This is a genomic window from Bacteroides sp. NSJ-48, assembly GCF_014287405.1.
Lineage (GTDB): Bacteria > Bacteroidota > Bacteroidia > Bacteroidales > Bacteroidaceae > Bacteroides > Bacteroides stercoris.
This window is the reverse complement of the sequence record NZ_JACOOD010000004.1, coordinates 112,846-161,733: the sequence shown is the minus strand read 5'-3', so window position 1 is coordinate 161,733 and position 48,888 is coordinate 112,846. Positions and strand designations below refer to the sequence as shown.

General features: G+C 49.3%; 48 protein-coding genes and 1 pseudogene (1 of these 49 only partly in view). 28 read left to right on the top strand and 21 right to left on the bottom strand.

Annotation, left to right across the window (positions count from 1 at the left end; all coding sequences use genetic code 11):
- Positions 1 to 91: pseudogene (locus tag H8S52_RS03585) on the bottom strand (23S rRNA (adenine(2058)-N(6))-methyltransferase Erm(F)); the annotation flags it as partial.
- 286 nt (positions 92 to 377) lie between these two features.
- Between H8S52_RS03585 and H8S52_RS03580 the strand changes: the two are divergent.
- The 25 genes from H8S52_RS03580 (at position 378) to H8S52_RS03460 (ending at position 26,363) form a co-directional block, all read left to right on the top strand.
- Positions 378 to 1,130, top strand: coding sequence for a PoNi-like cognate immunity protein (locus H8S52_RS03580; protein WP_118033011.1), 753 nt, complete (start codon positions 378 to 380; stop codon positions 1,128 to 1,130).
- A gap of 9 nt (positions 1,131 to 1,139) precedes the next feature.
- Entirely contained in the window at positions 1,140 to 1,661 is a 522-nt protein-coding gene (locus tag H8S52_RS03575) for a hypothetical protein (protein ID WP_118033012.1), read from the top strand.
- Positions 1,662 to 1,746: 85 nt separating this feature from the next.
- Complete coding sequence (locus H8S52_RS03570) at positions 1,747 to 2,373, top strand: SMI1/KNR4 family protein (RefSeq protein WP_117515215.1); 627 nt, start codon at positions 1,747 to 1,749, stop codon at positions 2,371 to 2,373.
- A gap of 38 nt (positions 2,374 to 2,411) precedes the next feature.
- The gene (locus tag H8S52_RS03565; RefSeq protein ID WP_115649216.1) at positions 2,412 to 3,494 is read left to right on the top strand and encodes a hypothetical protein; all 1,083 of its coding nucleotides are present in this window, start codon (positions 2,412 to 2,414) and stop codon (positions 3,492 to 3,494) included.
- 74 nt (positions 3,495 to 3,568) lie between these two features.
- Complete coding sequence (locus tag H8S52_RS03560; RefSeq protein WP_009316589.1) at positions 3,569 to 4,033, top strand: Imm21 family immunity protein; 465 nt, start codon at positions 3,569 to 3,571, stop codon at positions 4,031 to 4,033.
- 79 nt (positions 4,034 to 4,112) lie between these two features.
- Complete coding sequence (locus tag H8S52_RS03555; protein WP_028728885.1) at positions 4,113 to 4,607, top strand: SMI1/KNR4 family protein; 495 nt, start codon at positions 4,113 to 4,115, stop codon at positions 4,605 to 4,607.
- 76 nt (positions 4,608 to 4,683) lie between these two features.
- Positions 4,684 to 5,142 carry a hypothetical protein gene (locus tag H8S52_RS03550; protein ID WP_004328532.1) on the top strand — a complete coding sequence of 153 codons (459 nt, stop codon included), beginning with the start codon at positions 4,684 to 4,686 and terminating at the stop codon, positions 5,140 to 5,142.
- Positions 5,143 to 5,244: 102 nt separating this feature from the next.
- A complete protein-coding gene (locus H8S52_RS03545; protein WP_222620284.1) occupies positions 5,245 to 5,451 on the top strand; it encodes a hypothetical protein in 207 nt (68 codons plus the stop codon).
- 160 nt (positions 5,452 to 5,611) lie between these two features.
- A complete protein-coding gene (locus H8S52_RS03540) occupies positions 5,612 to 6,151 on the top strand; it encodes a hypothetical protein (protein WP_225982424.1) in 540 nt (179 codons plus the stop codon).
- Between the two features lie 37 nt (positions 6,152 to 6,188).
- Positions 6,189 to 6,779 carry a DUF4948 family protein gene (locus H8S52_RS03535; protein WP_117515209.1) on the top strand — a complete coding sequence of 197 codons (591 nt, stop codon included), beginning with the start codon at positions 6,189 to 6,191 and terminating at the stop codon, positions 6,777 to 6,779.
- A gap of 23 nt (positions 6,780 to 6,802) precedes the next feature.
- Complete coding sequence (locus H8S52_RS03530) at positions 6,803 to 7,114, top strand: hypothetical protein (protein WP_081032677.1); 312 nt, start codon at positions 6,803 to 6,805, stop codon at positions 7,112 to 7,114.
- 239 nt (positions 7,115 to 7,353) lie between these two features.
- Complete coding sequence (locus H8S52_RS03525; protein WP_233525114.1) at positions 7,354 to 7,797, top strand: hypothetical protein; 444 nt, start codon at positions 7,354 to 7,356, stop codon at positions 7,795 to 7,797.
- Complete coding sequence (locus H8S52_RS03520) at positions 7,794 to 8,621, top strand: hypothetical protein (protein WP_009316582.1); 828 nt, start codon at positions 7,794 to 7,796, stop codon at positions 8,619 to 8,621. The genes H8S52_RS03525 and H8S52_RS03520 overlap by 4 nt, the downstream gene beginning before the upstream one ends.
- A 134-nt stretch (positions 8,622 to 8,755) precedes the next feature.
- Positions 8,756 to 9,349 carry a DUF2625 family protein gene (locus H8S52_RS03515; protein ID WP_009316581.1) on the top strand — a complete coding sequence of 198 codons (594 nt, stop codon included), beginning with the start codon at positions 8,756 to 8,758 and terminating at the stop codon, positions 9,347 to 9,349.
- Positions 9,350 to 9,619: 270 nt separating this feature from the next.
- On the top strand, positions 9,620 to 15,235 hold the full coding sequence (locus H8S52_RS03510) for a DUF4253 domain-containing protein (protein ID WP_117515205.1): 5,616 nt from the start codon (positions 9,620 to 9,622) through the stop codon (positions 15,233 to 15,235).
- A 31-nt stretch (positions 15,236 to 15,266) separates the two neighbouring features.
- Complete coding sequence (locus tag H8S52_RS03505; protein WP_009316579.1) at positions 15,267 to 16,142, top strand: DUF4261 domain-containing protein; 876 nt, start codon at positions 15,267 to 15,269, stop codon at positions 16,140 to 16,142.
- Between the two features lie 29 nt (positions 16,143 to 16,171).
- Complete coding sequence (locus tag H8S52_RS03500) at positions 16,172 to 17,503, top strand: SWIM zinc finger domain-containing protein (protein ID WP_004328519.1); 1,332 nt, start codon at positions 16,172 to 16,174, stop codon at positions 17,501 to 17,503.
- Entirely contained in the window at positions 17,490 to 18,965 is a 1,476-nt protein-coding gene (locus tag H8S52_RS03495) for a DUF5691 domain-containing protein (protein ID WP_117515203.1), read from the top strand. The genes H8S52_RS03500 and H8S52_RS03495 overlap by 14 nt, the downstream gene beginning before the upstream one ends.
- A gap of 14 nt (positions 18,966 to 18,979) precedes the next feature.
- Positions 18,980 to 20,059, top strand: a complete 1,080-nt coding sequence (locus H8S52_RS03490) for an AAA family ATPase (protein ID WP_004328517.1) — start codon at positions 18,980 to 18,982, stop codon at positions 20,057 to 20,059.
- Positions 20,060 to 20,087: 28 nt separating this feature from the next.
- On the top strand, positions 20,088 to 22,310 hold the full coding sequence (locus H8S52_RS03485) for a DUF5682 family protein (RefSeq protein ID WP_004328516.1): 2,223 nt from the start codon (positions 20,088 to 20,090) through the stop codon (positions 22,308 to 22,310).
- Between the two features lie 14 nt (positions 22,311 to 22,324).
- Positions 22,325 to 23,455 (top strand): VWA domain-containing protein, encoded by a 1,131-nt coding sequence (locus tag H8S52_RS03480; protein ID WP_004328515.1) that lies wholly within the window; start codon positions 22,325 to 22,327, stop codon positions 23,453 to 23,455.
- A 6-nt stretch (positions 23,456 to 23,461) separates the two neighbouring features.
- Positions 23,462 to 23,887 carry a tol-pal system YbgF family protein gene (locus H8S52_RS03475; protein WP_117515201.1) on the top strand — a complete coding sequence of 142 codons (426 nt, stop codon included), beginning with the start codon at positions 23,462 to 23,464 and terminating at the stop codon, positions 23,885 to 23,887.
- A gap of 21 nt (positions 23,888 to 23,908) precedes the next feature.
- The gene (locus tag H8S52_RS03470; RefSeq protein ID WP_117515199.1) at positions 23,909 to 24,532 is read left to right on the top strand and encodes a hypothetical protein; all 624 of its coding nucleotides are present in this window, start codon (positions 23,909 to 23,911) and stop codon (positions 24,530 to 24,532) included.
- Positions 24,533 to 24,683: 151 nt separating this feature from the next.
- Positions 24,684 to 25,424 (top strand): toxin-antitoxin system YwqK family antitoxin, encoded by a 741-nt coding sequence (locus H8S52_RS03465; protein WP_004328512.1) that lies wholly within the window; start codon positions 24,684 to 24,686, stop codon positions 25,422 to 25,424.
- A gap of 6 nt (positions 25,425 to 25,430) precedes the next feature.
- Positions 25,431 to 26,363 (top strand): hypothetical protein, encoded by a 933-nt coding sequence (locus tag H8S52_RS03460; protein ID WP_117515197.1) that lies wholly within the window; start codon positions 25,431 to 25,433, stop codon positions 26,361 to 26,363.
- Between the two features lie 560 nt (positions 26,364 to 26,923).
- Here the strand turns inward: H8S52_RS03460 and H8S52_RS03455 are convergent.
- Complete coding sequence (locus H8S52_RS03455) at positions 26,924 to 27,982, bottom strand: LuxR C-terminal-related transcriptional regulator (protein ID WP_008777463.1); 1,059 nt, start codon at positions 27,980 to 27,982, stop codon at positions 26,924 to 26,926.
- Between the two features lie 296 nt (positions 27,983 to 28,278).
- Here H8S52_RS03455 and H8S52_RS03450 point away from each other — a divergent pair, with 296 nt between their 5' ends.
- From H8S52_RS03450 to H8S52_RS03440, 3 genes are read left to right on the top strand one after another with little or no spacing between them, the layout of a single operon-like run.
- Positions 28,279 to 29,511, top strand: coding sequence for a DUF3575 domain-containing protein (locus H8S52_RS03450; protein ID WP_186909300.1), 1,233 nt, complete (start codon positions 28,279 to 28,281; stop codon positions 29,509 to 29,511).
- Complete coding sequence (locus H8S52_RS03445; protein ID WP_149949959.1) at positions 29,508 to 30,428, top strand: DUF5119 domain-containing protein; 921 nt, start codon at positions 29,508 to 29,510, stop codon at positions 30,426 to 30,428. The genes H8S52_RS03450 and H8S52_RS03445 overlap by 4 nt, the downstream gene beginning before the upstream one ends.
- A 45-nt stretch (positions 30,429 to 30,473) precedes the next feature.
- Positions 30,474 to 31,586, top strand: coding sequence for a fimbrillin family protein (locus tag H8S52_RS03440; RefSeq protein WP_186909299.1), 1,113 nt, complete (start codon positions 30,474 to 30,476; stop codon positions 31,584 to 31,586).
- A 202-nt stretch (positions 31,587 to 31,788) separates the two neighbouring features.
- On the opposite strand, the gene H8S52_RS03435 is transcribed toward H8S52_RS03440, so the two are convergent.
- From H8S52_RS03435 to H8S52_RS03345, 19 genes are all read right to left on the bottom strand, one after another.
- Positions 31,789 to 32,382, bottom strand: coding sequence for a DUF6549 family protein (locus H8S52_RS03435; protein WP_008860767.1), 594 nt, complete (start codon positions 32,380 to 32,382; stop codon positions 31,789 to 31,791).
- On the bottom strand, positions 32,375 to 32,581 hold the full coding sequence (locus H8S52_RS03430; protein ID WP_008860768.1) for a hypothetical protein: 207 nt from the start codon (positions 32,579 to 32,581) through the stop codon (positions 32,375 to 32,377). Before H8S52_RS03430 ends, H8S52_RS03435 begins: the two co-directional genes overlap by 8 nt.
- Before the next feature lie 22 nt (positions 32,582 to 32,603).
- Complete coding sequence (locus tag H8S52_RS03425; protein WP_004322861.1) at positions 32,604 to 32,903, bottom strand: hypothetical protein; 300 nt, start codon at positions 32,901 to 32,903, stop codon at positions 32,604 to 32,606.
- 3 nt (positions 32,904 to 32,906) lie between these two features.
- Complete coding sequence (locus tag H8S52_RS03420) at positions 32,907 to 33,065, bottom strand: hypothetical protein (RefSeq protein ID WP_008860769.1); 159 nt, start codon at positions 33,063 to 33,065, stop codon at positions 32,907 to 32,909.
- Positions 33,046 to 33,567: a hypothetical protein gene (locus tag H8S52_RS03415; RefSeq protein ID WP_009316566.1), complete on the bottom strand. Its 522-nt coding sequence runs from the start codon at positions 33,565 to 33,567 to the stop codon at positions 33,046 to 33,048. Before H8S52_RS03415 ends, H8S52_RS03420 begins: the two co-directional genes overlap by 20 nt.
- A complete protein-coding gene (locus tag H8S52_RS03410; protein ID WP_009316565.1) occupies positions 33,536 to 33,895 on the bottom strand; it encodes a hypothetical protein in 360 nt (119 codons plus the stop codon). The genes H8S52_RS03415 and H8S52_RS03410 overlap by 32 nt, the downstream gene beginning before the upstream one ends.
- Complete coding sequence (locus H8S52_RS03405; RefSeq protein WP_008860772.1) at positions 33,892 to 34,659, bottom strand: PolC-type DNA polymerase III; 768 nt, start codon at positions 34,657 to 34,659, stop codon at positions 33,892 to 33,894. The genes H8S52_RS03410 and H8S52_RS03405 overlap by 4 nt, the downstream gene beginning before the upstream one ends.
- A 6-nt stretch (positions 34,660 to 34,665) precedes the next feature.
- Positions 34,666 to 36,843: a DNA polymerase III subunit alpha gene (locus tag H8S52_RS03400; protein WP_117513710.1), complete on the bottom strand. Its 2,178-nt coding sequence runs from the start codon at positions 36,841 to 36,843 to the stop codon at positions 34,666 to 34,668.
- On the bottom strand, positions 36,840 to 37,382 hold the full coding sequence (locus H8S52_RS03395) for an HNH endonuclease (protein WP_004293556.1): 543 nt from the start codon (positions 37,380 to 37,382) through the stop codon (positions 36,840 to 36,842). The genes H8S52_RS03400 and H8S52_RS03395 overlap by 4 nt, the downstream gene beginning before the upstream one ends.
- The gene (locus H8S52_RS03390) at positions 37,375 to 38,142 is read right to left on the bottom strand and encodes a site-specific DNA-methyltransferase (RefSeq protein WP_004293557.1); all 768 of its coding nucleotides are present in this window, start codon (positions 38,140 to 38,142) and stop codon (positions 37,375 to 37,377) included. The genes H8S52_RS03395 and H8S52_RS03390 overlap by 8 nt, the downstream gene beginning before the upstream one ends.
- Positions 38,108 to 39,865, bottom strand: coding sequence for a PHP domain-containing protein (locus H8S52_RS03385; protein ID WP_004293558.1), 1,758 nt, complete (start codon positions 39,863 to 39,865; stop codon positions 38,108 to 38,110). The genes H8S52_RS03390 and H8S52_RS03385 overlap by 35 nt, the downstream gene beginning before the upstream one ends.
- On the bottom strand, positions 39,862 to 40,902 hold the full coding sequence (locus H8S52_RS03380; protein WP_004293559.1) for a toprim domain-containing protein: 1,041 nt from the start codon (positions 40,900 to 40,902) through the stop codon (positions 39,862 to 39,864). Before H8S52_RS03380 ends, H8S52_RS03385 begins: the two co-directional genes overlap by 4 nt.
- Positions 40,903 to 41,536: 634 nt before the next feature.
- The gene (locus tag H8S52_RS03375; RefSeq protein ID WP_004293560.1) at positions 41,537 to 42,892 is read right to left on the bottom strand and encodes a DnaB-like helicase C-terminal domain-containing protein; all 1,356 of its coding nucleotides are present in this window, start codon (positions 42,890 to 42,892) and stop codon (positions 41,537 to 41,539) included.
- Positions 42,889 to 43,506: a hypothetical protein gene (locus H8S52_RS03370; RefSeq protein WP_008672745.1), complete on the bottom strand. Its 618-nt coding sequence runs from the start codon at positions 43,504 to 43,506 to the stop codon at positions 42,889 to 42,891. The genes H8S52_RS03375 and H8S52_RS03370 overlap by 4 nt, the downstream gene beginning before the upstream one ends.
- Positions 43,484 to 44,101, bottom strand: a complete 618-nt coding sequence (locus H8S52_RS03365; protein WP_008672743.1) for an RNA polymerase sigma factor — start codon at positions 44,099 to 44,101, stop codon at positions 43,484 to 43,486. Before H8S52_RS03365 ends, H8S52_RS03370 begins: the two co-directional genes overlap by 23 nt.
- A gap of 129 nt (positions 44,102 to 44,230) precedes the next feature.
- Positions 44,231 to 44,716 carry a crossover junction endodeoxyribonuclease RuvC gene (locus H8S52_RS03360; protein WP_004293563.1) on the bottom strand — a complete coding sequence of 162 codons (486 nt, stop codon included), beginning with the start codon at positions 44,714 to 44,716 and terminating at the stop codon, positions 44,231 to 44,233.
- Positions 44,691 to 47,015: a hypothetical protein gene (locus tag H8S52_RS03355; RefSeq protein ID WP_004293564.1), complete on the bottom strand. Its 2,325-nt coding sequence runs from the start codon at positions 47,013 to 47,015 to the stop codon at positions 44,691 to 44,693. Before H8S52_RS03355 ends, H8S52_RS03360 begins: the two co-directional genes overlap by 26 nt.
- Positions 47,003 to 48,070: a phosphoesterase gene (locus H8S52_RS03350; protein WP_004293565.1), complete on the bottom strand. Its 1,068-nt coding sequence runs from the start codon at positions 48,068 to 48,070 to the stop codon at positions 47,003 to 47,005. Before H8S52_RS03350 ends, H8S52_RS03355 begins: the two co-directional genes overlap by 13 nt.
- 74 nt (positions 48,071 to 48,144) lie before the next feature.
- On the bottom strand, positions 48,145 to 48,888 hold the 3' portion of the coding sequence (locus H8S52_RS03345) for a hypothetical protein (RefSeq protein WP_004293566.1). 516 nt of this gene lie beyond the right edge of the window; 744 of the gene's 1,260 nt are visible here — the last part of the coding sequence; its start codon lies beyond the right edge, outside the window — the gene reads right to left on this strand; its stop codon occupies positions 48,145 to 48,147.

Genomic DNA, 48,888 nt, shown 5'->3' with positions numbered 1-48,888 from the left:
TATTTGCTTGTCTTATTGCATCTTTTATTAGCACTTTATCAATAGTAAAGTGCTGACCCGTAAAACGAACGGGCAATTTCTTTTTTGTCATTAGTAACTTCTTACAGGTGAATACTTGAATTCAAATCACAATTCATAATTCAAAAATTGAAATTGCTTGACTGCAAATTTAGTAACTTTGCTTGATAAATTAACGAGAAAGAAGAGAAAATGAAAGCCGACCGCATAACATCACCTATACGCAAGCAGGGGGTTCGTGCTTCGTAAGACAGGAAAGTGGTAAATTTGAAGTTCAGTTCTTCGTAGGAAGTTCAGTGGTTAAAATCCCTGCCTGCGTATAGCTGAGAAACGTTAACATCAAAAACAGTGTACCATATATGGAAACAAGAGATAAACTTTTTACTGAAGAACAGTATAGGAAACAACTTGCTGGATATTCCAAAAGGTGTAAACAGTTAGAAAGCAGTATTATGGAAATTATCAATGCAGAGAAAGAGCATATTCAATTATACTCTGCTCCAAATTCTAATGTTGCTTACAATAAAACAGTTACACTTTTTGGATGTAAATTGAATTCATTTCTAACCATGTATTCAGTTGGGGAAGATATGGCAAAATTGAAATATGATTACAATGATTTAGTGAAAACGCTAACAAATCATTGGACGATTACCGGTATGTATGTACAGATGTTATGGATGTTGTCTATTGGAATTATGTTAGATACAGATGAACAAAATATAAGGATATTATCAAGCATGATTGACAATGAAAATGTTAATGATGCCTTATATGATTTTTTAATAAAATACAGATTAACCGATTGGGAAAGATGTTCTGACACAGTATTGTTTCCAGTTCCTTATCAAAGTACATTGTCTATAATTTCCAGCAACAATCAAAGTAAAGAATTGTCCATTCAGAAATTAGAGAAGTATCTTAAAAAGGAATGGTATCGAGGTCATTCTGATTGTGCTTGGCATGACGACCATAAATATGGTATTAGACATGACGGCTATTGGAGCTTTGAAAGTGGTGCGTTGGTCAAGGTCTTGGGGTTGGATGATAGCAGCCTTAAAGGGTTGCCCTATTATCCATACGATATGGTACATTGGAACGACATTAAATAAAGACAAGATATGAGTTACTCGGTTTATGCTTATTTGACTGATGCCGATAAGGTAAAATCCGTTTATGGTGCTTGTGATAATTTGCTGATAAACCAACTAAAAATTGCGTTGAAGCAGGAACTTGACAGTTTGAACGATTATTTCAGCGATAGCCTAAACACGGATAAAGATGCTTATGCAGCATTGGCAGATATAGTGAACGGAGAAATCCGTTATCCCGAAATTGCTTTCATGTACGGGTATGTGTATGAAAAGATTTGCAACCATTACGGAACGCAAATCTACTGTGCGGAAAACCTTTGGCAACTGGACAGTCAAAGTACATTCATCCCTATTCCTTTGAGTGATAATTTTCCCTATATCATCAGCATACCCGTTTCAGATTTGGAGAGCAAGCGGACGGAATACACCTCACTGCAAGAGGGTAACGGTATCGGAGATTATGATTACGAGCAGGAAATGGACGACTTGAATTTCATTTTCGATGAAGCCGTTGAAGCGCAAAAAGACCTTGTTATTATGGTGTATTGATATGGTACACTGGAATGAGAATAAAATATGATGTTAACGAAGCAGGATAACGGACAAGCCGTTCCCTGCTAAACCATTAGTGATTATGAATCAAAAAAAGGAAATATTAGAAAAATTGGCTTTCATAAGACGCCATAAAGAATTTGCATCTTTTGGAGTAAAGGAACAAGAGGTGTCTTATAATCCTTGTCTATCTGAAGAAGATATTAAGGAGTTTGAGCATAAACATTGTATAACTCTTCCTGATGATTACAGAACTTTTATTTCTGAAATAGGAAATGGAGGTTTCGGACCGGGATATGGATTATTGCCTCTTGATAAAGCTATTGTTGATTTCAAATTAAAAGATAAACCTAATATTTCCTTGAATGAAAAATTCCCATATCAAGATAGTTGGAATGAAGAATGGATAACTTCCTTTAATTGGGACGAGGGATACCCGGAAACGGAAATTGTTGATGCGTATATTAGTACCTCCCATATTGCAGGCAGTCTGCAAATAAGTCATTTCGGACATGGATGTACATTTCTATTGGTGGTGAATGGAAATGAAAAAGGACATATTTGGTTTGATGGACGAGCTGATTATAGTGGACTTGTACCGAAATTGAAAGATGGGCAAAGAATATCATTTATAGAATGGTATATAACCTTTCTTGATATGGAAATTGAGAACATAAATGAATCACTAACAAACAGCACTACCGCTTAAAGCGGAACGCTGCCAAACATTACCCACGTAGTAAAGATATGTTTAGAACACAAATTGAAATATTTACTCCTCGCAGTTTTGGAAGAATTCCAAGACATCCCGAAGATGGTTACATGGCTGAAGATGTAACTGAATCCATAATTCATCAAATAAGCGAGGAAAAACTTATCAAGAGAGTTCAAATAAGCGATTATATTCCTAATACTGTTCTCGAAAAATTGAATCGCTTATTTATATTACGTCCTGATATTTCTTTTCGTGTATATGGAGGGGCTGACAAAAAATTTGGATATGGAGATGATTTCAATGGTTGGAATCTGGATTTCCTGCGATTTGTTCCTGATGTACAAAATATCGTAATAGGCGATTTTGAATATAAGAATACTGGCTTATCTATTCTTTCAAGTTTGTCAAATCTAAAATCATTGACATTAGATATTTATGATTTAAGGGGTTTTTCTTTTGTCAATACTTTGCCAAGCCAGTTGGAACATTTACATATAGATGCGGATTTGAAGAGTGGAAAGCCTGTGTTTGATTGCCAATGGCTTTTGCGCTTGAAAAATCTCCAATCCTTATTCCTTGGGAAATTAGATAAGAATCTTGAAGCTATCGTAGGTTTAAGTCAGTTGAGAAAGTTAGAATTAAGAGCTGTCAAAAATAAGGATTTGTCTTTCTTAAAACAAATGCTTATCAAGGACTTGTCTATTCTGTGGTGTGACAGTTCAAAAATAGACTTGACTGTTTTGAGTGATTTTAGAACTTTGCGCCAACTGAAACTTTTTAGAATATCCAAATTGGATGATATTTCATTCGTCAGTACACTCACAGGACTTGAAAAACTCGAATTGATTTGGTTAGCTAATATTACTAAGATACCCAACTTAGCCAATCTAAACAACTTAGCTGAAGTCTGTATTGATACGTTAAATAAGTTGGTTGATATTACAAGCCTTGTAAATGCTCCAAAATTGAGAAAAGTAAAGATGTTAAGCGTTAAAAGTATGACAAAAGAATCTGTATATGCAGTGTTGGATAATCTGAATGTGGAAGAATTACTCTGTTTTGGAGGAAAAGCAGAAATAAGCGATATACATATAAATCGAAAAAATAAAGAATAAATACGTGGGTAACAAGCGGATAAATCTCTCCGGAAAATTGATTATCCACCGGACATTAATCGCTGAGAAAAAATATGAATAATTGGATTGCAACAGAAGGAAGCCCATTTGTCATTGTTGAGCAACAATATGCCCATCAATGGAACGGTCAAGAAGACTACAATGCTATATGTAGCGTAACAGATTACTTGGGGAAAATCTATATAGACAATCATGTCCTATTGGTAATGGGAGATGAACCGATGGCTACACGCATAGTAAATAAAGATGGAGCAATCTTAATAATTCGTTGGAAGTATGCTCCCGATTATCTAACGGTGGAAAAACTTCTGGAGAATGATATAGTAACTGGAGCAGAACCGATAGAAGAAGTTGAAGTAAAATGGGATTCTACTGAATTAGTCCTATTTGATTCTTTGTCTCCCTATTGTGAAGCATCGGTTAAAGTGTTTTTATCACTACAAAAAACATCTTGTATAATAAAAACTTATCATTACCAAAAAGACGAAGTATCTTTAATAATACATTCAATCCAATAAAGACGATTAACATGCGGCTAAACCTCCCCAGAAAAAGGTCGGTTAGCCACCAACCATTATAAACTCGTAAAATAAAAATATGATTGAAGCACTGAAAAATATAGGATTCGTCGTTACAGAACGATTGGAAAGAAAAGAATTAAGCTCTGATTTACAAAATCGGTATTCCGAACTTCCTGCGGACTATCAGGAGTTTTTACAACGGTTTCAGACAATCACGAATGAAAGTGATAATGTATGGTTTAATTCCATAGAGGACTTTAACGGAGAAAGCGATAGCGGATTCCGTTGGAATGAATTTGAGCTGATGGGACTTGAGGCGTTGGCAGATGATAAGGAATCCTGCGATATGATTCGCCTGTTTTGGGATAGCCATATTCCTATTCTTATGTCAGTAAAAGACGGATACCAATATTTGTGCATAGATTTATCTCCGGAAAATTACGGTAAAATCTATTATGGAGTTGAACCTGAATTTGAAGATTCGGCAGAATTTGTTTGCGATAGCTTCAATCATTTATTGGAAATGTTGTCTTCCAATAAAAAGAATGATATACTGACAAATTTCAAATAGGTTTATAACAAGCAGATAAATCTCTCTAAAAGATTGATTGTCCGCCAAACATTATCCGCATATACGATAAACCATAATGAAGATAGCTAAAATAAAAGTTGGACAACTGATTGCATGGGTAATATACTTACTTATGTTTGCTCTTGTCTTGATGGAGCCCAACCAATTAATGAGCATAACTGAAGTTAATGATGGTCCGGGAGCCGCGGTGGACGGATTGATGGCGTTGATTGGTTTTGTAGTAATCTGCGTATTATTCATATTTCTTGACCTTTTCTTCCACTTGTTTCTGCGTCATAATAAATTCAGATTGTCTGCCATTATACTATTGCTATTCAATGGTGTATATAAAACATACGAGTATTATTTCATCTATTTAGGATATGAAGGCAAGTATTTAACCGAAAATACGTATGAAAGTGTTCCTACGGCAGGTGACTTAGTGCTTTTTGTTGAGATAAATGGTATAATAGTATTGTATCTGGTTATGATGATACTGTTCAGTAGGTTTTTGGGATATTGGAGTCGAAAATAAGATATGAACATTAAACAAGAAATATAAAAATGACGGCAAAATTGAGGGGATATAAAGGCTTAATAATAGTTTTATTATCCGCAATAAACAAAGGAAATAGATATGGAAAGTAAAATCGAAAAAGCTAAACAAGTATTTAGGAAAATGCTTGTTGACGAGTACGGTATAAAATCAGCTGACCAGTTTTTCTCTACCGAAGGCGAGGCAATGGCTGAAATATACGAGAGTATGAAAATTGAACAAGAAAATTTCAATTTTACAGACGATGAATTGAATAGTCTTTTAGATTCAATTTTTGATGAAATGTAAATGCGGATAACGGTCAGCTATCCGTCGGATATTATACCGAATCAAGTAAAAAAAAATAAGAATGTGTTGGTCTGTCAAACAAACGAAAATAACGGTTCTGCTTCTGCTGTTTTGCAGTGTGCTTTGCACCCATGCGCAAGTGTGTAACCGGTGTGTGGAAATGCCTGATAGCGGCTTCATTTCTTACAGATTGGAAGGAGAACCGGCACACCGTCTGTTTCTGCAAGAAGACACGCTGCGCGTAAAGGTCAAGGGGATGGGGTTATTTCCGCCTTACACGCTGTTTTATGTGATTGCACAAGACGGTTGTTTGCGACGTATCGGCATGCCAAACGCCGAACAGACAGCTACCAAAGGCATAGACATAGATTTGCCAATATCCGCTTCGCTGGATGGGAAATACCTGAAGCGTATTTCAGACAGTGAGATACGTATATCCGGGGATAATCGCCCATATTTCAGCGCACAAACAGTGAAAGGCATATTAAACGGAATGGATTTGTTGTGGATCTATGACGGTACGATGGTAAGAGATTCCGCAGTGTTTGGGAAGTTGAATAAAATAATCAAGGACAATGTGGAAAATGTACAGATTAAGATACTGTACGGCAAACAGGCGTACTGCCAATATGGTATAGCCGGAATCAACGGGGCTATAATTATTGAAACTAAGGTCGCCAGTAGAGGGCAGAACCATTGAAGACTATTTATCCGTCAGACATAAGATAAATAAGAAAATGAGAATACCTATCATAATCCTGCTTTTAGCAAGCCTGTTTGCTGCAAGTTGCGGAGATCCACCCATGCCGCCATCGGACGAGGAAATGATACGCCACTTCGCCACGCACGAGGCGGCGTTCCGCAAGGTGTACGAAATCATGTCAGAGAGTTCAGAAGGTAGTTTTCACTACCCGCCGTTTTCTCCTGACGGGATCATTATACTTGATTCAATGGAGCAAAGTGATACATCCTATGAATCAAATGACGAACAAGACCTCCCGGTATATGGGCTGTTAAAGCCAGACCGAATCCTACTCGACTCCCTGTTATCAGAGATTGGATGCGGTTTTATCCTTGTTGATCGCAGGGAATGGGAAACGGCAGATTCGGTATATGTGAGCCTTTTTATGCCGTACTACTCCCACGGTATCGTAGATGCAGGAACGTCCAAGAGTTTCGTTTACGATCCCGGATTGAGAAGCCGTCGGAATATCCGTATCACCGAACATGGCGACCTAAACGAGATCTACCGCAGGACGTACAACGACACCACGCTTTACAAGCCCATCAAGGAAGGTTGGTACATCGAGCTAGACCATTCACGATAACCTGAAATGATGAACAAAACAATATGAAATCAAGATTGGTATTAAGGATATTGTGGGGACTATGCTGTCTGCTATTGCTGTGGATGGTTGTCAGTGATTCTATACAATTCTCAAAGCATCCGGAACTTTACCCGATAGGTTGTGAAGGATTAGGTTGGAGCTATGAATCTTCCGAAAACTATATCTTTACAAGCCGGGTGGCGATTGGTTGGAGTGCCATCGGCTTTGTCGCATCTGCCTGCTATCGTTTCAAGTATAGCGGAAAAATACTGTTGGTACATTTTGTACTGACACTACTTCGATGTTGTTGGAATTGTATAGTCATTTATGGATAGGGGTTTGCTTTATTGTCCCTAACTAACGATTAAACGCCGGGAAACTTTCGGGCGAGACAGCTCCACCGACCTTAGGGAGAACGTCCAAACAAGCATCCCCAAAAAATGCTTTTGAGCATACCATAGAAAAAAGGAAGACCGAATGTTCTGAAGTTTCTTCCTTATGATATATATTTGTAATTGAGCGAAATGAAAAGATTGCCATAAACAGCGATTGGCTGCCGAACATTATGTTTAGAATGAAGAAACAGGAATATAAAGAGCAAGAACGACATTATTATTTCTTCGACTATCTGTTTTGGTTGGGAGAAATAACATGGGAGCATTATCACAAGGTCAGTTTCAAACAATCCCGTGGGAGTGATATGCTGTGGGCCTGTATCACGTTTTTTATATTCATGCCGGTTCTGACCATAGGCGGTCATTTTCTGGATGACTTGGCATTCGAGGTGTTTGGAGCCGTTCTTCTAATCGTGTTCTCCGTTTCTGTCTTCATGACAGACCGTCTGTTCGGCAAAATATACCCGCCTTCCCGGCGGAAAGCGGTCATGCAGCATTATGCGGGACGCAAGTTCAGTCCCTTCCGGCGCAACCTGTTCTTTTTCCCTCTCTATTTGCTTCTTATTCCCGCAATGGTTTTATTAGGAACTGCTCTGAAATGGATAACTGAAATACTCAAATGACAAATAGAAGAAACATATTCAGCCGTTTTTTCCGCCTGTTGGTGATGCTGCATAAAATTTCCTACGCGCATTTCACGGAATGGAACAATAAAAGGAAGCGAAAGGCATTTGCTGCCGGAATATACTTCCTGAGCATCCTCCCGGAATTCGTCCTGTTGGCCGGCACATTTCTGGCGGCAAGGGGACAAGACGGGTATGTACATCTGGTAAACGTGCCACAAAAGGTTGTTTTCTACGGTCTGGCGAGTCTGGCGGTGCTGCTGTCAGCCATCCCTCTGGGATTTTTTGACGACAAGAAGATATGCAAGGAAGTCCGGCAGGAACTCCGTGAACGTCCCCGTTACTGGAAACGAGCAATAGCAGTCTATTGGGCAGTTATCGTGGCTATGGTGGTGGCGGCGAATATTGTGTTTCCCACTTTTTCGGACAAGACAATGCCGCCGGAGAATGAGCGGACTGAAGTACCGCAAAGGTGGAGGGATTACCTTTCACTACGTTTTGCCATAGTAGCCCGTCAGGAAACGCCCAATGAAGTCTTGCAGCGTCTGATCGACCAAGACGGGCGCACGACACGCTACGGGAAACCAGTCTATGCCATGCAAGTAAGAAAGGAGGACATGGCTGGAGAGTTCCGTGTAGGGTTGCTGAGCCATGCCACATTCGAGGAAATCAGAGACGGCAGACGAAAATTTGTAGAATGTACATGGGTTAAGGGATATACGCCTGACAGCATTAGGATATTGCTGACCGTTTGGTACGAAATGAAGAAAGTAGAGCTTTGTCCGGTGGACTCTTTGGAATGGACGGAGGATATGGAGTTTTAAGATTTACAGAAACATGAAAAAAGTAATAACGGCCTCCGGCAAATGCTATGGGTATAACGTTCAAGATAAATGTGCAATTTATTTTGAATGAGTATGATGAAAAGTAGAATTTTAAGCAGAAAAAAATAAAGACTATGAACGATGAAATGTTTCAGAGAATACTTGATGAAATAAAAAGTTCGTCAAAAACGATAAATGTGCTGCCTCTGGATGAAGCAGCAAGGCAGGCAATGAAAGAGAAGTACCGGATCAAGAGCGGTAGCCTGATGGCTGCAATCCTTGAAAACACAGGTGGTATAGTCATTGACAACTGGATAAGGCTGTACGGTTCGGGAGAACTAAACTTTGTCACTAGAAACAGTCTGTTCCCGTTCAACGAGATAGTGATCGGCGAAGACATACTGGGAGGATTGTTCATCTGTCTTGACGACGGCAATATCGGCTATTTTGCCCCCGACTGTCTGGAGATGGAAGATATGGAGATAAAATTTGGACAATTCGTCTATTGGTGTCTGCATGGCGATACGGATAAGTTCTATACCGATTACAGATGGGACGGCTGGCAGAACGATGCTTCGAAACTGAAGAGCAGTGAGGGCGTAGCTTTTTATCCTTTCCTTTGGGCTGAGGCGGAAAGTCTGGAGAGCAGAGTCCGAAAAGTCGTTCCGATGGATGAAATCCTGAGACTTCAGTTTGCCTTTCTGGGCCAGAATGACAAGAATGAGTGAATTCATTGCTATCCTCTGACACAAAGCTGCAAATGCGCTTAAATTCCTCATGATTTTCATGGGAGGGGGATTTTTTGTGTTACGGAAGAACTTGTACCCCAATGTAGTGAACTGACAAAATGTTGCTAAACTATGATTAAAAGCATGGATTTCCATGTGGAAGGCGTATTGTATTACAATAGTGCCAAATTTCTGTTATTATTAACAAATTAAATGTGACCAGTTGGAATAAAATCGGTATCTTGCATTTATAAACAAAATAATGAAATTATGGGACTTGGATTCACCATTCACACTAAAATCAAGGATATTGAAAAGTTTCAACAGACTGTAGAAAGTCAGGCTGTTGAGTCCGGTTATAATGCAGAGCACGATGAATCATCTTCGACGGTAAGTTTTTGCAGGCTGGGCGACTTGTTCCTAAATTATCAACATGAGGGAGAAGGAAATACAGACAACGTCATTTCCGTAAACGGAGACTGCCAGACCAACATGCTTGGTCCCGGCTTCCACAAGGCAGCAATAGAGTTCATCGACAGACTTCAACAGGCGACCCGTACCCGGTTTGAGGTTGAAGACGAGACGGACTATTACACGGAAAGGGACTTTGAGGCCATGAAGAAGAAACATTTTCACAAGTGGCTGGCCAAACTGTTTGAAATCATCCAGGAGCAGAAGGACAAAGGCAGCACGTCTTTGTTATTCTGTTGGGATATCAATAAATATTACCCTCAATCAGACAACGGCATTGTCATTTCACCTTTGGGTTCTTTCTGTCTTTCAGAGGTCGTTAGGCGTATCCGGGAAGAAGGAATCGAATCTTTTGCCGATGATTTCTTCATCTGGAACAATTCGGAACGTGATGCACGTTTTCATAGAGGCATGGCCCTGAATGCCATGTGGGAGGACTGCTATTTCATGCCGTCAGAAAGAAGTGAAGAAGATGCCCGTATCAACGGGTACATCATAAGCGAGCTGGAAACGACAGCATCACTTGACCCGTCTCTTCCTTTCCCCAAAAAGGAATACGAGGAACTTTGCAGACTCCATGGTTGTGTTCCTGTCCCGACTGACGGGATACCGCCCTACGAAACGGAATTTGCCATCGGCTACCGGCGCGGAATTGTCAACCATAAGGTCGGGAAGATCAGGTTCAGCCTACCGGGCAGCTATCTCGAAGATACGGATGAAGGCACCCTCGTCTATTATGATGCGGCTGCAGACAACTGGCACACGGTTAGATGCACCGGATACTCTACCGATGGTGAGCCGGATTTCCTTGATGTGGAAGAGGAAATGATTGAAGAAAGGGAATTTGACGGCGGAAAATACCGCCTCTATGACATGGGTATCGACCAAGATTCAGAGGATGAAGAACCTTATCCCGTTTACAGCTGTCATGCACTGTGTCCCAACCAGTACACCCTCTTCACGTTGTGTGCCTCCCGGTTAGAGGACCTGAAAAAACTTTCAAGTGAATTCCTCCCGACTTTGGTTGCAGACCAGCCTATAGAACCGGAAAAAAAGCAAATCATATATACCGGAGAGAACATGAATGACGAATTGATGGAGCAGATAGACGAATGGCACAAGGCCGAAAAGCATCAGGAAATCATCGATGCACTGGAACAGATTCCGGAAGCCGAACGGGATTTTGAAACGACCGGCTTTCTTGCAAGGGCGTACAACAATATTGAGGAATATGCCAAAGCCGCGGAACTGCTCGAATCCGTCAGGGAGGAAGGCGCTGAAGATGAACGGTGGAATTTCAGAATGGGATATGCCCAGTATTTTCTGAACAATTATCGGGAGGCCCTGGATTATTTCAGCAAGGCAAGGGAACTTAATCCGGAAGATGAATACACCCTGAGTATCATCCGTCAGTGCAATATGCACTTGCCGTTAACCAGACGAGTGAAAGAATTCTGGAACTGGTTTGTAGAAAACGAAGAAAAGCTGTCTGGCATGATGAATCCGAAATCCATGGAGGAAGCTGATGCCTTCATGGAGTTTATCAGTAAAGGAACCAATCTGATATCGGAAGACATGCACTTCAATATCGGAGGTGACCATGAGTTCACGTTCTCGGTCGAAGGATGGCCGGATCTCTTCATCATCTATCCTTACATCATATCCTGTATGCCGGAGTGTCTGAAAGGCAAATGGAAGTTCTTCCCCTTCAACCCGGGCAAGGTCGGGTCTTTCGCATACCGTGTACACGATACCGATGTCGATATGGGCAAGATCATGGTAAAAGCATCCTATGACGAAAAAAGAGAAAACTTCAACATCAGGTATTACGACAAAAATCTTTGTGCCTTACCGGAAGAAAATAGTGACGGAAACTTTCATGTCATTTTGGAACTTGTACTGGGAGAAGGTGTCTCATTCAAATATGTCAATGGTATAGAAAGAGCGTCAGGCATTGAGGAAGGCATGATTGCCTTGTCCGGGTTGAGACAGCACATAGAGGAAACCGTGAAATCCCACGGCCATGAATTCTTCGAGAATCCGAAGGACGTTTATACGGGATATCAACTGACCCCGAAGGAAAGTGATGAACTGCGCTTCGATGTGATAGTAGGATCTACCTGTCTGAGCTCCATCGTAGCTGACTATTATCATGGTTCAACCGAGATATTTGACCATGCCAACGGTTTCGGTGCACAAGCTCTTTACATAGTCTTCCAGAATGGTGCTGGCGAAGATAATATATTGAACTTCCGTCATGATCTTGAAGACAGGATAACAGAAGAGATTCTTGAACCGGGCAATCTCGGTGTGATAACAGGGGGTGCAACCGGAACGGAATACAGCTATATCGACCTGTTTGTCTATAACCAGCAAGTATTTATCTCAACTTTGCTTCCTTTGCTTGATGAGTATCCTGAGTATTCTTTCTACCTTTCCGAATTCTGTAGGCAGGGTCAGTTATGTAGACTTTCAGACAGCGAACCATGGAAAGGAGAAAGTCCTGATGGCATTTCGTACAGTCCGGGAGATGATACATTCTTCAGTCAGATAGAAGAGTGGAATGAGAAGGACGAATACACGAAGTCTATCAGGGCTTTGGAGGCAATACCTGAAGAGCAACAAGACTACAGGATAAAAATGTTGCTTGTAAGTGCATATGAGAATTATGCCATTATCGGTGACAATGATGAAGGAACAGAACGCTGGAAAGGAGACAGAGTTCTACTAAAGGCAATAAGACTTATGGAGACCGTGCGTGACGAAGGTGAGAAAAATGCGAACTGGAACATGCGTATGGCATACGCATACCAATATCTTATGAGACAAGAAGAAAAAGCGATAGAATATGCCAAACGCTGGGCGGAACTTGATCCGGAGGACAGCAGTGCCAAGGAAGTCATCGAAGAGTGTATGGAGGAGATTTCGAAGCGGGAGAACAGTTCAAACGTGAAGGAATCCGATACAGTGGAGCCATGCGCCACAAGCAACACGCATATTGAAACAAGAGAGACTGAAAATATCGAACTAAGGGATAAGAATATGGACAACAGACAGAAAGAAGCAGCTCTGGCTGCAATGATAGCCTGGCTCTCGCACTCGCAGGAGTTGGGACATAAGCCAGCGGAGATCGAGTGTACGGGAACATTCGTACTGCACGATATGACCTACTACATTTTCAAATACAAGGATACCAAGGACAGTGAATGGCTGCTGGGCGTGAATGGTGGATACGAAGGAGACAGCTTGTCAGACTGCGGCCATACCTTCAGTGAGATGGAACCCTATGACGAAAAGACGGCTGTCAAGGATGCTACGGCCCTTGTCGAGATGGTGCGTTCCTACTGGATGGAACAGGCAAAGCAGGCCGAGGAACGTGAGAAAAAGGCCGGCACATTCGTGGGATTCGCCTTGCTCTCCGACAACAGCTGGGACAAGGAAAAATACATCAGAGATCTGAAAGAACAGTGGGACATCACCGCTGAAGAGAAATCTGACGAGGAACGGAACCCCGAGTCACTGGTCTTCGACGTGGGTGACATGATGGCGGCGGTAAGCCTGATGCCTGCCCCCGTACCTAATGGCGAAGCCGAAGAATGCGCGAAGAACAATTACATGTGGTCGGAGGCCGAAAAAACAGCCAAAGAGCATAAGGCCCACATCATGGTTGCCGTTATCGGCAAAGAGGAGTCCCTGATCGAAAGAGGTAAACTGTACGTGAAGCTGTTGTCTGTCTGCTGCCACCAGAAGAATATAACCGGTATCTATACCAGCGGTGTCGTTTTCCAGCCCCGTTTCTATGAAGGCTTTTCCGGAATGATGAAGGAGGATTCGCTGCCTATATACAACTGGATATGGTTCGGGCTTTACCGTACCGAAAAGGGAATCAGCGGCTACACCTATGGAATGGAGTGTTTCGGCAAGGACGAAATGGAGGTCCTTGACGTGGATGCCGACCCGTCAAAGGTGAGAGACTTCCTGGCCAGCATGGCAGGATATGTTCTGGAATACGATGCAGTTCTCAACGACGGAGAAACCATAGGCTTCTCTGCTGTCGATAAACATAGGATAACACGTGGACAGGGTGTTGCCCTTCCGGACAAAGTGACTCTGAAAATCTCATACGGCAGCGAAGACGATGCCGATGGCGGTCCCGATTTCCCGGATGACACGGATGAAGTGATGGACGATGCGGAAGGCCATCTGGAGAAGTTCAAAGAGAAGGATCTGCCGTTAGATACAATTACGGCCTACAATCATCTGGCAATATATCTACGCTGGTGCATGGTAAATGACCTTATGAGGGATGATTTTCTTGAACAGTTCGGAGACCTTGTGTCCCGGATCAAAAGCGGCTCGGCCGATGATGACCTGAGGGTGTTCATAAAGGACAACCTGAACGGGCAGCTTACAAGATTCCTGTTCAATAAACAGGGCCGTGCATTTGCCGACTACTATTATGGCAGTTACTATGGCGCCAACGAAACTCCATTTTATCCCGGAGACATTGACAACCACGCCCTGGATTATTTCGGTCCGGAAAGGTATCATTCCGATGAGTTCAAAGAGGAAGCATACCTGTTTGTCCCGTATGACGAGGATTATTACCAGGCAATGTCACAACGCATAGACAGACGCTTCGCCAACTGGCAGGGGCTGCATATAGACAAAGATACCGTTGAGCCAGACGAACTGGCCCGTGCCTTCATGGATTATCTTGATTGTGAATGCACCTATTTCCCATCCATGAGTGACGATGACCCTATCATGTCAGCCTATACCTATGCCCAACGGCTCGGCGTGCGGGAAGGCTTCATCCCCGTTCTGGTCAATGTCGATGAAGGTTTGTGGGAAAACATAATCGGGAACTCGGATCCTGACAGCGAAAGCTCGGATGATTACACATTCAACCGGGAAAAAGTCAATGAATTCCGCAGAAGGCTGCTTGAGGCTCCTGTCATGGACGGGAAATCCATCCTTGACAAGCTGACCGGGCAGGACAACGATGATATTGATGAAGAGCCTGAAGGCGGATTCGACAACAACCGTTATTCGAGCTACTGGAATACCGATACGAACATGACGCATCCGCTGATCCTTGCCCGTATTCCGGTCACGGAGCCGTGGAAAATATTCGCGTACCTGCCATTCGGCAACTGGAACGACTGTCCTGCAAACCCCGAACTGATGGCCATCTCAAAGTATTGGTACGAGGAATACGGTGCTGTTCCGGGAACCTTTACCAGCGACCAGCTGGAGTATGAACTTCCAGCTCCCGTTCCGGAAGACAGAGCAATGGAAGCCGCAATACAGCAATATGCTTTCTGTCCGGATATGGACCAGAGCTGTGACGGCATAGGCAGTCTTGCCGACACGTTGCGTCAATCCAGAATATGGTATTTCTGGTGGGATTAACCGATTCTTTCACATTCAAAAGCATTTCAATATGAATCAAGTATTTCAACAAGACCTAAATACAAAGGAACTGCAGCCCGGAGGACCTTTACTTATAAACCTTCTGTTCAAGGAACCGGTTGAATTGCCGGATACGCAGAGGGTGGCTGATGTATGCCGGAAGCATTTCGGCAATGTAGAATGCCGCGAAGGTGATGACAAGTCTGTCTTCATCACAGCTTTGGACCACATGGTGGAGTTTGAGGACGGGAAAGCACCCGTGCAGTTCCTGATGACTTCGTGCATGGACTTTGACGGAAAGACCGTGGACGACTTCACCCGGAGCCAGATGTGGGACTGCCAGGAAAGCCGTGACCGTATCCTTGAGGAATGCCGGTACAGTATGCTCGCTACGGACTTCCTTGCCCGCGGCCTGTCTTCTCTGGAACGTGCCAATCTGGAAATGGACTACCTTGAAGCGCTCGCCGAACTGTTCCCGTCCTGCGAAGCGTTCTTCTTCAGCGGCAGCGGGAAACTGTTCGAGGCGGAGGAAATCCGCGGCAATCAGATAGAAGGTCCTGACCGGTTCATCCGCTATGCCGTAAACGTCCGTTTCTTCACGATTCAGGGTTCCGACGACATGCTGGTCGATACACTCGGGATGAACACGCTGTTCCTGCCTGACCTGCAGTACCACTTCCGCGGACTTGATCCGAACTGGATAGTGAACCATGCCTACAACGTGGCTTCCTATCTGCTTACAAGCGGCAACGAAATAGATTCGGGAGAAACCATCGATGGAATCAAAGACGGTGATATGGACCGCAGCATCCAGTGGAAATGCCAATACGAAGACGCGCTGATACAGCCCAAGCGTCCCGTACTTGACATCAACACGGGAGAATATGCAGCCGGGAACAGGGAATGATTTACCAATGACCAATTAACTTGTTGCGTATGCCATTGAACTTGACAGAAGAACAGATATTGCAGCTCGCTCCCGACGACTCATCTGTAAAGGCCGGCAAAGGACTTGCGACCTTGAGCAAATGGGTACTGAAGGAATGCAGCGGACGTGCCGTCTGGGGTCATTGCCAGGGAAGCGGAAAGAATCCCTACCAGACGGTGATAGACTTGAATGACATTGCGTTCAAGTGTTCCTGCCCGAGCCGCAAATTCCCGTGCAAGCATGGGCTTGGCCTGCTGTTGCTGTACGCCCGCCAGCCTGACCAGTTCACGCAGGCGGAAGAGCCGGAATGGGTGACGGCGTGGCTTGCCAAAAGAACGGAGAAGGCCGAAAAGAAGGAGCAGAAAGCCAAAAGCGAAACCCCTGTGGATGAAGCGGCTCAGGCCAAGAGGCAGGAGAAGCGGCACCAGAAGGTACTGGGAGGCATATCCGACCTTGAGGTATGGATGAAGGACCTGGTGCGCAACGGATTCCTGAATGTTCCGGAACGTGCCTATACCCTGTTTGACAACATGGCCCGGAGGATGGTGGATGCCCAGGCACCGGGACTTGCGGGGAGACTGAGAGCCATGGAGGCTATAGACTTCGACTCGGAAAGCTGGAAATCCGACCTGACGGAAAGCATGGGCAGGCTGTACCTGCTCATGCAGAGCTACAGAAACATGGACGGCCTTCCCGAAGAATGGAAGGACGAGATACGCACGCAGATCGGATATCCCCAGTCCAAGGACAACGTCCTTGCCGGAGAGCCGGTGGCGGACAGCTGGCTCGTGCTTCACAAGCAGTCCCGTAAAGTCAACGATATCAATACCGACATCTACTGGTTTTACGGAAAGGAAAGCAGACTTTTCGCCAGATACCTGAGTTTTGCCGTTGCCGGTACCTTTTCCACCGAGAACTGGATTCCGGGCAGTGCCTATAAAGGGGCGCTATGCTTTTACAACGGCACGGGTACATGCCGGCGTGCATTGTTCCGGGAGTCCGTACTCGCGGAAGAAAACTTTGTGCCGGCGTGCAGCCCTAACCTGAAGCAGGCTGCCGCGGTGTACCGCACGGCCATGCTGACGAATCCGTTTTTCGAGGACGTCCCCCTGCTTGTGGATGACGTGAGGGTTGCCCGTAACGGGAAAGACTACACGCTGCTGGACAACGCGGGCAATGCCGTCCGTGTGGCGATGCCCGAGGAAACCTTCATCGACATCCTCGCCATTACCGGCGGCAATCCGTTCGCCTCGCTGGTCATTGTAAACGGGGATATATGGGAACTGAAATCCATTTGGTACAACAAAGAATATCATACTTGGAGAGATGAACGTAACTGAACCTATCATACAGGCTGCACTGCTTGGAACAGCCAACCGTGAATTCGTTCCCGGAGCCTTTCCCGAGTCCCTTCAGACTCTGGTTGACGGGATCCACGGGAAAGCCAAAGACACGGAATCGTTCCTGTACATGACAGCCGCATCCGCCTTCGCCTACAGGCGTGCCGGATGGGAACCGGCCGGAGCGGAAGGCATTGTCCCCGTGAAAACAGCCCCGGAAGAGGAACTGCCGTATTTCGACAAGGACCGGAGTCAACTCTTTTCCAGACTCCACGGTACACGCTATATGCTAGCCTACGCCTACCGTCTGACGCAGGGGTCGGGAAAAATCATTTCGCCCGAATACCTCCAGCCGCTTATCCGGCGTGCCTATGACCGCAACAATCCGTTGCGGTTTGAAGAACGCAGGCTGCTGAAAAATCTCGTCGGGAACAGAGGCTTATGGCTGATCAGGCAGATGGGCCTTGTCGGAGAGGAATGCGGGATCACCGATTCTTGGGATACGGCCACCCACGGCGAGCGTAAGGAGATGCTTGCCAGATTCAGGCAGCAGGATTCTGCCGCAGCCCTTGAACTGCTGCGGAAAGACTGGAAGAGCGAACCGGCCAACCAGCGCAACGAGCTGCTTGAATGTCTCCGGATAAACATCAGCAAGGCCGACGAGCTCTTCATACAGGAAGTGCTGGAGTCGGACCGCAGCTCCATTGTCAAGGAAACGGCACGGAAACTTCTGTGCATGATTCCCGATTCAGCCATGGTGATGCGCTGCTGCGAACTCCTGCGTGGACATATCAGACACAACATGCTTACCGGATGGTCATACGACGAGATCGGATACACCCCGGAGATGAAGGCCATGGGGCTGTCCGAGGTAAGCTCCAACAAGAAAGAGGGCGATTCCGAATTCATCCTGAGGCAGCTCGCCGAACGGGTGCCTTTGAGTTTCTGGTGCGAGGTATATGGCTGCGGTAAGGAAGAGGCCGCGAGAAAATTCGCCAAGCATCCCCCTTTCAGGAAGTTCCTGGAGCTGGAGGACCCGATACTCAACTTCTCGGACGGGCTGTGGGCTTTCCACACCCTGAAGGAAGACCCTTCCTATCTGCGCAAGCCGGAACTCGTGGCGATGCTCACTCCCTCCCAGCGGGAGGAAATCAGCTGGCCGGAAACGGTCCGGGATTTCGGATTCATACCCGACTCATGGTACGGCAACGACTACGAGGCATGGGGCCCGAAATTCTCTTCCAGCGTCATGTCTTGGATTCTGAAAAAGGATTACCTGTACTATGCCGCAGACATGGCGGAACGGCTTGCCATGCATATCCCGTCACATCTAAGGAACCTGATCAAGGCCAAGGCCGCCTCTTCGGCGGAGGCTTCGCCGTCCATGAACGAGTTCTGCTCGAAGATGCTGGAATTCATGGATCTTAAATCTGAAATAGACACTTTGTTAAATGAAAAATAAATATTGATATTCATATGAGCACTTTACTGAGACAACATGCCGAGCAACAGTTTGCAGAGGAACTTCATGAACTGAAAAAGAACGAGACCAACCCGATTCCCGAAAACTGGGAGATGTCACCCCAATCCGTGGTCACCTACCTCATGGGAGGGATACTGAAGAACGGTTTTGAGGTTTCACCGAAATACATAGGCAACCGCCGCCTGATGGAGATTGCCGTGGCCACCCTTGTCACCGACCGGGCGCTGCTTCTGTACGGTCTTCCCGGTACGGCCAAGAGCTGGGTCAGCGAGCACATGGCGGCAGCCATATCAGGCGATTCGACGCTGATAGTACAGGGTACCGCCGGAACGGGAGAAGAGGCCATCCGCTATGGCTGGAACTATGCCCGTCTTCTCGCCGAGGGGCCGAGTGAGGGTGCCCTGGTACAGACCCCGGTGATGAAGGCGATGCAGGAAGGCAAGATCGGCCGCATTGAGGAGCTTACCCGTATCGGTTCTGACGTGCAGGATACGCTCATCACCATCCTTTCGGAGAAGACCCTGCCCATCCCCGAGCTGAACAAGGAGGTGCAGGCCATCCGCGGATTCAACATCATAGCCACGGCCAACAATAGGGATAAAGGTGTGAATGACCTTTCAAGCGCACTGAAACGCCGTTTCAACACGGTCATCCTCCCGTTGCCCGACACGCTTGAGGAAGAAGTTGACATTGTCCGCCGCCGCGTGGAGAGCTTCGAGAAAGTGATGCAGCTGCCGGCAGAGAAACCTGCCCTTGATGAAATCCGTCGTGTCGTCACCATTTTCCGTGAGCTGCGTCAGGGAGCCACCGGCGACGGCAAGACGAAGCTCAAGAGCCCGAGCGGCACACTGAGTACGGCAGAAGCCATATCCGTGGTGAACAACGGCCTTGCCATGGCCGGCTATTTCGGTGACGGCCAGATCCATGCGGAGGACCTCGTTTCAGGCATCCTCGGTGCCGTGGTGAAAGACCCTGTACAGGACAAAGTGGTATGGCAGGAATACATGGAGACAGTGGTCAAGAACCGTGAGGGCTGGAAAGACATCTACAGGGCTTCAAGAGATATGATTTGATTGACGTATTTTGCATGAGACAAGTAATATGACAGACATTCATCTATTGGGAATACGTCATCACGGGCCGGGCTCCTGCCGGAACATCCTGCAGGAACTTGAGCGTATCCGTCCCGACCTCATACTGCTTGAGGGACCGGCGGAGGCCGAGGCTCTCATGCCGTTCGTCTCCTACGGGCAGATGAAGCCTCCGGTAGCCCTGCTCGGCTATCAACCCGATGTGCCGCAGAATGCCGTATTCTATCCGTTTGCCGACTTCTCGCCGGAATGGCAGGCTTTGCGCTATGCTCTCCGGGAGAATGTCACCTTACGCTTCTTCGATCTCCCGCTTGCCCATTCCCTTGCCTTCGAAGCGGAAAGGAAGGATGGCAACGAGCCTGTAGAAGCGGATGATGAAGCTATTAAACAGCCGGGTGATCCGTTTGACCTGCTGGCAGAAGCTGCCGGCTATACTGACGGTGAATCGTGGTGGAACATGAACATAGAACAGCGCAGAGACGGCAGCGGCATCTTCGAGGCCGTCAAGGAAGCTGTGACCGCGCTCAGGGAAGCCCTCCCGGAACATACCTCCCGCAGGAACCTTGTCCGTGAAGCGTGGATGCGTCGCATGATACGAGCGGCCCAGAAGGAACCTTTCGGGTGCATAGCCGTAATCTGCGGGGCATGGCATGTCCCGGCACTGGAGAATATGCCGAAGGTGAAGGATGACAACGAGCTGCTGAAAGGGCTCCCGAAGGTAAAGGCGGAATGCACGTGGATTCCGTGGACGTATGACAGGCTCACCTTCCGCAGCGGTTACGGGGCCGGCATAGACTCTCCGGGATGGTATCATTACCTGTGGCATCATCCGGAAGATGACGGCACCTGGTGGGTCAGCCGTATAGCGGCCCTTCTGAGGAAGAAGGACATGGACATCTCGGTGGCCCACGTAATCGAGACAGTCCGTCTGGCGCAGACGACAGCTGCGTTGCGTGGATTGCCCGCCCCGACGCTTGAGGAATACAACGAGGCGGTGACCACCGTAATGGGCTTCGGGGACGATATGCTGCTGCAGCTCGTCAGGGAATCGCTCATCGTGGGCAACTGTCTGGGCAAAGTGCCGGAAGCGGTACCCAAAGTCCCTCTCCTGATTGACGTGGAACGGCAGCAGAAACGCTTGCGTGTTCCTTTCACGGCGGAAATAAAGGAGATGACACTTGACCTGCGCAAGGAGACCGACCTGGAACGCAGCCTGTTCTTCCACCGCCTGGCCCTGCTTGACATAGACTGGGCCAAGCCGGAAACCGCAGGCGGCAAGGGTACTTTCAAGGAAAAATGGAGTCTTTACCATAGACCGGAACAGATTGTCTGCATCATAGAACGGGCAGTCTGGGGCAATACCGTGGAGGAAGCCGTGCAGAAGTACGTCTCCGACCGCATGACCGGAATCACCAGAATCCCCGAACTGACGGGACTTCTTGACCGGGTCATTCCGGCCAACCTTCCGGAGCTTGTGGAAGCGATGACCATCCGTCTTGACCGTCTGTCGGCGGCATCCACAGACATTGTGGAGATGATGGAAGCGGTTCCCGACCTGGTGAACATCGTCCGTTACGGCGATGTCCGCAATCTGGATTTCAGCAAGGTGGGCAACATGCTCCGGGCCATGGTGGCACGTATCCTTGCAGGAGGTCTGCTCGTCTGCATCAACATCGACGAGGAGGCAGCCGGAGAACTTCTTGAACACCTGTCGGCTACCAACTATGCCGTATCCACGCTTGATGACGAAGAGCTGAACGGCATGTGGTATGGGTTCGTGCAGCAGATCCGCAATTCATCAGGAGCGCATCCGCTGCTCTCCGGGTACGCGGCACGCATACTCTACGACAAGGGCAGGATATCGCGTGAAGAGATGCGTGACACCTTGAGCTTCTATTCATCGGTGGGCAACGCACCTTCCGACATCGCATACTGGTTTGAGGGATTCCTGCGTGCATCAGGTTCGGTACTGCTGCTGGACGACAACCTGTGGCAGCTCGTGAACGGCTGGCTCTGCGGTTTGAGCGACGCAAATTTCATAGAACTGCTGCCGGTGATCAGACGTACATTCAGCAATTTCACTACAGCCGAGCGCCGCAAACTCGGCGAGAAGGCCAAAGGATTCGAATTGAACGGAACCGATACCGGAATCGCCTCCGGGGAACATTCCTGCAATGACGGGGATGCATCCAAAGTAATACCCCTGCTCGGCAGACTTCTGGGAATCGGATAAAAAAGGAACAGAACATGGAAACAGAATATTTGAAAAGATGGCGTATGGCTCTCGGCGGGAATGCCGCTGACGGGACGGGTGTAACGCTGACGGTGGAAGAACAGCGCCTTGACAGTTCGCTGGAAGCCGTCTATGACAGTGACCGCCGCGGCGGACTCGGGTCGTCGGCCCCAAAGGTAAGCCGCTGGCTTGGCGATATCCGGGAGTTTTTCCCACAGACCGTCGTGCAGGTCATCCAGAGGGATGCCATCAAGCGTCTGCATATCGATTCGCTGCTTACCGAGAAGGAGATGCTGGCAACAGTTGTCCCTGACGTACATCTGGTAGCTACACTGATGTCACTCGGCAGGGCCATTCCCGAAAAGAACAAGGACATGGCCCGTCAGGTTGTACGCAAGGTCGTGGATGACCTGCTGCGGAAGCTCTCTTCCCCGACCCAGCAGGCCGTCACCGGTGCTTTGAACCGTTCGGCGAGAAGGCGCAATCCCCGTTACAACGAGATAGACTGGAAGACGACCATCATAAAGAACCTGAAGAACTACCAGCCCCAGTACAAGACCGTCATTCCGGAAGTCAGGATAGGCTACGGCAGAAAATGCAAGGCTCTGAAGGACATCATTCTCTGTCTCGACCAGAGCGGTTCGATGGGAACCTCTGTCGTATATTCCGGCATCTTCGGTTCGGTACTGGCCTCCCTGCCGTCCGTCAATACGCGTATGGTGGTGTTCGACACTTCGGTCGTTGACCTTACCGATGACCTGCAGGACCCGGTTGACCTGTTGTTCGGTGTCCAGCTCGGCGGAGGAACCGACATAGCCAGGGCCCTGACTTACTGTCAGGGTGTGATCACACGGCCGCAGGACACTGTGCTGGTACTGGTGACCGACCTCTATGAAGGCGGTGACGAGAAGGAGATGCGCAAGCGTTTCGCCTCCATTGTGGCCAGCGGTGTGCAGCTGATTGTGCTTCCGGCCCTGAACGATGACGGGGCGCCCTGCTACGACAAGCGTAATGCCGAGTATCTTGCCGGTCTGGGTGTTCCCACATTTGCCTGTACGCCTGACAAATTCCCCGACCTGATGGCTGCGGCATTGAGCAAGCAGGATATCGGGATGTGGGCATCAAAGAATATCAAAGAAAAATAGAGGAATATGGAACTTTCAGATGAACTGTACGACAGAATCGAAGAACTGTCAGAAACGGGAAATGAGGCGATGGAAAGCGAAGATTACGCGAAAGCCATCTCCTGTTTCCAAGAGGCACTGGACATCCTTCCTGAACCGAAGGAAGACTGGGAAGCATATCTCTGGCTCGCCGGCTCAATCGGTGACGCCCATTTCATGATGGGGAACTACGGCAAGTCGCTGGAGTTTTTCCGCAAATGCTACAATATCGGAGAGACAGACAATCCTTTCATCCTGCTGCGCCTTGGCGAGAACTATCTGGAAATGGAGGATGAAACCAATGCAACTGAATTTCTTCTCCGCGCCTATATGCTCGAAGGGGAAAAGATTTTCAAGGAAGACTGGAAATATTTCCAATGGCTGTCCGGGCATGTGAATCTCAAACAAAAATAATAACAAAATTATACGGCACTCATGAAAAAGGAAATAACAGACAGAATCAGGCTACTGGGCGGCAACGTAGCAAACCTGAAAGGGAATTCACTGAAAGAGGATCTCTGTGCCATTACATTCGATACGGCCTTGTTCCTTAAACCGGTGGACACGCCCTGGCTGGCTGCCGAAGATACAGAGCCGATTGAAGGTTTGGGCGATTGGGTGGATGAGCATATGGAGTTGTTCAATTCTGACAGGGAGGCGTTCTATAAGGAAATGACAGATACGTTCTTTACCTTGGATGAAGAACCTCGCCGCCAACTGTTTTGGGTTGCCAGACCATTTACGCCATTCCAAAAAGGGACATCGGATTTTGAAGAATGGAATGGTTGGTTTACGGATAATGCAGAGCTGGGTGAAATCATCAAGTATTCAAATTGTGCCACTCCGGATTTTGTAGAGCTGCTTTATACGGACGGTTATCCCAATTACTATCTCATCTGCCTGTCAGATAACGACCCTGAGAATCCTGTCATCTGGAGTACGGATCATGAGGAATTTTTCACGGAAGTAACCAATGAGGGACGACTGAATGATTTTCTCGACAGGTTCATGACTAAGGAGGAATTCCTGAAATTGGTGAAAAGTAAACTTGAAGAGTGAATATAATAGTTGGATTAATGCTTTATTTTATAGCAAAGCTATAAGAATGGAGAAATTTCTTCAAAATAAATATAATAAGCGGTTTGCCCCCCCCTGAAAATCAGTTTGCCACAGAACATTATCAACCTCGAAAAATAAAAATATACGACATATGAATAGAATGTTGATACTATACATTTTTTTGTTGCTTTGCGGCACGGTTTCCGCACAACAAACAGTAGAATGGAATGATTTGCAGCCCCTGACGGATGATGCACACCGCACAGTATATTATAAAAAAGACAGTAAACGGCCGTTGCAGGGAAAATATCGCATTATACGAGGGCTTGACGAAGAACACGTGAAACTTTCAGACGGCATGATAAACGGTGACTATCATCGCTACCGTGACGGGGTATTGCGTGAGTCGGGCATATATGTCAAGGGCAAGCGTAACGGTACATTCACGGAATACTACCAAGACGGCGTTACTCCTCGAAAGGAAACACCCATACTACAAGGCAAGATAGACGGAACTGTAAAGACCTATTTCCGTAACGGAAAAATAGAGATAGAAAAGGAGTACAAACAGAGTGTGGAGAACGGGCGGGAACGTCGCTTTGCCAACAAGACGGGTAAGCAGATTTTTGAATCTCATTATATCGACGGGAAAAAAGATGGCGAGGAATGGGAAATCTTCGAGGACGGCCGCGCAATACGCAGCAAGACTACATGCCACTACCGTAATGGAAAACTCGACGGTTCGTATCGTGTGGAATCAACATGGGAGGGTAAACCCTATATAACCATTGAGGGACAATACACCGACGGTGAGAAATCAGGGCAATGGATACAGCATAACTATCAAGATAATACCCAAACCTGCACATGGCATGGTGAAGGTGGGGCTTAAACTTAGATGAAAACCGTCATCATAACACTACTTTTGACGGCTGCATCGGTCATGAGTTGCAAGCCGCCTATGCCTCCGACAGACAATGAGTCCGCCTGCACATCTTCATGCAAACAAGACCAACGGACAGCGGATGTTATTGGCGAAGCGGATATAATAACGGGGATTGCTTCCGATGATTTTCCCTCCCTTTTCATACAAGGCAATCATTTCCAGTTCCAACGCAAGAATGGATTATATGCTCCTTTGGGTATTGGGTTCATGGAGGTCATAGCCGAGCAGAACCCCGTCATACCATTATACCGGACAGCAACGTGCAAGGAGCCGGAAGATAGCATTGCACTGCATCAGTATCCGTTTGACAAGGATATTGCCGAGCGGAAAAGGAAGGATGACAATCCGCAGGAATGGCAGGACGGACAGAATAACGCTTCATGCAAAGATGGCAGATATTACTATCGTTACTCTTCGGAATCAGATACGTTAATGCCCTTGGCATGGAGATCCGGAAGCAACATACATGAATACTTAGAAGAGACGGCAAGTCTGACCTACACTTTTCCCATGCTCCGTTTTAGAGTGTTGGGCTTAATGGCGGGAAGGGCTGAAATTGTACTGAACGAGGAAAGCGGAAAAACGGCATGGATCAACTGTTCATCTGGGCAGATTATGATGCATGGAAACAGGATGCAACGCAACCGCAGCCTCATGCGGATAAATGGTATTCCAGCGAAAAGAACGCATGACTTTGACACCTACTATATCTCTTGGGAAGACTATCTTCGCATGGTGACGGTAGTCTGCTTCAAGGACAATACAGAAGTCCGAAAACCGTTTGAGGTACAAGGCGATACAATAAAGAGTGAACAAGGCTGGAAATTATGGAAACAAGGAGAAGAGCTACTGATAAAAGATATTATAGAATACTACCTTGAATAATGTCGGCTGCCGGACAAACGCCGGGGAACTCTTTCGGGCGGGACGGGGCGCGGGAAGTTTCGGCGAACAGCCGAAGCCCCGTGTGTCAAAGTGCAAGCGCAAGATAGTGAAAACCCTTTCACCCACGTTAGGGATTGCAGGGGAAAAGCCACAGCATAGCGAGGACTTGTAGCGGAAAGCCCGACCCGAAGGGGGAACGCCCAAACAACCACCCGAACAAACTGCTTTTTGGCAAGGATTGCATTTATGGAAAAATACGAAGTAGATTATAGTGAGTCATCCTATTTTGTTTTTTAATACAAACAATGCGATTTCGCCCAATAGCAAAGTCAAAAAGCTACCTATCCAAAGATAATAACCTGTTGACAAATGAAAAACTCCAAGAGTGCTTTCAATGCCCCGTTCCGGGTCTACGAATATCGGATTATTTGACGTGACGACCTGAATGTCCCCCGGATGAATGTTCGGGGGATTTTTTTTCTTTTGGGCGTTCCCGTGGGACGGTCGGGCTTTACGTTTCAAGTCCTCGCCTAAAGGCTGTGGGCTTTACTCTGCAATCCCTAACGCATGGCTGAAAAGTCCTCTTGCCGGTGTTCTTCTTCATACAGCCTCATGCGTTCTTGTAATGCTTCTTTTAAATTGTCGCTTTTTTTCAGTCCGAGTTTGGCACGTATGTTCGCTCGTTGGCTGGTTATGTTTCCGCTACTCCGATGTAATAATTCGCATATTTGGCTGACGGTCTTGTCTTGCAGTATTAAACGGCAGATGTTTAATTCGGACGGGGATAAATTGGGATATATTCTCCTGATTGTATCAAGTTTACTTTTTTCCTTTTTCTGGTATGCGGCAAGGGCTGTAAAAAGATTTTCTTTGGATTGTTCCCCTATTATGTTTAACAGGGAGCTTGTCTTTTCTTCCGGGTTATTCTCGCTTAACAACTCGGCGAACGCGAATAGTTCTTCCTTTTTCATTTGGAGACGTTTCAAAAGCATTTCCTCTTCCTCTTTTAGCAAGTTGCTACTTTTTAGCAAGCTGCTGATATTACTGTGTAAGGATCTTCCTAATAAGGGGATCATGGTGTATATGATGATGATCAAAGGCAGATAACTGTATAGGAACGGTTCGTCGGTGATAAGTGTGCAGATTGTATAGGAAGCTATGGTAAGGGAGGACAATAGGATGGAGATATTACTCATATAGGCACAGATGGAAAGCATGGTAAATAAGAGAGAGATAGTAATGTTACTCATTATCAATGCTCTTTGATAACTATATTCATATCCGCTACATATTGAGCAATAAATTATCTCGATAAAAATCTCGATATGTATGGCTATCAGTATAATGGAAAAGGTCGTGGTCAGATTTACTCTCTTTTTAAAATAAGCGAGAGTGCACATAATGATAAACAGGAATAATACGCTGTTAATATAATAAAACTGTTCATTGGGAAATGGAACTGAATATATGTATATGGGTGCGCATAAGGCCAGCATGAGCAGGGATAGATGAAAGACACGTTTTTGTTGATACGTTATTATCATTTCGCTTTCTTTTTTGTCGTAAGTTTGAGTTTTTATTGAACTTAGAAAAGTAGCGGCTTTTGTGCTGAATTTCATGTGTTTTATTGTTTTAAGTGTTATTAAGTATAATGTTTCCTGCAAAAATAACTGTTTTTTTTTTGTATGTTTAAGTACTTTCCTTTATGATGTTAAGTGTTTTTAATTGTTGTGTAAGCGTGATTGGCTGCTGTGGTAAGTGTTGTAGCTGTTGTGTGGTTGTCTTTTTAAGTATTTATAAGTTTAAAATACTTGTTTTTTGCTTTGGAGGTTGATTTATAGGTATGTATTTTTGCGGTCGAAATTCAAGGGGTGTAAAAGCCTGGGTTTGGATTGTCATATTAACAAATGATTAAATGACGAAAAGATGTTTTTTTTATATTAAATGTGTATTGTTCGTGCTCGTGTTGAGTATAAGCGGAGAAATATCCGCTCAGGAGAAGCGTGATTCGGTAAGGATCTATTTTCATCAAGGAAAGGTAAATATAGATACATGTTTACTTGACAATGGGAACGAGATGGAGCGGTTTGCTAAAATCTGTTCCGCATTGAACGACTCCGTCCGTCTTATCAGGAAAATTCAAATAATAGGAGGAGCTTCCCCGGAAGGAGGGGAGCTATTGAATGGAAGGCTGTCTGAAAAACGAGCAGAGGTTTTGTGGCGGTATATATCACCTTATATAAAGATTCCGGTATTGGAGAAGGATTTTCATTTTTCGGGAAGTGACTGGAACGGACTTATAACGATGGTGAGAGCGGATGTGAATGTTCCGGAGAGGGAGGATGTCCTTCGTTTGTTGGAGAAGATCGTCCGTTTGGAAAACCAGGACAGCCCTTATTTGGGGGGAGAACTGAAAAGACTGAAAGGGGGGAGGCCATACTCATATTTGTATAAATTCCATTTTCCGAAACTTCGTTCGTCGATGGTGAAAATATGCTATGATAGTGATCCGATAAATCCCGTCAGAGATACGGTATATATACATACACGTGATACGTTGTGCATCCGTGATACCGTTACCGTCATAGCTCCGGTAAAGAAACGGCCGTTTTGCATGGCGGTGAAAACAAACTTGCTTTATGACGCTGTTTTGATACCTGACATCGGGGTTGAGTTCTGTTTGGGGAAGAACTGGTCTGTGGCCGGGAATTGGATGTATGCCTGGTGGAAAAGTGATCGGAAGCATAATTATTGGCGTATCTATGGGGGAGATGTGGAGTTGCGCCGCTGGTTCGGTCGGAGAGCGGTGGAAAAACCGTTTTCCGGGCATCATGTCGGATTGTACGGGCAGATCGTCACCTATGATTTCGAATTGGGTGGGAAAGGTTACTTGGGGGATAAATGGAGTTACGGGGGAGGCGTGGCTTACGGCTACTCGTTACCTGTGGGACATCGGTTCAATGTGGATTTCACGTTGGGAATCGGCTACCTTGGAGGATCGTACAAGGAGTACATCCCTTTGGACGGTCACTATGTATGGCAGACCACTAAAAAACGCCGCTGGTTCGGCCCGACCAAGGCGGGTATCTCTTTGGTGTGGTTGATCGGGCGGGGGAATTATAGCCGGAAGAAAGGAGGCAGGCAGTGATACTGATACGCTTTAGTCTGGTGTTCATATTTTTATGGATGGGACTGACGGCTTGTGAGCATAAGGATTTATGTTACGATCATCCGCACTTTGCCACGGTGCGGGTAGTATTCGACTGGACCAAGATTTCCAATCATGACAAGCCTGAAGGCATGAGGGTCGTATTTTATCCGACCGATGATGAAAGCAACACGTGGATATTTGATTTCCCCGGAGGAGAGGATGGGGAAGTGGAGCTCCCCGAGAATGATTACCGGGTAATTTGCTTCAACTACGATACCGACGGGATGGTTTGGAAAGAAAACGGCAGTTACACGCTTTTTACTGCCGATACGCGTGATGTTCGGTCGCCGGATAACCAGACAATGGCCGTCACCCCACCCTGGCTGTGTGGCGACCATATAGACAGAGTTATCCTCAAGGACATTCCGGAAGGAAGCACGAAGATAATACGGCTAACTCCCGTAAACATGGTATGTCACTACACGTATGAGGTGAACGGAATTCGGGGACTGGACAGGGTGGCGGATTTGCGGGCCGCTCTTTCCGGCATGTCCGGCTCGCTTAACATGTCCGGCGACAGTTTGCCCGCCGATCTTTCGGAGAGCCTGCTCTTTGATGGAATGGTTTCACGGAATCAGATTATAGGCGGATTCTATACGTTTGGACATTCCGCACTTGAAGGAGAGCCCAATGTTTTCCGGCTGTATCTCAAGAACCGTTCAGGCAGCATGTCTGTATTGGAACAGGACGTGAGCGACCAAGTGCATGATGTCCCGGTAGCGGGGCATATCGGTGATGTGCATCTGGTGTTGAATTTTGATTATGAGGTACCATCCGAGCCGGGAAGTGGCGGTCCGGGATTTGATGTGGACGTTGATGATTGGGATGATGTGAATATGGATATAGTGTTGTAATACGAGTTTGTTAATTATATGTATCATTTTAAATTGTTTTTATTTATGAAAAAAAGTACAGTAATGCTTTGGGCAATCTTTGGAGCTCTACTCATGGGTTGCTCAGACGAGGAGATTGCGAATGTGGAAACCTCCTCACGAAATGCGATTGGTTTTAACGTGTTAAGTAATGCGGCGGAAACGAGGGCTACCCCTACTACCAACACCAACTTGAAGAACACCGATTTCGACGTGTTCGCTTTTACGGCGGATGGTACTGCCTTCATGGGAAAGAACGACACGGAATTTGAACATGACGGAGTGAAGATCGTGTACAAAAATGGTAAGTGGGATTATGACAATGCGAGCGACCTTCGTTATTGGCCTACCGAGGCTTTGGACTTTTACGCGTTCAATCCCGGAACGGTTAGTGAAGACATGATGGTGTTTTATAGTTGGGAAGCCACCAAGGATGTCCAAAAGATAAGTTATACCTGCATGGATGAGTATGGAGCCGGTACTCATGCAAACTACGACGTGATGTATGCCATGGCCAAAGGCCAGACAAAAGACATGAACAACGGAATAGTGAAATTTAATTTCAAACATATTCTGTCACAGGTCGTATTCAAAGCAAAGACCCAATACGATAACATGCAGGTGGACATCGACGTGATCAAGATTCATAATTTCAAATTTGCCGGCGCCTTCACATTGCCTGCGGCAGCCGATGGAACGGGAAGTTGGAGTTCGTCTGATTTAGCATTTCCACACGCATTTACCGTAGTGAAAAACGCAAACATCACGGTCAATAGCAATACCGAAGCTACCGATATTACCACAAATACTCCTATGCTGAATATACCACAGGAGCTGACTGCTTGGAAAGTTTCCGAAACAGCCACCAAAAGCAAGTTGGAGGCCGATAATGCGAAGCAATGTTATCTGGAGATCGCCTGCAAAATCCGGCAGTCCGGAGCTTATCTGTTGGGTTCAGCAAGCGAATACAAAACAATTTATGTTCCGTTCGGAGATACATGGGAACAGGGCAAGCGTCATATCTACACGTTGATTTTCGGTGGTGGTTATGATGATCAGGGAGAGGCTGTGTTGAATCCGATCCAGTTTGATGCAGAGACAACAGGCTGGGTTGATGCAGATAAAGACGTAAACGTCTAACCTTAATCCAAACGTTTATTAATATCGTACCCGTTGGCAGGTTAAACATGAATATATCTGTTATTTAATTTTTCACCTGAAAACTAATCCCGGGGAAACCATTGCATGAATATTCATCTGCCTTTAACACATCTAAAAGCAAAAAGTTCCTTGGCGCACCGGCGTCACAGGAACTTTTCACATATAAAAGACACATGTTCTTTCACTGTATGCGTATATATTCCGAATACCTGATTTCCACATACGGGTTGTCACTGGAAATGGACTGATGGATAGCCTTTACACGCTTCCAGAACCACCATCCCTTGTATTCTACCCAAACCGCCTGATTGAGGGTTACCGGAACTTTGATGTCGCCTTTGAGCCGTTTGTTCTCGATCAACCCGGTAAGTTGGATATACGGTGTAACCATCTCCACCTTCTGCCGCAGCAGTGGAACGGTATCACGGATAATGAGCGTGTCACGGATGGCGGCATCTATCGGGGCTTTCACTTCGACTTCATGCCGTGCAGCCACTTCGAGGTTCCTGATTTTCACGCCTAGCCTTTCGATGGTCTCGGCATCCTTGGCACGGAACTCTTTATACTCATCTATAGTCAGCCGCAATGCCTTGGCATCGAGGACCATCGTCGCTGAATCGATCTGCATCCGCTTCACATCGGAAAGCAGTGCGGTGCTGTTCATGCGGAATCGGTCGCGTTCTTCCGTGAGGCGTATTGTCCGCCGGTGCTGCAGCCAGAGGATGCTACAGAGCAGCAACACCGTTGCCAGAAGTATTCTGTTTAATCTACTCATATGATACTGATTCTTCGGGGATGAACCACAGAAATTCATCCATATAGATTTCTTCCAACAATACAAGGCCGCCCCGGTTCTTTTTTCGGTTCTGCGGGAGGTCTTCAACGACCAGTCCACGGCGACCGACCAGTTCGTCCAACCTCATTTCGGAGAGTTCAGGCGAAGCGATGATGGTAACGTATGCATTCTTTTTCATAACTGGTCTTTCCACGATGTTTTTACTTGTGCGTTCCCTGACATTTGAGAAGTTCACGGATATCGGCACGGATTTCGTGCAGGTCATTCTGTACCGTGTTGAGCTGCATCATGGTTGCCTCGAACACGGACTTGTCCAGCTTCATGGCGTTGATACGGTCATACTGGTTCTTGATTTCCACTTCCAAACCGATACATTTGGTTTCCAGTTCTGCAATTTGGGCGGTGTTGTTGACATGCTGTATGTACAGTGTCAGCGAGAACGAGAGTACCACGACAATGATCTTGAAGTACTTCATTACAAATTCTTTGAGTTGTTCCATATCTTATTCCATTAAAAGTGAGAATGCGTCCCTGATAGCCCTCAGCAGAGTCTCGGCTGCCGCACTATCCCGGAACCCATAGATGACAAGCGCGATCATCATCGCCAGATAGACCCACCAGGCGATTTCTTCCTTAGTGATTTTACGTTTCCGCTTCGCCATCTTTTACAGGATTTTGGGGTACGATTACATTGAAGATAACATTGCCGTCGCTGCCTTCGATACGCAGGCGGTTCTCCTCCTTGTGCCTGATGGGGAAGATATCCATCAGCGCCTTGGCGGCATTGACCGACACGGCCCTGAGCGGTGCCGGAGAGAGCGGCACACCGAAACGGTCTGTATAGTCCGAAGTGGCCGTCTCGTCCATGATTGCCTTGAGAGTCTCGGTCACCTGCAGCTTTACAGCCATCGTCTCCATCTCGAACCGTTCCGAGGAGAGCAATGCCTTGATATGTGCCAGCACATGCGGTTTGTTCATCAGGTAATTGGCCGAAGCATACGGGTTCTTCACCGTATCCTCACCGAATACCTCCACAAAGCATTTTTTCGGCCGTCCGGCATATTCCAGCCCGCCGTTCACATAGAGGTTGCAGAATTGCAGCTCCTGCTCCGTGAGCGGTTTCTCTTCCGGCCTATCCTGCGTGTTCGTTATCTTGTCTGACATCGGTTCTTCCTTCCTTTTCTGAAAGAGTAGCGGGTTTGTATCCCGGAGGTTTTACAAAATCCGCCTTTTCATTGAGCAACTGCTCCATTAATGCGTCATAGAATACCTGGGCCAACGCATCGGCACACGCCTCCGCATCCGCTAGCGAGTTGATGAGCCGCAGGTTGAACTTGATTTCCAGGTCGTAGCCCGATATGAACGCCATCAGTTCGTTCCCGTCATAGCCCAGCGCCCCGTAGGTCATCCGGTCCGCCGTACGGAATGTAATGGTCTCGGGAATCTGTTCCCGGTCAATGCCTTGGGCTTCCTTATTCGTGTCCATACTCATATCTTGAAATATTTACGGGTTTTCTCTTTCTTCTGTGTAGCGATTGCCGCCCCTTCCGTCTGGCGCAGACGGGAGGTATAGACCCCCAGGATGTCAAGCGTGGCCGTCACATCCGCAGCCGCATCGTGGGCATCGTCCAGTTCCACCCCCAATTTTGAGGCTACCAGTTCCAGTTTATACGAAGTAACCTCCGGATCAGCGGCAAAAGCCAACCGTCCCATGACAAGCGTGTCGATGTAGTGCGGCTGGAAGTTGCCGTAATAGTCCTTGGTACCGGAAAAGGTCTTTTCAAACTCGGCGGCCAGTCCGGCATAGTTCATCAGCTGTTGCAGGAATCCGATATCGAAAGCGATGTTCTGTCCGACCAGCACGGGCTTGCACTGATAGCCCTTCGAGAGGGTGCTGCGTTTGGCGAAGGCGATGACTTCTCCGGCGACTTTCTTCATGTCCACACCCTGTGTGCGCAGCATCTCCATGGTAATGGCGGAATAGTCCAATGCCGTCTGTTCGTACTTCATCGGGACATATTCCGGTTCTTTCGCCTGTTCATGGCGGGTACGCAACACCTTGCGTCGGGGAAGCCCCGCGTCCTGTTTCCCGTAGGGGGCGATATACGCCTGATAGCGGTCGAATACCTGCCATGTGTCGAAACGGACGGCTTGCAGGGCGATCTGTGTACAGGCGCATTCACGGCAGTCCAGCCCTCCGGTCTCGAAGTCCAGCCCGATGCCTACATATATCTTCTGTTCTGTCTTGGGTGCCATATCTTTTCAGGATTGAATGAATAACAATGAGTTCCTATAGGTCTGTAATGTATTGCATCCGTTGTAGTCGCTGTAACGGATGACGGCAGTGAGGATGACCACCCGGTCTTTGAGCGACTGGATCTCGGTGCGGTGCTCCATGTAATAGTCGTTCCAGCACACGCACTCCGCCAGGCGGTTGTTCTGGGAGAGTGTCAGCCTGGCGAAACGCTTCCGGCTTCCCGTCTCCCTGTCCTTGTAGGTATGCTCGGCTACATCCACCACCGTGGCGCAGACAGCCGCACGCCTGCCGTCATTCTCGTCCCGTGCCACCTCGTCCAGGGTCAGGTAGGAGGCTTTTCCCTTGACCTGCCCGCTGGCTTCCGAATTGTCGAAGATGCGGCGGTAGTCGATGCTGCCGATACCCGACACGGCAATCTGCTGCTGCGACCAGAAGAAATGCCGCCCGCGCATGTCCTGCGGGAAGTCCTTTTCGGAAAGGGAGAATCCCAGTTCACGTGCGGCGCGTTCGAGCAGCGCGCAGCGTTCGGTAACCGCCCCGGCTTTTTCGATGCGGTCGAAGCATCCGGCAAGGATCATGTGCTTGACATGCCGGGCGTTCACGGGGACTTTCACGGCCTCTTCCGCGTTGTCGGGATCGTCCCAGTAACTGTATTTCTTGAGCTTGTAACGGAATATGCGGTGGATGAAGTTCTCGATACCCGTATATGCCCCGCCCCGGTCGCGTTCCGTGACGATGTATTCCACTGTCCTGAGGCCGACCTGCTTGATTCGGGTAAGCGACCAGAAGATTTCATCGGTGGCATAGTCGGTGAAGAACTCCGTCCCGGAGCGGTTGATGTCCGGCGGCACGATCTTGGCCGGCGAGCAGCGTTCCATCTCCGCCATCAGCGAAGGAATCTCCTTGTCGTCCGCCCATTGCAATGCCACGGTATAGAACGCCGACGGGTAATTGGCCTTGAGCCATGCCCCGCAATAGGCTGTAAGGGCGTATGCCGCGGCATGGGAGCGGTTGAACGAATATTTCCCGGCCACCTCTATCTTGTGCCAGATTTCCTCCGCCTCATAGTCCGGGCATCCGTTCCCGACGGCTCCGGCAATGAAATCCGCCTTCAGCGTGGCCATCAGGTCGGCTTTCTTCTTTCCTATGGCCTTGCGCAGGAGGTCGGTCTTCCCGAGGTCGAATCCCCCGAGCGTATGGGCGACGGACATGAACTGCTCCTGGTAGACCATGATTCCGAAAGTGTTCTTCGTCGCTTCATAACAGCCGTAGTTATAGACCGGGGCCACCTCGCCACGCCTGAAACGGACATAATCATCGGTGGCGCCGATGTCGAGCGTGGCGGGGCGGTACAGGGCATTGACGGCGATCAGGTCCTCGATACACTCCGGCTGTACATCCTGGATAAACCGGGTAATGCCCGGTGAAGAGAACTGGAACACATTCTGCGTGTTACCGTCCGAGAGCAGCCGGTAGGTCTTCCCGTCTTCCAGCATATCCTGCGTGATACGCCCGATGGTGAGTTCCTGCCCGAAATTCCGGTTGACCAACGCGATGACGGCACTCAGTTTGGCAAGTTCCTTTGTCGCCAGCACATCCTCCTTCAACAATCCGATCTCATCGACCGAATAGCCGTCGAACTCCGATACCAGTGCCCCGTCCATCTTGCGGACCGGCAGGAAATCGAAGCATTCGGCGGGCCTGCCGTCCCGCGTGTCCGGTGTGACAACGATGGCCGAGGCGTGTATGGAGGCCGCTTTGGGCTGTCCGAGCAATCCTTGCACGTCCTCGATGACCAGCGGATAGGTCTGGATAAAGTCCCGAAGTTTTCTGTTGGAGGCAGCCTGTCTGAACAGTCCTGTCCAGTCCGTGCCGTCATCTATCATGGCGGTAATATAGTTCACGATGGAGTGAGGCACGCGGTGTACGCGTGCCACGTCCTTCAAGGCGGCTTTCAGTTTCATCGTGGTAAAGGTGCCGGCGGAAAAGACACGCTGGCGGCCGTCCGCGTTGTACCGTTCTTCCAGGTAATCCTTGATCTCCTGTCGCCGGTCGGAGGCATAGTCGACATCTATATCTGGCAGCGAAGCGTGGCCGCCTTCCGTCAGTCCTTTGTCCACAAAGGCATCCATGACCGTCAGCGGCCCGTCTGCTTTCCTGATTCTTATATGTGTTACTTTCATCTGATATATTTCTTGTATCGTATTATCGCGCTTACCGTCTGGCGGCTGACGCCGTACTGTTTTGCCAGGCTGTTCTGGGAAGCCTGGCCGGAAGAATATCTCACCCGTATCTCTTCCGCCTGCCCGTTGGTCAGTTTGGCATTCACGCTTTTTTCGCCGTAATCCCGTTTGAGGCCACCCGCTATGGCATGTTCCATATTCCGCTGGTGCGTACACATCTCCAGGTTATCCGCACGGTTGTTGTCGCGGTTCCCGTCGATATGGTTCACCTCCAGTCCCGGATTCCAGTCGGGCAGGAAATGCTGTGCTACCAGACGGTGCACGGAGAACTTCTTCCCGACACCGCCCTTGTAGAGCCGGACACAGTCATAGAGCGAAGTCGTCCCGCACCAATGGCACATAATGCGTTCGGGTTGTATCCAGGTAATGCCGTCATGCGAAACCTGCCGTTCCAGACTCTTGACACGCCCGAGGTTGCTGATCCTGTACTTTCCTTCATAGTTCTTGATATCCACCCAGATTTCCCGGGTGTCAGCCATGGGTTATACGGTTTAGTGCTGTCTGAAAAATTTCCCGGTCTATCTCCACGCCGACGAACCGGCGTCCCGTATTCCGGCAGGCCACGGCCGTGCTGCCGCTGCCCATCGCAAAGTCGAGGACGATGTCCCCTTCATCGGTGTAGGTGCGTATCAGGTATTCCAGCAGGGCGACAGGTTTCTGTGTCGCGTGCAGGCAGGAGCGTTGCTTGTCGGTCTTGAACTTCAGCACGCTGCGCGGATAGCGTTCCGTGGATATGTAATCCCGGAAATTGTCGTGCTTCCGGTATATCTCGCCGGCATCGCATTTCCGCTGGTGTTCGGCCATCACGACCTTGCGCCTGTGCCCGTCCGTCTTGATCGGATGATACTTCGGCAACCTGTCGTAGAAGACCAGAATGTCCTCGTGCGCCTTCATCGGCATACGCCCGGCATTCAGGAAGCCTGTCGCCTGCGTCTTCTCCCATACCCAGGCATACCGCAGCCTGCGGAGATTGGAACTGCCCAGCAAGCTCGTAAAAGGATGCTGGCAGAACAGCAGTACGGGAGTGTCAGGTCTGGATATGCCCTGTACAGCATTCCACATCCCGGGGATGTCTATCACGGCGTCCCATCGACAATGTGTCGTACCGTATGGAGGGTCTGACAATACCATGTCGGCAGTGATGCCTTCTTCAGCCAGCAGGGGCAGCACATCGAGTGCATCGCCCCGGTAAAGGTCGCAACCGTCATAGGGACGGTGGTGTTCGTAGGTCGGATTCATGGGTTTCGAGTTCCTTTAGGTTCCACAAGCAATCTCGGCGGTCAAAAAGGATTTCGTCGCCACACATCAATTCATCTGCGTATATCGTCCGCTCTTCTCCGTTACGGATTACCCGCATCCGGGCATCCGTGCACAGACGGTAAGTCTTGCCTTCAGATTCCATCTCCACATAGCGTTCGCCCTTGCCGAGTGTGATGTCCGGGGCAAGCACCGTCAGTTCGTCTTTCCAGCTGAGCCCGCAGCGTTCCGGCACGAGGAAGCGCGAGAAGATAAGGTCGTATTTCAGCGGGTCGATGGAGGTTATGCCAAGCAAGTAGGAAACCAGCGAGCCCCCGGCGGAACCGCGACCTATACCAGTTGCGATGCCTCTCCGGTGCGCCTCCCGCACCATATCCCACTGCACCAGGAAATAGTCCACATTGTCGGTCGATTCAATGATATAGACTTCCTCGTCCAGCCGTTCCCGATAGCGTTCCCGCTCCGGTTCCGGCACTTTCCGGTCCAGCCCGTCGTCAAGCAGTCGGAGGAACATCGTACGGCGGTCACCATACCGTTCCCGCTCTTCCGGTCGCATACGGTATTCCGGCATGAACATTCGCCCGGTCTCGAATGAGGCGTCCGCACGTCCGGCAATCTCCACCGTGGGACGGCACATGCGCCTAAACAGGGAATCGAAGTCCCATTGCCCGGAGAACAGAGGACGGAGCGTGTCATACAATTCATCCGCTGTCTTGAAATACTGGTCATCGCTCTGTTCATGGGCGGCTCCCGTGGCAATCTTGTTCACCACGATTCTGTACCCTGCATCGTCCTTGTCCATGTAGTAGCAGTCCGGAATCAGGACTGGTTCTACTGTAAATGAATCCGTGTCGGCATCATAACAGTTGCCGAAATAATATTTCAGGGCTTCTAGTTGCTCCCTGTCGATGCGGTCCGCCTTGTATTCGTTGGCGTCGACCTGGTAATAGACCGCTTCGGCACCTTTCCGGATACGCTTCACCTGTTTGGGGTGTCCGGCCATCCAGTAGACGGAACGGATGGCGAAAACCACCACACAACCTGCGGCATACATCAGCAGCTGTTCATAGCGGAGGGTGTTGTCTTCCGAATCGACCATGACGGCCCGTTGGATGCGCAGCAGATTATGCAGCCCCTCGTTATCCAAGGCATAAATCTTCAGCCCGACACGTTCTTCTTCGTGCATCATTGTCAGCGAGTAGCCGAATATATGTTTCAGCCCGGTATTGGCGCACTCCTTCTGAAGGTTCAGCGTGGCGGCCATTGTATTGCGGTCGCAGATGCCGACAGCCGTATGCCCGAGCCATTTCGCCTTGCGGCACAAATCTTCCGGCGAGCAGCAGGCGTTCAGCAGCTCGTAGGAGGTATGGATGCCGAGGTTCACGAAAGGTACATCATGTACCGGAGGCTTGGGCCGGCCGATATATTTCAGCAGGTTGAAACGGAATTCTTCCCGCAGGTCATAGTAGTACCAGTTCCTGCCGAACGGGAAGGCCACATGGAAGATTCCTTCTTCCATCAGCACATCCGGACTTTCCATCAGGTTGAACACGAGCTTGTCCCCGTCGCCGCGGAAGATGGATTCCACTCCCGACAGGTCGGCCGTGAAAAGCCGCCCGAAGCCGGGAATATCCACCACTTCCGTATCGACCGGGATATAGGTTATCCGTTGTGCATCGAGCCATGAGAAAAGTTCCTGTATCATCTTTCCTGTACTTTTTTGAGTTTGTATTCAAGGACGGACAGCAGGCGGCAGGCGAAAATCCCGTAGATTTCCGCTTCCGTGAGTTCGTCCCAGTCTTTGGCGGCATCAGCAATGTCCGCGATGAAAACCTCGAAATAGGGTTTCAGCCGTTCAGCCGTCCGCTTTACCGACTCGACGGCATCACCATCGTAACCGATGACTACGGTTCTGACGCCTTTCGATTGCAGCTTGTAGATCTGTACATCGGATATTTTCTTTCCGAAAGTGGCCACGGCTGCGACATGGGAATTGTCATAGAGTTCGAGTCTGCGGGTCAGGGCGATGACATCGAAAATACCTTCCGCGAGGATGACCGTATCGGTTTCATCCATACGGACGGCATCGTAGTTATAAAGGAGTCTGGAAAAGTCGTTTTCCGTGGAGTTCCGGTAACGCAGGATCTTGTACCCGCCGCTATGTCTGGTCTTGCGGTTGTGGGCGTCTATATCCTCTTTCGGCCAGGTATGGCGGGAGACATAGCCGACAACCGTACAGTCATCGATGACCGGAAAGACGACATAGTCCGCGTAGCGCGGATTGAGCCTGCCGGTTATCCCGACCGGGAAATACTCGTAATCGTCGAAACAGAAGCCGCGCCGCTGCAAATACGGATGCCGGAAAGTGCGCTTGTAAAAGTCCGGCAATTCGACCGGCACCAGTTCGTCGTCTATTTCTTCCGCCTCGTCCTTCTCCAGCAGGTGCAGGTTCAACGGTGCGGCAATGTCAGCTGTCTGCAAAACCATCAGGTCCATGCGACCGATAGCCGCCAGAAGTTGCTCCAATGTACGGGTGGATGCCCCGCAGGAGAAGCAGTGGGCCATGAAAGGCCGGCGGTGGGCAGTCGCCTTGCCGATGTAGATACCGAACTTACCGCCCGACTTTCCGCAGAACGGGCAGCGCGGAACGATAAGGTTCTTACCGCTCCCGTCCCGTTTGGCACCCGTCTCGCGGGTTATCTCCGAAACCAGATATTGATATTCCTGTACCGACAGTTCCATATTAAGGTATAGTCGTGACCGCTACAGGTTGGTTTGAAATGTTTGGAAAAAGAATCCGGATTAGCCCAATAAAAATAGACCGGCAGAATCATGGAAGGTCTTTCCACCCAAAGGAAAAGAGAAATTGTCTTCCCGGCTGGACAAAAAATGACTGCTTTTGTCTAATCGATAAAACAATATATAAATAAGGAGATTGATAATCAGCATTGGCTGATTATCAGGTGTAGAGATGTACTTTTCTAAAATGATCACTCTCTACATAAAAAAAGCGTATTTTTTGTGCAGTACAATAAACATACTGAATGAAAAGTATCGTTTTCCAATTACTACAAATAACGGATTTGTATTTGCGAGGTCATTCGAACTTTCCTCGAACAAAGGTCGTATGATATCTCGAACGCCAAGACCCGTGAGCGGAAACTGAAAGTCTTGGAGGCGGCAGAGGAATTGAAATGTGAAAACCTGCTGTTGATAACATGGGGAACGGACGATATGGCGGAATACAAAGGGCATACAATAAAAATCGTATCTGTCCGGAATTGGTTTTACGCATGTAAGCTGCCATATATTCTCAACATTCCAGTCGTTACAAGTCAAAAAGCCACCGACACGCCGCATCCGGATCGATGGCTTTTTATTCCCTGTTCAGATTCAGTGTCCTCTGCCCGTCATAGAACACCTCATTGTCGTAGTCGGTGGCAATCCTGATAGTGTCTCCTTTCTTGAAGAACCGGCTTTTGGCCACGTGCAGGCGCATAACGTTCTCCTTTCTTTCAGCCGATGACTGGTTGAGCGAAACAAGGTGCGTGCACGGGCGGGCCAGACCTTTGGCCTCCGAACAGTTGTACTCGGTCAGCACGTTCCGCTCGTCATTCAGCCACTCCCGGTCTTCGATGGTAGACTGGTAAGTCACCACCATCCATACCTTTTCGTCCGCCGCCAGGTCCTTCAGGTCATTAGCCACCGCGATACGCTTCGCCCGTTCATGGTCGGCTCCCCATGAACGGCGGTTGGCATCCGTCAGCAAGTCCATCGAATCCACAATCACGATGTCCGGATTATATCCTTTGAGCTTCCTGTATTCCGAAATGCCGTTCTTGATGTCGAGTGTCGAGACCTGGGCATTGAAACGCGGGTAACTGCGCACCGTGATGCTTCCGGCATACGAGGCGACCAGTTTTTCCAGATGTCTCATCTCCGTATCCGAAATCTTTCCCCGCTCGTAATAGTAGGCGTTCCTGGAAATCAGTCCGCCGGAATAGGCGTTCAACGCCTCTTCTTCCGAACCTTCCAGCTGGAAATGCAGCACATGCAGCCCGTCATCGATGTCCGCCCTGACACCGATCCATTTGGCGATGTGCGACTTTCCCACGCCTGTGCTGGCCAGGAAACAGGTCAGCTGACCTCGCAGGTTACGTCCGGCATTGAGCGCATCCAGATACGGGATGTAGAAGCGGGACACACGAGGGGCGGCCGAGCGTTCCTCTTCCTCCTCGCGCCGGCGGTTCCTCTCGAAACGCTCCTTGAAAGTCGCGGCCACATCGACGAACGAGGAACTCTTCAGCGTGAACCCTGCCAGCCACTCGGCATATTCCCGAAGAGTCTTCTCCGCCTTGTCCTGTTTGTTCTCGTTATACAGTTTCCCGACCTCCGCATAGACCGACTGCAACCGGACCCCCTTGATGTAGGACTCCAGCATGTCGGTCATCACCTCGGCACTCTGTCCCTCGTCATACTCCCGGAAAGTGTCTATCAGCTCGATGGCGTCGTAATCCTCATGGAAGGTCTGTGCCAGCACGGCATACGACGGCGGTGTCTTGTATGTCTTGAAGTGTACGGCTATCGCCTCCTGTACCTGCTGGAACGAACGGTCCGGCAGGTATTCCTTACGCATATGCCGGGCTAGGACAGCACACAACGGTTCCTGTCTGAGCGCCGTGGCATAGAGTTCATACAGGAACTCGGCACTGAGCGGATTGACGGCACTCATGGCTTCGCCTCCTTTTTCCGCCACGCCTCACAGCGGATACGGTACAGTTCCGGATAGCGCGCCTGTGTCCTTCTGCGGCATGGCTCCGCTTTCGCACATTTTGAGCATGACGGGGAGAAAGGCGTCCACATCAGCGTGGAGAGCGCACAGACGAGATATCCCGCTTCGGTGGAGAGCAGTCGCCGCTTGGTCGTCTCCTCGTATTCCGGATAAATAAAACGCCCGAACGGATGGCTGCGGCGGTCTTCCACTGCCCGCGCCAAATCATGCCGTGACAGCCCGAAACTCTTCAGCCACCGGTCCTCCCGGTAGCGGCGTTCCTTTCCCGAGCGGAGATAGCGGCCGATGGCTTTCTTTCCGAATGAATGGGAGACGTTCCATTTCCTGCGATACGCGGTATCATATCCGGAAATGGCATATGTCTGGCAGATACAGAAGTCGGACAGGCGTTCCGCACTGACGGAGACGACCTCCCGGCACAAGCCGTCGAAACACATCCCGAGCTGCCTGTCCGACTTGCCGCCGGTAGGGAACACAAAATCCGCCCACACCGTGGTGCGGACCAGCCGTGTAAAGAGCCTCCGGCATCCGTCAATCCATTCTTTTCTCTCCATCGCGTGTCAATAGTTTGCGCAGCTGCGTCTTGGCTAGGAAGATGCGGCTTTTTACCGTTTCTACGTTCCTGGTCTGCAAAGTACCGTTGTTATAGGTGATTTCCATGATTTCCCCGAGTTTGTAACCAGCCTGCTGCAAGAGCAGGGCTTCCCGGTAAATCGGTTTGAGCCGGTCCAGTGCCCAGAGGATGTCATCGTTATAGAACTCGCGGTAGTTGTCCATCCCCATGCTGTTTCCCGACGGTTCGTCCTCATCCGACAGCGAAGAGGATATTTCCGAAATGTCGATATTGTCGTCCGGGGGCATGCGGTTCCTGTTGCGGTTGTTCAGGTCCGCCACAAGCCGTTTGGTCACGGCATAGATCCAGGTCTTTACCGGACGGGCCGGGTCATAACTGTCCATATACTTGAAGAAGTTGGCCAACGCCTCGAGGTAGTTGTCCTCGATGTCCTCCTGGTTATAGGTATATTTGATACAAATGCTGTATATCAGATTCTTGTGCGGCATCACATATTTTCTGAGAAGTTCCGCCCTCTGTCTCGCGGATTCGTCTTCAGGCTGGAGAACCGCAATAAACACATCTTTCTTTTCCACGTTTCCACTGACTGAAAAGGTTGATAATGAATCTCATGTCCTAATCTGTCAGCTACCGTGAGCGTCAATTGAAAAAACGGGCGGCAGCATTACCGCCGCCCGGAAAAAATCCAAACCGTTGTCGGCTTGTCACAGCCTGTGCCTGCGGATGTAATAGTAGAAGAGGTGGCAGGCATCCGCCGCATTGTCATCCACCGGGACAATACCGTATCTGTCCTTGCAGGCCGCGACCATCTGCGTCTTGGTGGCGTGTCCGTCTCCCGTCGCCCATTTCTTGAGGACAGCCGGGTTGACGAACTCCGGTTCCGGGATATCCAGTTCATCGCACACTTCGAGCAGGATACCCCTGAGTTCCGAGAGCCGCCGCATGTCGTAGAAATGGCGGTTCACGCTCACATCCTCGGCCACGACGCGGCGGATGCCGTAACGACGGAGCAGCGAGAGCAGCGTAGTCCTGAAAGCGCCGTGCATCTTGTTGCCGTTGCGCCGTTTGCTTTCGGTGAAGTTCCATGTCCCGGCCTCATGCAGGGAGAAGTATCCGGTATGCGTGGCGATGTCCAGCGCCAGTACCTGCTCCCGGGTCAGTACGCTATTCTCCGAGTCTCGATTCGCCATTCTCTTTCACGATTACCAGTTTATGCGGATACCCTTCAGCCACATTCCCGTGCGAGACTACCAGCACGGTACCGCCGAGCGAGTTCAGCGCCTCGAACATGGAGGCCAGCCCCGCTTCATCGACCGCCTCGAGTATCTCGTCCAGCACGAGCAGATCCAGTCCCTTGTCCCCGTCGCAGTTGCTGTTCACGAGTTTCTGCATGGCAAGGATGGTCGCCAAATTCACACGGGCGGCTTCGCCTGCCGAAAACTTGCCGAACGAGCCGCAGTCCATGCCGTCGCGCAGCAGTGAGATGGAGATTTTCTCCCTTACCTTACCACTCTTGAGGACGGTATACCCGTCGAAGCGGATACGGATGTCGCTGCCGATGTCTTGCAGGAACTCGTTGGTGATACGGCTGAGCGCCTCGATTTTCGTGTTGGCCAGATAGGTCTTGAACTGCACGAACCGTTCCCGCTGTATCTCCAGGGCACGGACCCGGGCATCGACGGCCGTCTTGCGCCCTGCCGCCTCGTTGGACTTCCCGCGCGTTTCACGGAGAGTGTCCTTGAGCGATTGTATGAGGTCGGGTGAAGCCGCCTCATCCAGCTCCCGGATCGTGGCCTGCAAAGTGTCGATGGCGCAGGCCGCAGCCTGTATATCTTCCTTGCCTACCCGTATGCCGCGGTTCAGTGCGGCATTGCGCTCGTCTATGAATCCGAACACCTCGTCGAATACCTTGCGGCGGACACCTTCGATTTCACTTTGCAGGGCGGTAATTTCGGAAGCGATGCGTTTATGCCCGCTTTCCACCTCTTCCACGTGGCGGGTGGCATTCCTGATGGCCCGTTCGTGCCCGGCCAGCTGCTCCTCCCATCCGGTGCGTCTGCCTTCCAATATCCGGCGCTCATGGTTCAGCCGGTTCTGCTGCAACTCCACGGCATCCGTCTCCTCCTGCTTCTCATCGATACGGCCGTTGATTTCCGTGAGCTGCCGTTGACGGAGCTTCAGTTCCTTCATGCCGGCCTCGATGTCGAACTGTGGTTCTGCCACCAGAAACTCATGCCCGCAGAAAGGACAGGTGATGGAGCCGGCCAGTTTGTTCGAGAGGCCGTCAATACCGGCAGAAACGATACGCCGTTTATGACGCAGTTCCTCGATGCTGCCGGACAGGTCGCGCAGACGGATGTCGATTTCCCGCAGTCTCTCCGCAGTCGTATCGGACTGATCCCTGTATGCCTCACAGAATGCGGCATACTCCTTCTTGAACTGTTCCCAGCCGTCAGTCCTGTTTTTCAGTTCCTGTTCCGCCTGCTTCAAGACGGCATCGCAATCCTTCAGCCGCTCTGTGGCGGTCTGTAACCGTCCTTTCTTTTCGGCAATGACCTTGTCCCAGTCCGTCTGCCGGGCATCGGGAAAGAGGGACATCATTTCCGCTATCTTTTCCAGACATGCTTCCAATGCGGTATCTCCGGCTTCCAGTTCCTGCAAAGCCTCGTCCGCCCGCTGCACTCCGGCAAGCTGTTCCTCAAGCCTGTCCACGTTCTCGTGCCCGGTACGGATCTGCTCCCTCTTGGCCGCTATGGCCGTTTCCAGTCCCATGATACGTTCCACACGGGTACGCCCCCGCTCGGCTCCGGCTTCCTCCTCCTTGCGTATCTGCTCCTGTAACATCCCGATACGCCCGTCCAACCCGGCCAGTTCCAGTTCCACCTGCCGTTTCTTTTCAGAGAGCGGCACGATGTCTTCCTCCACTTTGGCGATGGCTTCATCCACCAGGATACCGTTGGAAAAGCGGTTGATGACCTCTTTCTTCTCCTTGTCCGATGACGAGAGGAAATCCTCATACCGGTATTTGGAAAGGATGAAATTGTTGAGCAGCTCGTCGCGTGTGATACCCAGTTTGTCAAGAATATACCGGTTATAGGCATCCACCGAAGGCTGTACCGCTTCATCGGTTACCACCTGCTTGCCGCCACGGTAAAGCGTACAGCTGACAGAGGAAGCCCCCTTGCGCGGGATACGGCGGTTGACGAGCAGTTCCTCGGCGGCGGAATCGTTGATGAAACGCAAAGCGATACGGCATTCTTCCGCTGCATCGTTGATAATCTCCTCCGAGCGTATCTTTCTAAGCGGGCTGCCCGTGATACCCACGGCAATGCATTCCAACAGGGCAGACTTGCCGGCCCCGTTCGACTGCTGGGACTCATTGTCCCGGTTATCGCCGAAAATCAATGTCGTCACGCCTTGCCGCAGCATGTAGGACAGCGAACGGAAGGCGCAGAGATTTTCGGCTTCTATCGTCTTTAATTTCCACATGATCTGTTTTCTATTCTAGATAAATACTCCAATCCCATCGACACATCCTCGATCTGTTTCTCCCGGCAGAAGTCCTCGTAGGTTTCCCGGATGCGGCGGCTGTCGAATTTCTCGAAGAGCGAAGAGGATACCGCCTCCGGCAGCTGCTCGTCATCGGCAACCAGTTCTACCTTCGCCGCTCCGGCTTCCAGCAAGGCGGCTTTGTCCACCGATTTCATCGCGGCGGCAGGTGCATGGACACGCACCTTGACCTTGTAGCGACCATCGGCCTCCATTTCACGCAGCTCGTCCATCAGGTGCAACCCGGCACGTTCCGCCGGCATATCCATGACACGGTACCGCATGTTCACGCGGTTCTTGACAAACTCGTACGTGCCGTCCGTATACAGCACCGTGTATCCTTTCTCCTCGTCCTCCCCGAAGTTATGCTGGCGCGAGGAACCGATATATTCGATTCCCGTCCCCGGAATGACGGTACGGTTGTGGTAATGGCCGACAAAGACCTTGTCGAAAGGAGAGAATATCCTGGCAGGCAGTTCCTTTTCCGAAGGCTGTGCCAATGCCCCGTTGATACCCTCATGGATGTAGAGGAAGTGCTCCGGTTCTCCGGAAAGCGCTTCCGCAGCCAATCGTCCGAGCCTTTCGGCAAAAGAGCCGTCTTCCGGAAAATAGCTCATTACATGGAGCGCGAACTTCCATTCCGGGCGGCACAGGGTCAGGTACTCATCCACGACAGTCACATTCGGATGCCGGTCGAAGACATGACAATATCCGCGCAGGGATTCCTGGTTCACCTTGTCGTGGTTCCCTTCCGCCAGCGTGACATGAATGTCATGGTCCGCGGCGGATACAAGCATATCCCTGACGGCCAGCAGGACATCGAGTGTCTGGGCGGCACGGGAAAAGAACAGGTCTCCTCCGACAACCACTTCCCGGATATCCCGTTCCCTGCAAATTCCCATGGCCTCCTGCCAGTTGGCCTGGAATGCAGGGATGTTGTCTTTCGAGATGTGGATGTCATTCAATAACAAAAGGCAGGGTTTGTTCTCTTTCATACTAAGTGATTGTGATTAGGACGGGAGGCCCGGATGCCTCCCGTCGGATTAGAATTCAAGAACTTGTGAAAGGCTTATCTGCGGTGGCGGGGACGCCCGGCACGCTCTTCCGTTTCCTCCGGCTGCTCTTCTTCCTCCCCGGGGACATCCTCCGGTTCGTCACTGGGCTTCGGACCCTCCATCTCGCTTTCGATCAGGTCGAGTAGTTCCCGGTTGCTCGTGGAGCGTGTGACACGCACGGAGAGCCCTTCCTGCTCGATGTAGCCGCGGATCATCGCACGCAGCTCCTGGCCTTCCTCGGTCTTCTCACCGAGTTCCTGCCGCTGAAGCTCGTCATAACGTTCGAAAAGGTCGTCCAGCGAGATGCCTCCGCCTTCACGCCCGTTTTCTCTGTTATCTTTCGTACGGCGGTCGAACGAGAACGCGGATATATCCTCCTTGGGCAGTTCACCGTCCAGCGTGTCGATGACCGTCTTCATTTCATCCGTCTCCATGAGCGACATGCCGTAGATACCGTCGCACTGTTTGAGGAACTCGACGGTGGCTCCCAGATGATAACGGGTGTAGCGGTAGATGATTTCCGGGATACGCGGCGCACCCATCAGGGCGGTCAGCTCCTCCTTGGTCAACGGTACCGGTTCCGATTCGTTGTCAATGGAAATGACATACTCGGTCTTGGCTCCGTTCTTGCGCTTTTCAATCTCCACCGGATAGGCGTCATACACCGAGGAAATCGGGCACGGGTAAGACGGATTCTTGGCCAGTTTCTTGCTCCACAGCTTGAACTTCCTCTCATCCAGATCCTTGAACTGGGCATG

What these genes read in the sequence shown, in the direction of transcription:
- H8S52_RS03580 (WP_118033011.1), top strand. Translation starts at nt 378, where the DNA reads ATGGAAACAAGAGATAAACTTTTTACTGAAGAACAGTATAGGAAACAA.
- H8S52_RS03575 (WP_118033012.1), top strand. Translation starts at nt 1,140, where the DNA reads ATGAGTTACTCGGTTTATGCTTATTTGACTGATGCCGATAAGGTAAAA.
- H8S52_RS03570 (WP_117515215.1), top strand. Translation starts at nt 1,747, where the DNA reads ATGAATCAAAAAAAGGAAATATTAGAAAAATTGGCTTTCATAAGACGC.
- H8S52_RS03565 (WP_115649216.1), top strand. Translation starts at nt 2,412, where the DNA reads ATGTTTAGAACACAAATTGAAATATTTACTCCTCGCAGTTTTGGAAGA.
- H8S52_RS03560 (WP_009316589.1), top strand. Translation starts at nt 3,569, where the DNA reads ATGAATAATTGGATTGCAACAGAAGGAAGCCCATTTGTCATTGTTGAG.
- H8S52_RS03555 (WP_028728885.1), top strand. Translation starts at nt 4,113, where the DNA reads ATGATTGAAGCACTGAAAAATATAGGATTCGTCGTTACAGAACGATTG.
- H8S52_RS03550 (WP_004328532.1), top strand. Translation starts at nt 4,684, where the DNA reads ATGAAGATAGCTAAAATAAAAGTTGGACAACTGATTGCATGGGTAATA.
- H8S52_RS03545 (WP_222620284.1), top strand. Translation starts at nt 5,245, where the DNA reads ATGGAAAGTAAAATCGAAAAAGCTAAACAAGTATTTAGGAAAATGCTT.
- H8S52_RS03540 (WP_225982424.1), top strand. Translation starts at nt 5,612, where the DNA reads ATGCCTGATAGCGGCTTCATTTCTTACAGATTGGAAGGAGAACCGGCA.
- H8S52_RS03535 (WP_117515209.1), top strand. Translation starts at nt 6,189, where the DNA reads ATGAGAATACCTATCATAATCCTGCTTTTAGCAAGCCTGTTTGCTGCA.
- H8S52_RS03530 (WP_081032677.1), top strand. Translation starts at nt 6,803, where the DNA reads ATGAAATCAAGATTGGTATTAAGGATATTGTGGGGACTATGCTGTCTG.
- H8S52_RS03525 (WP_233525114.1), top strand. Translation starts at nt 7,354, where the DNA reads ATGAAGAAACAGGAATATAAAGAGCAAGAACGACATTATTATTTCTTC.
- H8S52_RS03520 (WP_009316582.1), top strand. Translation starts at nt 7,794, where the DNA reads ATGACAAATAGAAGAAACATATTCAGCCGTTTTTTCCGCCTGTTGGTG.
- H8S52_RS03515 (WP_009316581.1), top strand. Translation starts at nt 8,756, where the DNA reads ATGAACGATGAAATGTTTCAGAGAATACTTGATGAAATAAAAAGTTCG.
- H8S52_RS03510 (WP_117515205.1), top strand. Translation starts at nt 9,620, where the DNA reads ATGGGACTTGGATTCACCATTCACACTAAAATCAAGGATATTGAAAAG.
- H8S52_RS03505 (WP_009316579.1), top strand. Translation starts at nt 15,267, where the DNA reads ATGAATCAAGTATTTCAACAAGACCTAAATACAAAGGAACTGCAGCCC.
- H8S52_RS03500 (WP_004328519.1), top strand. Translation starts at nt 16,172, where the DNA reads ATGCCATTGAACTTGACAGAAGAACAGATATTGCAGCTCGCTCCCGAC.
- H8S52_RS03495 (WP_117515203.1), top strand. Translation starts at nt 17,490, where the DNA reads ATGAACGTAACTGAACCTATCATACAGGCTGCACTGCTTGGAACAGCC.
- H8S52_RS03490 (WP_004328517.1), top strand. Translation starts at nt 18,980, where the DNA reads ATGAGCACTTTACTGAGACAACATGCCGAGCAACAGTTTGCAGAGGAA.
- H8S52_RS03485 (WP_004328516.1), top strand. Translation starts at nt 20,088, where the DNA reads ATGACAGACATTCATCTATTGGGAATACGTCATCACGGGCCGGGCTCC.
- H8S52_RS03480 (WP_004328515.1), top strand. Translation starts at nt 22,325, where the DNA reads ATGGAAACAGAATATTTGAAAAGATGGCGTATGGCTCTCGGCGGGAAT.
- H8S52_RS03475 (WP_117515201.1), top strand. Translation starts at nt 23,462, where the DNA reads ATGGAACTTTCAGATGAACTGTACGACAGAATCGAAGAACTGTCAGAA.
- H8S52_RS03470 (WP_117515199.1), top strand. Translation starts at nt 23,909, where the DNA reads ATGAAAAAGGAAATAACAGACAGAATCAGGCTACTGGGCGGCAACGTA.
- H8S52_RS03465 (WP_004328512.1), top strand. Translation starts at nt 24,684, where the DNA reads ATGAATAGAATGTTGATACTATACATTTTTTTGTTGCTTTGCGGCACG.
- H8S52_RS03460 (WP_117515197.1), top strand. Translation starts at nt 25,431, where the DNA reads ATGAAAACCGTCATCATAACACTACTTTTGACGGCTGCATCGGTCATG.
- H8S52_RS03455 (WP_008777463.1), bottom strand. Translation starts at nt 27,982, where the DNA reads ATGAAATTCAGCACAAAAGCCGCTACTTTTCTAAGTTCAATAAAAACT.
- H8S52_RS03450 (WP_186909300.1), top strand. Translation starts at nt 28,279, where the DNA reads ATGACGAAAAGATGTTTTTTTTATATTAAATGTGTATTGTTCGTGCTC.
- H8S52_RS03440 (WP_186909299.1), top strand. Translation starts at nt 30,474, where the DNA reads ATGAAAAAAAGTACAGTAATGCTTTGGGCAATCTTTGGAGCTCTACTC.
- H8S52_RS03435 (WP_008860767.1), bottom strand. Translation starts at nt 32,382, where the DNA reads ATGAGTAGATTAAACAGAATACTTCTGGCAACGGTGTTGCTGCTCTGT.
- H8S52_RS03430 (WP_008860768.1), bottom strand. Translation starts at nt 32,581, where the DNA reads ATGAAAAAGAATGCATACGTTACCATCATCGCTTCGCCTGAACTCTCC.
- H8S52_RS03425 (WP_004322861.1), bottom strand. Translation starts at nt 32,903, where the DNA reads ATGGAACAACTCAAAGAATTTGTAATGAAGTACTTCAAGATCATTGTC.
- H8S52_RS03420 (WP_008860769.1), bottom strand. Translation starts at nt 33,065, where the DNA reads ATGGCGAAGCGGAAACGTAAAATCACTAAGGAAGAAATCGCCTGGTGG.
- H8S52_RS03415 (WP_009316566.1), bottom strand. Translation starts at nt 33,567, where the DNA reads ATGTCAGACAAGATAACGAACACGCAGGATAGGCCGGAAGAGAAACCG.
- H8S52_RS03410 (WP_009316565.1), bottom strand. Translation starts at nt 33,895, where the DNA reads ATGAGTATGGACACGAATAAGGAAGCCCAAGGCATTGACCGGGAACAG.
- H8S52_RS03405 (WP_008860772.1), bottom strand. Translation starts at nt 34,659, where the DNA reads ATGGCACCCAAGACAGAACAGAAGATATATGTAGGCATCGGGCTGGAC.
- H8S52_RS03400 (WP_117513710.1), bottom strand. Translation starts at nt 36,843, where the DNA reads ATGAAAGTAACACATATAAGAATCAGGAAAGCAGACGGGCCGCTGACG.
- H8S52_RS03395 (WP_004293556.1), bottom strand. Translation starts at nt 37,382, where the DNA reads ATGGCTGACACCCGGGAAATCTGGGTGGATATCAAGAACTATGAAGGA.
- H8S52_RS03390 (WP_004293557.1), bottom strand. Translation starts at nt 38,142, where the DNA reads ATGAATCCGACCTACGAACACCACCGTCCCTATGACGGTTGCGACCTT.
- H8S52_RS03385 (WP_004293558.1), bottom strand. Translation starts at nt 39,865, where the DNA reads ATGATACAGGAACTTTTCTCATGGCTCGATGCACAACGGATAACCTAT.
- H8S52_RS03380 (WP_004293559.1), bottom strand. Translation starts at nt 40,902, where the DNA reads ATGGAACTGTCGGTACAGGAATATCAATATCTGGTTTCGGAGATAACC.
- H8S52_RS03375 (WP_004293560.1), bottom strand. Translation starts at nt 42,892, where the DNA reads ATGAGTGCCGTCAATCCGCTCAGTGCCGAGTTCCTGTATGAACTCTAT.
- H8S52_RS03370 (WP_008672745.1), bottom strand. Translation starts at nt 43,506, where the DNA reads ATGGAGAGAAAAGAATGGATTGACGGATGCCGGAGGCTCTTTACACGG.
- H8S52_RS03360 (WP_004293563.1), bottom strand. Translation starts at nt 44,716, where the DNA reads ATGGCGAATCGAGACTCGGAGAATAGCGTACTGACCCGGGAGCAGGTA.
- H8S52_RS03355 (WP_004293564.1), bottom strand. Translation starts at nt 47,015, where the DNA reads ATGTGGAAATTAAAGACGATAGAAGCCGAAAATCTCTGCGCCTTCCGT.
- H8S52_RS03350 (WP_004293565.1), bottom strand. Translation starts at nt 48,070, where the DNA reads ATGAAAGAGAACAAACCCTGCCTTTTGTTATTGAATGACATCCACATC.